The organism is Ruegeria sp. BE9 (assembly GCF_056538765.1).
The window spans coordinates 53,796-111,466 of record NZ_JBQFTS010000002.1; the positions used below are offsets into that span (position 1 = coordinate 53,796).

Below are 57,671 nucleotides of genomic sequence, written 5' to 3' on the forward strand. Positions count from 1 at the left end.
CAATGTTCACGTGCATGACAAAGAGCTTCTGGTGGGCGTTCGGCCCGAGCAATTGGAAATCAGTGCGGAAAAACCGGATGGTTACGATGCTCTTGTTCAGGGCGAGGTGTCGGACGTCGCCTTCTATGGTGAGAGTGTCCACTACTATGTGCGCGTCGATGGCCTGAAGGACAGCATCGCCGTCGCAGTGCCAAACTACTTTCATACAGTCGATCACAGCCGCGGCGATACCGTCTGGCTTGGCGTTCAAAGCGCTTCGGTGATCGACCTGGGCAAACGCGAGTCTTTGGGAGGAGACAAATGAGTAAAACAGCATCACTTGCAGCAGCAGTAGTTGCCACTTTTGCGGCCGGCCAAGCTCTGGCGAATGCCGCTGATCTGACCGTTTTTGACTGGTCTGGATATGAGGATCAGGGCTTTTACGGTGACTATGTCGAAAAGTACGGTGGCGCGCCCAGCTACACCTATTTCGGCAGCGTTGAAGAAGCTTTCACCAAACTTCAATCCGGGTTTGAGGCTGATCTGGCACATCCCTGTACCGACGCCCTGAGAAAGTGGGTTGCGGCGGACATGATTAAGCCGATTGACACCAGCAAGCTGGAGAACTGGGACAAGCTGATGCCCAAGATCAAAGAGGTCGATGGCATCACGATCGACGGGCAGACCTATATGGTGCCATTCGAATGGGGAAATACCGGCCTGATCTACCGAACCGATATGGTTTCGGCGGACGATGTTTCGCTGCAGTTACTGGTGGATCCTGCGTATCAGGGCAAGGTTGCCATTCCGGACGCCGCCTCCAGCGCGTTCGCCATGGCGGCTCTGGCAACTGGCGCCTCCAGCTATACCGACATGAGCGACGAAGAATTCCAGAAAGCGGCGGATTACCTGCGAGCGATTCATCCGAATGTGCGCTTTTATTGGTCTGACGCCGGCCAGTTGGATCAGGCAATCGCTAGCGGCGAGGTCACACTGGGTTGGGGATGGAACCAATCGGAACTGAACCTAATCTGGAACGAAACTCCGGCGGTCATGATGCGTGACGTGGACAAGGGCATCGCCACCTGGGTCTGCGGTTATGTGCATCTGAAATCTGCAAAGCAATCGGATGAACAGGTCTATGACATGCTGAACGCGTTGAGTTCGGCAGCCAGTGGTAAGTACATCATCGAAAGCTGGGGTTACGCCCATGCCAACGAAGAGGCATTTGCACAGGCGGACCCGGAACTGATCGATACCTACGGGTTCTCGGACGTGGACAGTTTCTTTGAAGGCAGCCTGTTCTTTGATGCGGTCAACCCTGAGCTGGAAGCCAAGATGTTGAAGGAGTTCGAGCGCATCAAGGCGGGCTTCTAAGGGCACCTTAACAACACAACCGGGAATGGTGGGGACGTATGAACTCTTCCATTCCCACGAAACTATTTCCGATATTTTTGGAGGAAGCGCGGCAATGTCAGGCGCTGACGGATACTCTGTTCTCTTCGAACCGGTTCAGATCGGGCCAGTGACGGCTCGAAACCGGTTCTATCAAGTGCCCCACTGCAATGGCTTGGGTCATTTGCGACCTCAGGCCGAAGCTGCCATGCGAGCGATGAAAGCCGAGGGCGGTTGGGCGGTTGTATCCACTCAGGAGGCCGAGATTCATCCGACTTCGGATTTGTCTCCTTATTCTGAAAACCGAATTTGGGACGAACAGGATATTCCCGCACTGCGTCTAATAACCAACTCAATTCATGAGAAGGGCTCGCTTGCGGCAATCCAATTGGCGCATAACGGGCACCATGCCCAAAACCACCTGACCCGTGCGCCACTGCTGGCCCCATCAGAACTCGTCTTGCAGACTCCATACCCGAAACAGGCCAGAGCCATGGACAAGTCGGATATTCGTGAGTTCCGCAAGTGGCACCGCGCAGCGGCGCGTCGCTCGCGCGAGGCGGGTTTTGACATCGTGTATATTTACGCCGGGCATCACATGACCCTGCCGCATCATTTTCTGCTGCCACAGTTCAATGACCGAACGGATGAATACGGAGGTTCGTTAGAGAATCGAGTGCGCCTGACCCGTGAGCTTCTGGAAGAAACACGGGAAGAGGTAGGAGACGATTGCGCCATTGCCCTGCGGTTCGCGGTCGACGAAATGCTGGGAACAGATGGAATGCAAGCGCAGGAGGAAGGTCGCGCTGTCGTCGAAATGCTGGCCGAGCTTCCAGACCTTTGGGATGTTAATGTCGCGGATTGGAGCAACGACTCTGCAACGACCCGCTTTGAGCCGCAGGACGGCTTTCAAACCTCATATATCGAATTCGTCAAACAGGTGACTTCCAAGCCAGTGGTGGGAGTGGGACGCCTGACCTCTCCGGATTTGATGGTGTCACTGGTCAAGAAAGGCATTCTTGATTTTATCGGCGCAGCAAGACCTTCCATTGCTGATCCGTTTCTGCCCAACAAAATCAAGGAAGATCGCATCGAAGAAGTCCGCGAATGCATCGGCTGTAATATCTGTGTTTCGTCCGACTCTCTCGGCGTCCCCATACGGTGCACCCAAAACCCGACGATGGGTGAAGAGTGGCGGAGGAAATGGCATCCTGAGATCATTGAGTGTCGTGGAAAGGAAGAAGCTGCGCTTGTTGTCGGCAGCGGACCAGCCGGGCTTGAATGTGCCATGCAACTGGCGCGTCGGGGCTATGAGGTAACGCTGGCCGAAGCAAAGCAAGAGCTTGGCGGCCGTGTGCTGCAAGAATCCAGCCTGAACGGGTTATCTGCCTGGAAGCGCGTGACGGATCACAGAATCTACGACCTGCAACAACGCGGCAATGTGCAACTGTTCACCGACAGCCGTTTGTCAGCCAGTGAGGTTGTTGAGTTGGGCATTCCGAACGTCTTTGTTGCGTCCGGCGCTAAATGGCGACGAGACGGGCGCGGGAAGTCTGCATTTCACGGTGTACCGATCGCTTCAGGCTCTAAGGTTTTTACTCCGGATGACATCATGGCCGGAGTTGTGCCAGAGGACGGCCCGATTGTGGTCTACGATGATGATCAAGCATATCTCGGTGGAGTTTTGGCGGATCATTTGGCGCAGGCCGGACGAGAGGTCGTCTTTGTAACGCCGGCCTCAATAGTTTCGCCGTTTACCGAATTGACGTTGGAGCAGACCAAAGTTCAACGCAGTCTGCTGGAAAAAGGCGTCCAACTAATCTTGTCTCAGACCTTGGCCAACATCGTGCCCTGTCAGGCGACAATGCAATGCGTCTACACAGGACAAGAGCATTCCATTGAATGCAGTTCCGTTGTGCTGGTGACGCAGCGAATGCGAGAAACTGCCCTTTACGATGAGCTATGCGGTTTGACTGCCAGTCCGCTGAATACGTTGGAATTGATTGGAGACGCCGCAAACCCTGGCTTGATCGCGGATGCTGTATACTCGGGCCACATGGCAGCCCGAAATTTCGAACGTGACGCGGTCGACATCGAACGTGAATTTTTCCGCCGGGAAATCGTTTCCCTCGAATCTGTATGAGGTGCGCTATGCCAACAGATGACTTGCAAGTAATGCGCGACTTAATAGAGGCGCAGCGGGAAGGGTTCGCCTTGCCGCGTCACTTCTATACGTCTCAGGCAGTATACGAAAACGATATCAGCACGTTCTGGAACCGTAATTGGATCTGGGTCGGCCATGTCAGCCAGATTGCTGAACCGGGTGACTATTTCTTGTTCGACTATGGGTCTGAATCCATCATTGTCGTTCGGGATCGTGAGGGCGAAGTGCGCGCGCACCTGAATGTTTGTCGCCACCGGGGGTCGAGGGTTTGCCTTGAACAGAAGGGCAAGGCGCGCAACTTCGTCTGCCCCTATCACGCCTGGACTTTTGACCTGAATGGTAAGCTCCGAAACGGGCGGTCAATGGGGCCGGATTTTGATCCGAGCCAATACGGGTTGTTTCCGGTTCAGGTGAAGATTTTTCAGGGCCTGATTTTTGTCTGCGCAGCTGAAAACGCACCGCCGCTGGACGCTGCCTTGGAAAGGCTGGCCACGCTTTCGAAACCATTCGACTTTGAAAACCTGAAGGTCGCCCATGAAGCCTCATATCCGGTTCCGGCGAACTGGAAACTGGCCTTGGAGAACTATCTGGAATGCTATCACTGCGCCCCGTCTCATCAGGACTATTCGCGCAGCCATTCGTTGAAAGACCCTGCCCAGGTTCTGGAGTTTAGCGGAGCACTTCATGAGCGGATGGAAGAAGCCGGAATTCCCAAAGATGAGCTGGACCTGACCGGAGAAAACGCGGTCGCGCCGGGTGCAGATGTCTATTGGAGGCGCTACCCGCTATTCCCGGGCTATTTAACAGGTAGCAAGGATGGAACACCGTTGGCTCCGACATTAGGTGAACTGAAGGGGCACGATGGCGGCGCCACTGATCTGGGGATCGGGACACTGAACTACTTTCTGGTCTACGCAGATCACGTGGTTGGTTACCGGTTCGTCCCGCGCGCCCTGCAGGAAACGGATATTCAGATCGTCTGGTACGTGCGCGGCGACGCTGAAGAGGGACGTGACTTCGATAAAGACGCGTTGACATGGCTCTGGCACGTCACGTCGCTCGATGATGAGCGGATCATCCGTCATAATCAGGAAGGCGTGAACTCCCACCACTTCGTGCCGGGGCCGTTGTCCGAGATGGAGTGGAGCCTTCCAGGCTTCTATCGCAATTACTTCAGCATGATCTGACACGCTCAGAATTCGGAGAAATACTATGACAGAGTTAACGCAGCGCAGATCAAGACGGCGCGGAGGCGGGCGTGAAGCACGCGCTGCCGTGCGCACCAGCAATGCTGCCTCGCAGGCGATTTGGCCCGGCATCTCGGGCGGTCGCTACAAACCGCTGTCAGACGCAGATATGGCGCGCATTCACGAAGCCGCGCTCAGCATTCTGGAACGGACTGGGGTAGGGGACCCCACTCAGGAAGTTCTCGATCTCGTGCTGCCAAAGGGGGCGTCGGTGAACGAGCATGGCAGGCTTTGTTTTCCTCGCGCGTTGATGGAAGATTTATTGGCCAAGGCTGCCAGCGAATTCTATGTCCATGCACGCGGTTCGCGTGCTGGTAAGGACGACATGCACTGCACCAAAGACAAAGTGTATTACGCAAACTCCGGCACGGCAGTAACTACGTTGGATGCGGAAACGCGCAGTTACCGCCCCTCAACGCTTAAGGACATTTACGATTTCACTCGTTTGGTCGACCGGCTCGACAATATCCATATGACCGGCGACACGGTTCTGGCGACGGATGTGCCGCAGGATTACGAGCATGACATGAGCATGCTCTACGCCATTTTGGCGGGCAGCGAAAAGCCATCGTGCCTTACATTCCGCACGCGCGAGCATATTAAAGACGCGATCCACTTGTTCGATCTGGCATCTGGGGGTGAGGGCAAGTTCCTTGAAAAGCCCTCGGTCATTTTTGGTGGCTGCCCTATCGTATCCCCGCTCCGGTTTGGGCAGGAAAACCTGGAAATACTGATTGATACAGCGAAGATGGGGCTGGTCTGCGACCTGGCCGTCCCACCGCAAGCTGGGGCAACGTCTCCTGCGCCATTGGCTGGTACTCTGGCGCAGGCTGTGGCCGAAACCCTATCATGTGTCGCCATTGCCAATTTGATCAATCCGGGAACCCCGGTGGTCTTTGCAGCGTGGCCCTTTATCACAGACCTGCGTACCGGCTCCTTCACGGGCGGCAGCGGCGAGCAGGCGTTGATTTCGGCCGCAGCTATCCAGATGGGCAATTTCTACAACCTGCCGACCAGTGTTGGATGCGGCATGACCGATTCCAAAATCCCCGATGCGCAATATGGGCTGGAAAAGGCGCTTACTTTCGCCTTGGCGGCCCACGCCGGAGCCAACCGGCTATGCGAATTTGGCGGAATGGTTGGCAGCCTGATGGGCTGTAGCTTTGAGTCAATGGTCATCGACAATGAAGCTGCGGGTATGATCTCGCGAACGCTTCGCGGGATCGAGGTGAGCGACGACACGCTTTCGGTCGATGTCATCCATGAATGCGCAATCGACCCCGGACATTTCCTCGGCAACCCGCAAACCTTGCAATACATGGAAAGCGAGTATGTCTATCCGACCCTTATGGATCGAGAACTGACAGATACCTGGGAGAAAGCCGGTCGTCAGGACATGTTCGACCGGAGCCGATCCGTAGTCGATGACATTCTGTCCAATCACTATCCAAACTACTTTGGCAGCAAAATTGACGAAGAGGTTCGATCCAAGTTCCCGATCAAATTACCTCCCGAGGCCATGCGCGCTGGGTAAGCGATGCTGAGCGCTGGGCAGGCTTCGCAACGGGTATCATTGCGAAGCCGTTTCGTGGATGCACCTAAGTCTTGAACGCGCCTTGGCGCGTTAGGTCGTCAGTTGCCAGCCGGATTCCTTTTTCAAGGATGTCAAACATCTCGTTCAACTCGCCCTCAGTGATGATCAGCGGAGGGGAGAACACACACATGTTGATGATTGGCCTTAGGATCAGCCCATTCTCCTGACAATATTGGTCAATCAATGCACCTACTGACTTATCCAGATCCAACAGGTTTTCAGCATTGGCGTCGGCAACACACTCGACGCAACCAACCAGCCCCATACCACGGGCATCGCCGACCAGCGGCAAGTCGGCCAGAGCGTGAAGCCGCTCTTCGAACAGTGGCGTGATTGCGCGGACATGTCCCAGAACGCCGTCGCGCTCCATGATTTCGATGGTCTTCAAACCTGCCGCTGCGCTCACTGGATGGCCCGAATAGGTGAAGCCGTTTGAAAAAGTGGCCTCCTGCACGTTGTCTCCGGACACATCTGCAATCAGTCGATCTGAGATAATGCAGGCCCCCATTGGGACATACCCAGACGTCATTCCCTTAGCGCAAGTGATGATATCGGGTTGAATTCCAAAGACATCTTCGGATGCAAACCAGTGGCCCAGCCGACCGAACCCGGTCACGACCTCGTCTGAAATATACAGGACATCGTATTTTCGGCAGATTTCTAAGCAGCGCTGATGATACCCACGCGGAGGCACAATGACGCCTCCAGAGCACAAGATCGGTTCTGCGATGAAGGCAGCGACCTTGTCTGCTCCGGTCTGTAGGATCATGTTTTCCAGATCCGCTATTTTTTCGTTCAGGAAATCATCCACCGTCTGGTCGGAGCGACGCATATACGGGTTCACATTCGGCAGGAAACGCGTCAGCTGGCTTGCTTGATCCAACCACCCCTTGTCACGTTCTTTTCCAGATACAGAGGCGGCTAGGTATGTCGATCCGTGATAGGCCTTCTGCCGAGAGATCACGATCTTCTTTTCAGGTTTCCCCAGCAGGTTGTTTCGGAATTGGACGAAGCGCAGTGCGCTATCCACCGCTGTCGACCCACCGGTCGTGAAAAACACATGGTTCAGGTCGCCCGGGGTTCTCTGGGCAATCTCATGCGCCAACCGGGCCGGAGCCGAGTTGGCATTATTGAATGGCGAAAAATACGCCATTTCCTTTGCCTGTTGGGCCATTGCATCGGCGATCTCGGTGTTTCCATATCCCAATTGTACGCACCACATTCCGGCAGGCCCGTCTATCAGGCGCTTTCCGTCCTCTGTCACTACGTGAACGCCAAATCCACTTTCGGCAAAGGTCCGTTCATTTTTGCCCAGATATTCCATGCCTTCCCACGGGTGCAGGAAGTACTCGTTGTCCCAATTGCGTATGGATTGAAAGTCAGAGTTCGAGAGGGTCATAGGGCACCTGAGTGAAACATTTATCACAAAATGAACAAACATTCATTCAATGTCAATCCTTGAACTTCCGCTCTGTTAAATGCGAGAAGATCAAGAAAGAGCGCCCCAGCGAAGGACAAGCAAAATTACTCTCGAGTCCGATACTCCAGCCAATGCCCGGGAGCTCAGCAGGTTGCAGAACCGAAATCAGCTGATCCAGGCGGCTGCAGAAGCTATCCATAAATTCGGAATTCGCGGAACGACCACGGCGAGAATCCAAGAGTTGTCGGGCTTGTCGCGAGGGATGGTGAACCTGCACTTTGGCTCTAAGGAAATGCTGCTGCTTGCAGTGGCTGAAGAGCTTTCAGCCCGCTATGCAGGGCAGTGGAGGGCAATCTCAGACGATCCAGAGTTAAGCCCTGCTGAAAAGCTGATTTCTATTGTTAAAGCGGATTTTGATCCTTTGGTTCTGAATGCGAGGGACGTTGCGATATGGTTTTCGTTTAGGGCCGAAGCGCTCTCGAACCCAGACATATTTCCCTTCATCGACTCTCGAGACAAAAGTTTCCGAGCGGTTATTCTGAAGTTGCTTGAGAAAATAAAGAGCGACGGTAAATACGAGGGCGTGGACGCCAAACTCGCAGCAGATGCGTTGATTGCCTTGCTGGAAGGGCTCTGGACAGACTTCCATTTGCATTCGGATACCTTCAAACCCGAAGAGGCTTTGAAGATCTGCCAGTTTGTTCTGCAGTCGGTGTTTCCGGAACATTTTAGGATCCAATCGTTCCGCGGGTGACAGAACCTGGAATCATCAGGGACCAAGCGCGGGCAATACGAGCCCGGTCAGGCCTCGTGGTTCAATCGGCGCAAGTCGTTTGTCATTGCCTTGGCTAGTGAGACGCACATCAGCAGCAAAACGACGCTGAACGGCAGTGCCCCGATGATCATCGAATTTGTCAAAGCCTCTAATCCGCCACCGCCCGCGATAAGCAGAGTTCCGATGACTAGGGTCAGCAGAACGCCCCAAATGACGCGATGAAGCAAGCCAGTATCTTCAGACCCACCGGACATGATCGTGTTCATCACGAGGATGCCAGAGTCGGCGGAAGTAACCAAGAATGTCATGGTTAACAGCACACACATGACACTCACTACCGCGAGAAAGTTGCCCGATATCATTTCCCCCAAGGTGACGAACAGTGTTGCCGTCGTTGACGCGGCGAGGATCGATCCATTGGCATCCCCATTCAGTTCCAAATCAATGGCGGCCCCGCCCAGAATGGCCATCCAGGCGAAACAAACGAGGGATGGGGCAATGACCGCTCCAAGTATGAATTCGCGTACGGTTCGTCCTCTGGAGATACGCGCTAGGAAAAGGCCGACAAAGGGCGAAAACGCGATCCACCATGCCCAATAAAACGTAGTCCACCCGGCTTGCCATCCGAATAATCTACCTCGTGTGCCCGCGTCATAAGCTGCTGTCTTGGTCGCATCAGAAAGACCGGCTGTGTCGTCGCTCAAACCCTCAAGAAAGGTTGCTTTTGTTCCCCAAGGATCAGTTGCACCCGCGAAGAGCTCGCCAATAAAGGGAGCCGCCTCTGCAGGCAATACGGATGCAAACTCGACTTCGGAAATCGGTCGGAATGCTTGGAAACTCAGGGGTATAAAGTTTTTGATATAGTCAACCATCGCCGTAGCATAGGTTGTCGCCGCAAACGCGAATGAGCCATAAACAATGAAAACTGCCAGCAAAGCCAGTGAAAAAAGAAGATTGATATTTGACAGGTATTTGACCCCACGCCCCACACCAGAGACAGCAGAAAGTGTCGACATCATCATGACAACGATCAACGCCGTAATAAGGCCTGCGGTCGATGGGATCATTGTGGTTGCTTCTTTCTCCACAAGCCAATTCGCGCCGGTAATTAGAAACGCACCGTCCACCAGTTGAGAAACGCCGTAACCGATTGTTACCGCAACGCCGAGTATTGTCGCTACGACGCCGAGTATATCGATTACATGGCCCGCTACACCGTTTGAGTATTCACCGAGCAATGGGGTCAGTGCGGTGCGGATTGTCAGCGGCATGCCTCTGGTAAAAGCGTAATAGGCAAGGCTCAGGCCGGTGACGACGTATATTGCCCAGGCGTGAAATCCGGTGTGCAAAAAAGTATAGCGGTAGGCTCCTTCAATCGCGTCTTCGCTCTTGGGTGCGACTTCCCCGGAAACGGTCAATGGGTTGGTTTCCCAAAGGCCAAGCGGTTCAGCGGTTGCATAGACCATTAGGCCCACACCCAGACCCGCCCCAAACATCATCGAAAACCAAGAGAAGTTCGAAAATTCGGGCATCTCACCTTCCGTACCGAGCCGCATACGCCCGGTTGCAGGAATGAGCGCGACTAGAATGAGGAAGAAGACAAACAAGCCAACCGAAAGGTTGTAGAAGGTATTGAATTCGGCCAACAAGCCGGACTTCCAAGACCGTAATGTATCGTTTGCTGACAATGGCCACACCAGCGCCCAAAGAACCAGCAACGAAACCGCAATCTTGCTCACAAGAGCAATGGGCAGGCTATACCCTTTATAAAACCCAGCTCGTTGCGTTTCTATTTTGAGGTCTGTGAAGGGGTCCTCAAGCGCCATGTTTTCCGGATCTCTCGTTGTTTGACAGCTTTGCACTTGGCGCTGCCGGGCCATATCCTTCACGAGCACGCGCAACGTTTTAACATCCAAAGAATAGACATGATCTGCGGCGTTTTCCACCGCCATGACTTTGGCTTGCCAGAGGCAATAGTTGGTTTCTGGAAAACTGTTGTTCGGGTGTTGCCCGAAACAATTTTGAGTTAGGCCGCCGCAACCTCAAATAGCGCAGCTTAAGATATCTACATGAAGGGCATTCCTTGGGAGATCCTCGCAAACGAAAGGATGCAAAAGGGGCAGTTTTCAGGAAGTGCCAGCGCTGGTTTGAGGGGGCGACAGGACACGGCGATAACCTTGATACGTCCTTAGAAAAAACGGCCGCAATCAAGCATTTTGAAGTTATTGCGCGTCTATCCCACAGGTGAGCTGACCAATCGACCAGATTTCGCTTCGCAAAAACGCTGTTCGGCGACGGGCGCAATCTTTGTGTTCTGGATCGTTTGTCGGTGTATTGTACTCGGCCCGGGCATTGGCAGATATGCGCACCGCCATCCAAGAAGTGAGCTCAAAGCAAGGTCTTATTCTAACTTGACCCAAGCCGTGTTCCTTGAAGAACTTTGCACGCATGCAGCCACAAACTTAACGCCGTTTAGCCCATCAAAAACCGTTGGATAGACAACCGAAGCGTCAGGTGAAGTCCCATTTCGAAACGCTTGGATGGCTTCAGCTGCTTCTCCATAGATATTCGCGAACCCTTCCAGATACCCCTCTGGATGACCCGGAGGAACGCGACTTAGCCGATTGGCAGCATCACCAGCCCCAGCACCATTTCGGGTGATCAGACGTTTTGGCTCGTTATAGGGCGTAAACCACAGGTAGTTCGGATCTTCCTGAGACCATTCCAGCCCACCTTTTTCGCCATAGACGCGTAAACGGAGCGCGTTTTCATTGCCGGGAGCAACCTGAGAGGACCACAGCATACCTCGCGCCCCGCCTTCGAAGCGAAGCAACACGTGCGCGTTGTCATCGACTTTGCGCCCCGGCACAAAGGCCTGCAGGTCCGCCGCCAAGCTTTCCGCCTTCAGCCCGGTTACAAAGCAAGCGAGGTTGTAAGCATGAGTCCCGATGTCGCCGGTTGATCCACCTGCGCCAGAACGTTCAGGGTCGGTTCGCCATTCAGCCTGTTTAAAATCCTGCTGCTCGGTCAGCCAATCCTGTGGGTATTCAACCTGAACCACGCGGATCTTGCCAATATCGCCATTGGCAACCATTTCACGCGCCTGCCGAACCATTGGATAGCCCGTGTAGTTGTGGGTCAGAATGAATAGTGCATTCGCGCTTTCCGCTGCTTTGACCAGCTTTTTTGCGTCGGCAAGGGTCGAGGTGAGTGGCTTATCACAAATTACGTGAATACCGCGTTTCAGGAACTCGCGCGCGGCTGCATAATGGACGTGATTTGGCGTGACGATTGAGACCGCCTCGATCCCAGACTTCAGCCGGGCTTCTCTTATCGCCATTTGCTTGAAGTCTTCATAAACCCGTTCGAGCTCCAAAGCCTGCCCGCTTTCAATGGATTTTTCGGGCGTCGAAGACAGAGCTCCGGCGACCAACTCAAACTTATCGTCCAATCGCGCTGCAATGCGATGAACGCCGCCTATGAACGCATCGTTCCCGCCGCCAACCATGCCGAGGCGAATGCGCCCCGAGGTTTCTTCACTGCGTCCTGTAACCATCAATCAATCCCCAGCATTTTACGATTTGCCTCTTCGTCCGCACCACCGTCAGCGAAATCATCAAAGGCCTTCTCGGTTACGCGGATAATGTGATCGGACACAAACTGAGCGCCCTCGCGCGCTCCATCCTCAGGGTGTTTCAGGCAGCACTCCCATTCGACAACCGCCCAACCATCAAAGTCATTCGCGGCCATTTTTGAGAAGACCGCCCCGAAATCCACTTGGCCATCACCAAGAGACCGGAACCGCCCAGCACGATCAACCCAGCTTTGATATCCTGAATAAACACCCTGTCGGCCGGTCGGATTAAACTCGGCGTCTTTAACGTGGAACATCCGTATGCGATCTTTGTAGATGTCGATGTTGTCCAAGTAGTCGAGGCATTGCAGGACGTAGTGCGAAGGGTCGTAAAGCATGCAAGCCCGGGGGTGATTGCCTGTCCGTTCGAGAAACATCTCGTACGTCACCCCGTCGTGGAGATCCTCTCCGGGGTGAATTTCGTAGCAGACATCGACGCCGCATTCGTCAGCATGGTTCAGGATTGGGACCCAACGGCGAGCGAGTTCATCAAATGCCGTTTCAATCAAGCCAGCAGGGCGCTGTGGCCAAGGGTAGACATAGGGCCAAGCCAAGGCGCCCGAGAATGTCGCATGTGCTGAAATACCCAGATTTTTCGAAGCGGATAGTGCCTTTTTGACCTGATCCACTGCCCATTCTTGCCGGGCTTCTGGGTTTCCTCTAACGCTTTCGGCTGCAAAACCATCAAACGCACTGTCATAGGCCGGGTGAACGGCTACAAGCTGGCCCTGAAGGTGCGTTGAAAGTTCAGTGACTTCGACACCATTTTCCCTTGCTTGGCCTTTGAAATCATCGCAATAGCCGGTGCTAGATGCAGCCTGTTCCAGGTCGAACAACCGGCCATCCCAACTGGGAACCTGAACACCTTTGTAGCCACAGTCAGCCGCCCATTTGGTGATCGCGTCCCACGAATTGAACGGCGCCTCGTCCCCTGCAAATTGTGCAAGAAATAAAGCCGGACCTTTGATCGTCTTCATTAATTTTCCTCCCCAAAACCTATGCCTCTATGGCGGCAAATTTTCCTTCAGATAGATGTCGATACGGATACGTTCCTGCGCCTTGTTGAACGGCACTTTGTCCGAAGTCGCACGCAGCAGGCGGACGGCTGAACGGACGATGTGCCCGGTATCTTGCGAGATGAGAGCGTCAAATGTACCTAGCCTAAGCGCTTCGCGACTGATCGGAGTTAGCTCATGAGCGATGATCACCAGATCTTTGCTGAGCTTGTTCTCAGAAAGAAATTGAATCAGACCTGCATTGCCCGCTGCTGACGAGTATATTCCGACCAGATCCGGGTAAGTTTCAAAGATTTCGGGCATCATCTTGTAAATCAGATCCGGGTCATCCCGGCCCTCGACAGACGCAACGACTTCGAGATGAGGAAATTCCTCAGCCACAACAAGATCAAACCCTTGGCGCCGCTCCAGGTGATCTCGTGCCAATCGAGAGCCTGTTAGAACTAATACCTTGCCCTCGTTATGCACGAAACGACCCATCAACTGAGCAGCTGTCCGTCCTGCTGAAACATTGTCGATTCCTACAAAGTGATCTCTGTCAGAACTCGGCAAGTCAGACACCAAGGCAACTACCGGAATGCCCTTGTCCCTGACCCTTTTAACAGCGTCGCGGACAGAGGGCGTTTCCGGCCCGAAAACGGCCACGCCGTCGAAGTCCAAGCTTTCAACAGTATCCAAAATGTTGACGATGTCTTGAGGCTCAAAAGGAGCTACTTTTTTGATTGCAATGCGGGTCCGCTCGATAAACTGATCACGCGACTGTTCTGCAATCTGATTGCTGATTGCCTCCACAAACTCGTTGTCCGTGTCCGGTAGAACAAAGAGAAAATTGTAGACACGGTTTCGCGCGAGGTTGGCAGCGGCGGTGTCACGCACATACCCAAGCTCATCGATCGCCTTTTGTACTTTCTGCACGGTCACGGCCCGCACGCCGGGGCGCCTGTTCAAAACTCGGTCAACAGTCGCCAGGCTGACACCCGCTACGCGCGCGATGTCATTGACGGTTGGCTTTTTCACCAATTCTAATTTTTGCTTTTGGTCTTCCACGTGTTTTTCAGCCCTCAATCTCCCGCGCTAAGCCTTCAAACAACAAGGCAACAGCTTCAGCGCCGGGATCGTTATGTCCAACTAGGTTTTCTTCGGGAACATAAGCTGCGCGGCCGGCCTTCGCACGGCGAATTTTGGCTGTGTTGTTAGCACCTTCGCGGGCAGCATTCGCGGCATGCGACAGCCCTGATGGCAGTGCAGCAAGCGCAGGCGCAAGGGCGTCAATCATTGTCCTGTCACCGACCTTGGCTCCTCCAACTTGGCTAACGCGGTTCAGACCTTCTACCAACGACTTCGGAACAGATGCTCCGCTCGCGCAGGCATCACCAGCTGCGTTGAAGAAGATTGCGAGTATTACACCGGACGAACCACCCATTGTCTGGCTCAATTCATTGCCCAACGCCGGAAACAATTGCGTCAAGTCAGCCAACGGCATTCGATCAAGGCTGCCTTGCAACGCTTTTGCAGCAGTCGCCAATGTGCTGCCTGTGTCCCCGTCGCCAGATTTGGCGTCCAACTCGTTCAGATTCTTCTCAGCGTTGATGAGCAGTTCAGACAAACGAGAAATCGTTTCCCTTGTCGCGGGATTGTTCGAGGGAATTGGATCGATCGGAGTCAGGCCATCAGGTAACGGCGCGACCTTTATCGCATCGATGGAATTGACGCCGGGCCAAGCTGCGAGATCAACAGGAGCCTCAAGAGCCGACAAATCATTCTGATCTACGGGCAAAATGGAAACAGAAAACCCGTGCATGTCGAGCGATGTCATCATCGGTGCCGGGCCAATGATATGGCGGGCGATACCGGTTTCGAACAAGGCGTGCGTGAGGACTGCCATTTCTAGCGGAGTTGTGGAGCCAAGGTTATTGACCAATGCCACACACTCCCCAGACTCTATCCGTTGCCGCAGCTTTTCCACTACTGTGGCCATTGCCGATACAGCACTCGAGAATTCCACCTGCTGCACACCAGGCTCGCCGTGGATGCCCAAGCCGAGTTCCGCTTTGCCCGGAGCAATTCTTTCTTCTTTCGGAGAACCCGGTACGGTGCAGGTGTCCAGGCTCATACCGATGCTGACTACCTTCGCGATGGTTCGTCTTGCTGCGTTGGTAACGGTGTCCAGGTCAGCACCACTTTCAGCAAGCGCCCCGGCGATTTTGTGTACAAACAGAGTTCCTGCCACGCCGCGTGGTTGTGGAAGGTCGGGCAGAGCGATGTCATCATCGACGACAACCATCTCTACCTTGCGGCCAAGTGCACGGGCGCGTTCAGCCGCCAGCCCAAAGTTCAACCGATCGCCGGTGTAATTCTTAACGATGAGCAAGCATCCAGCTTCGCCCGTAACCGCAAGGATGCCGGCCAGAACCGCCTCAACAGACGGGGACGCAAACACTTCGCCGCACACCGCTGCTGTCAGCATACCGGCACCGACAAAACCTGCATGTGCGGGTTCGTGACCAGACCCTCCGCCGGACACCAAGGCGACCTTTGACTTGTCCCAATCCGACCTGAAAACAACCTTGATGTGCGGGTATCCGTCCAACCGGGTGAGCTGTCCTCCGGATGACGCCAGAAGGCCGTCTATGGCTTCTGTAACCAAGGTTTCTTTTGTGTTGAGGAACTGGGCCATGCTTTTGCTCCTTAATTCACTCGCGCGCCGGACGCGTCAAAATACAATGGGTTTTGAGGGCGGATTTTTATCACTTTTCCAGAGGGATAGTCCTGATGAACATCAATCAAGGTCACAACCGGGTGGCCGTTTAGGTCCAGGTGCAGCCGTGTTTGATCTCCTAGGTGTTCGGCACGTATCACACGTGCTTCACTGCCTTCGCCTTCAACGATGTTTTCCGGGCGAAGACCAATCTGCGGACCTTTGTGATCCCCTCCGAACAACTCGGATGGCAGGATGTTTATCCGCGGTAATCCCAATCGGCTGGCGACATAAACACTGCCGGGGTTTTCGTAGATGTCGCGCGGCGTGCCGTACTGAACCAATTTGCCGTTTTCCAAAACGCCGATATGCGTCGCCATTGTCATAGCTTCGACCTGATCATGGGTCACGTACAGTAGGGTTGATCCCAGGTCTGCCTGAATTCGCTTAAGCTCCACCCGCAAATCCGCCCGAAGCTTGGCGTCCAAAGAGCTGAGCGGTTCGTCCATGAGAAAAATCTGTGGGTCGCGCACCAGCGCTCGCCCGATCGACACCCGCTGCATCTCCCCACCGGACAATTCGGTGGCTTTATTGTCCAATTTGTGCGGGATCTGGAGGATTTCGGCGACTTCATCCACCTTCCTTATGATCTCATCTTCCGGTGTCCTGAGGATCGGAGATCGCAGCGGAAAAGAGAGATTCTCACGCACAGTCATATGCGGATAGAGCGAGTACTGCTGGAAAACCATCGCCACATCACGCTGAGCAGGCGTTTCAAGTCCAACGTCCCGGCCCGCAATGCGCACCGACCCCGTGTCCAATTTCTCTAACCCTGAAATCAGTCTCAGCGTCGTTGTTTTTCCCGCGCCAGTCGGTCCCAACAACACGACAAAGGCACCGTTTGGAATCGTCATCGAGATACTGTCGACTGCCTTAAGGTTGCCGAATGACTTCGAGATGTTTTCTAAAACGACTTCAGCCATTGCCCAGCACCTTATCGTTTAGAACGGACCTCAACGCCCGGCCTGTGGACTGCTCGAAAAGTGTGATTGTCGGGGACCGAAACTCCAGCCCCACCGTTTCACCGGGACTGACCGTCTCACGCGCGTCGATCCGGGCCTTCAATTCGCCATTCGGGCTTTGAAGGGTCACGATCTGGGTCGTCCCTAGGTATTCCGCTGCCAGAACCTTGGCTCGATAATTACTTTCGTCAGAAAGAAACACATGCTCGGGCCGGACACCAAAGACCAGATCACCATCGGCCCCTTCCATCAGTTTGGGAACGGCCTCATCGTGGCCGTTCAGCCGTACCAGTTCCGAGCCCGGCTCAACTTTGCCCTGAAACGGCAGGAAGTTCATCGACGGGGAACCGATGAAATCTGCCACAAACATTGTTGCCGGTTTGTCGTAGATTTCCTGAGGCGTGCCGAATTGCTCGATCACAGCGTTGTTCATGACAACGATCTTGTCGCCCATCTGCATGGCTTCGAGCTGATCGTGCGTGACATATACGGTGGTTGCGCCCATGCGATCGTGAAGCGCGCGCAGTTCTTCGGCCATATGCTCACGAAACTCGGCGTCCAAAGCGCCAAGTGGTTCGTCCATCATGAATGCCTTGGGTTCACGAACAATCGCACGGCCAAGCGCAACGCGCTGCCTGTCTCCGCCTGAAAGTCCACCAACGGGGCTGTCCAGAATGTCCGTAATTCCCAGAATTCCGGCGACTTCGTCTACCTTGGCTTTGACGGCCGCGCGCGGCATACCCTGTGATATCAACGGGTAGCTGATGTTCTTGCGAACGTTCATGTGGGGATACAGCGCGAACATCTGGAATACGAAGGCAATGTCCCGCTCGGATGGGGGCCTTTGGCTGATTTCTTCTCCGTCCAGGTAGATCTCACCTGATGTGGGAAGCTCGAGGCCCGCGATCATCCTTAGCGTGGTCGTCTTGCCGCAACCCGATGGCCCTAGCAGCATGAAAAACTCGCCGTCCTCAATCGTGAACGAGCTTTCGCGGACAGCCGTGAAATCGCCGAACATCTTCTTGACGTTATTGACTACGATCTGGGCCATTTCTACTCCGGAAAATGGCTGACAATGATGAACATGACGGTTCCGATCAGCGTTACGATGAAGGAATAGGTGAAGGCCCAAAGGACAAAGGGCTGCATCAGCATGAAGACACCCAGTGCGATTAGGATGGTTGCTACCATCTCCCATGGGCCGCGGCGGAACCGCATCAGTCCGGTAAGAAAGTCGCTCATTTGCGCACGGCTCCGAATGTGATCCCGCGCAGCAAATGCTTGCGCATAAGGATGGTGAAAATCATGACCGGGATCAGGAAGATCGTGGCGCCAGCCGCGACTGCGGGCCAATCCAGGCCGCCGATCCCGATGATGGTTGGAATGAAGGGTGGCGCGGTCTGCGCATTCGCAGATGTCAGCAGCACGGCAAACGCGTATTCGTTCCAAGCAAAGATCAGACAGAAGATCGCAGTTGACGCGATACCTGTGGCGGCTTGGGGCAGCACCACTTTATAGAATGCCTGGAACCGAGTGTAACCATCGATGAGAGCGGCTTCTTCGTACTCTCTTGGGATTTCGTCGATGAACCCTTTCAGCAACCAAACCGCCAAAGAAATATTCACGCCCGTATACAGCAGGATCATGCCAAGATGCGTGTCGCTTAACCCAAGATTTCTGAACATCAAGAAGATAGGGATGGCGACAGCGACCGGAGGCATCATCCTTGTACTTAGAATGAAGAACAGAAGGTCGTCCTTAAGTGGGACCTTAAACCTGCTGAACGCATAGGCAGCCAACGTGCCAAGGAAAATACTCAAGAACGTCGAGCCAAATCCGATGATAACCGAGTTCATAAAGCGCTCACCGAACTTCGACGGTCCGACGATCACCATGTCGTATTGGCGTACGATCTCATCGGCCCAGTTCTGCGGCGGGTTGGCTTCCAGAAACTCCTGCGTTTGCCGCGTGCGTGTGGTGAAGAGGTTGACGTAGCCTTCAAGCGTTGGGTCAAAAACCACTTTGGGCGGATAACTGATCGCATCGGCTGGGGATTTGAAGCCAGTCAGCAAAATCCATGCCAGCGGGATCATTGTGATCAGCGCATAAGTGATGACCAGGCAGCCAGCGATCCACTTGGACCGGTTCGAAGGTTCGGTGACGGAAAAACTGCTCATCTCTGTTTCACCTTGTTCAGGGCTTTGACGTAGATCGACGCTAGGCCGAACACGGTGACGAAAAGGATGATCGCATAGGCCGAGGCATAGCCCGTGCGCCACTTCTCAAACGCCTCCCGCTTGAGATTGATCGAAGTGAGTTCCGTAACAGATCCCGGCCCACCGCCGGTTAGCTGAACCACCAGGTCGAACATCTTGAAGTTCTCGATCCCTCTAAACAGCACGGCCAGCATCAGGAACGGTAGCACCATCGGGATGGTGATCGTGAAGAACTGCCGCAGCTTGCTGGCCCTGTCGATCTCAGCCGCCTCATAGATGTAATCGGGAATACTGCGCAGACCTGCCAGACAGATCAGCATCACGAATGGAGTCCACATCCAAGTGTCGACAATCACGATCGCCCATGGGGCCAACGTCACTGATCCCAGCATTTCAAAGCTCGATGGGTCCTTGCCGGTGAACCACGACACGATGTAGTTAAACAGGCCGATCTGGGGCTGATACAGGAACTTCCAGAAGTTCCCGACCACCGCTGGCGACAACATCATCGGCAGTACGATGATCGTCGTCCAAAGATCGTTGCCCTTGAATTTCTTGTTAATCAACCACGCCAGTGTGAACCCGATTAACACCTGAAAGAAAATCGTCCAGAACAGGAAGTGCGCTGTCGCCTGCATATTCAGCCAGGTGTCCGAGTCTGTCAGGATACGCTCGTAGTTCCGGAACCCGACATCTTTGACTTCACGTCCGATCCGGTTGGCCTTGTAGTTGGTAAAGCTCAGTTGGATGGTCCAGATCAACGGAAAGATGTTGATTGCCAGCAATAGAAATATCGTTGGGGAGATGAATATCCAAGCGATCGCGCGGTCGGATAAGCCCCGGATTTTTCGCGCAACTCGCTCGGGCGTTGCCTGCGCAACGCGATCTACGGTCCTGTCAGACATCTCTTTGCCAGTTCTTGTTGGTTTCGGACACTCGGGTAAAGGTGGAGCGGGTTCACGCCCGCTCCTGCCTAAGTCCGGGTTACAGCTTGCCTTCGTCTTCGAAGACTTCCGTCCAATCTTCGATTAGAAGATCAAGCGCTTCTTGAGCCGTGCCTTGGTCGGCAACAACGTAGTCGTGGATACGTTTTTGCATTGCCAGCAGCAGTTCCGCATAAGCAGGCTCCTGCCAGAAATCCTGTACCCCAGCCATTGCTTCAAGGAAGTCACCGGCAAAGGGTTGGCTATCCACAAAACCGGGGTCTTCCAGCACTGAGTTATGTGCTGAGTAGCCGCCTAGCTCCCACCATTTGGCCTGAACTTCTGGCTGTGCGAACCACTTAATGTACTCAAGTGCGGCGTCCTGTTTGTCAGAATAGCTGACAACAGAAATACCTTGTCCGCCCAGTGTTGAGCCTGCCTGATTTTGCGGTGGGTTCACAAAGAAGTCGATCTTGTCACCGCCAGTATTGGGATCGGCATAAAGACCCGGGAAGAACGCGAACCAGTTCATAGCCATGGCGACCTGACCGGACTTAAAGGCGTCCAAGCTCTCACCCATGTAAGAGTTGGTGTATCCCGGGGGCGTCGCCGTTTTGTAGAACTCTTTGTAGAATTCCAGAGCCTCAACCGCTTCTGGTGAGTTTACTGCACCTTCCATGTCATAGGAGCCCGGGGTGTTTTCGTACTTGAAGCCCCATGGATAGAGCGCTCCGGTCACACCCATGGTGATCCCTTCCGAGCCGCGCTCGGTAAAGATTGCTGCCCCGTAAACCGTCTTGCCGTCGATCTCACGACCTTGGAAGAACTGTGCGATCTGCAATAGCTCTTTCTGAGACTGAGGTTCGCGTAGATCCTCTCCAGTCGCTTCTTTGTATGCGGCTTGAATATCGGGGTCTTCGAACCAGTCCTTGCGATAGAACCAGCCATTCGCATCACCCATCGCAGGCAGCGCGTAGTAATTTGGTGTGCCCTTAGGCCAGGTCGAATAAGCGTAGACTGTGGCCGGCGCAAAATCGTCCATGCTGATGCCTTCAGCATCAAAGAATTCGTTCAGTTGAACATAGTGACCGTTTTCTGCGCCACCGCCGATCCATTGGCTGTCACCAATCAACAGATCGCAGAGCTTACCCCCAGAGTTCAGCTCATTCAGCATTCTGTCTGCAAAGTTTGGCCAAGGAACAAATTCAAAGTTCATCGTGTGGCCAGACTCAGCTTCGAATTCCTTCGATAGCTCGACAAGCGCATTGGCCGGGTCCCATGCAGCCCAACAAAGTGTCAGATCTTCAGCATTTGCCTTGGTAGAAAGAGTAGTAGCGGCAAGGACTATTGCGCTGGCCGAGGCCAGTTTTGAGTAAGTCATCCATTCCTCCCTTTTTTGCGCCGTCAACCGAGGATGTGCGAATCGCGGCATACCTCCAAGGCTATTTGAGGTACGCACCTCAAGTCCAGATTTTTTTGAGGTTCGTACCTCAAAAGCCTAGCGAAAGCCGGGAAATTTTTCCTTAGCCATTGATTTAAAACAAAATAGATCGGGCGTTCATAAGTGATATATCTTCACATTCGAGGTATCGAATAGAAGTATCGATTGAAAAAGGTGTTGTTCAAAACAGGACTCATCTCGCGACTAACCGGTTTCATGAACCCGTTTCTGTGGCCACCCTCAGAATATTTTGTCGATACTTTTACGAATTGGAGATAGCGTCAAAAAGCGCAAACCACACTGGATCGCGCGTTACTCGTTTGGTCAGGTGCAAACGTATGAACCAGCTCTCTATCGTCCGAATAAACCGCTACCCTATAAAAGGTTTGAGTTCCGAACCTATGCGAACCGTGACTTTGCGAGCGGGTGAAGGCATCCCCGGTGATCGTCTGTTCGGGTTCGCCCGCTACAACTCTGGTTTCGACATGCAGAACCCTAAGCCACTGCCAAAAGATCGATTTGTCGTTCTGTTGAACGAGGCGGCACTGGCAGGCATTCAGACCAGTTTTGATTCTGAGACCCAAAATCTTGAGATTAGTGCGAGCGGAAAGACACAACGCTTTGATATGAGAGTCCCCGCAGATCGAATGGCTGCGGCAAGTTTCCTTTCCTCAGAGGTCGGCTTAAAGGATCCCGAACCGCCAGAATTCGTCTCTTCTGCTCCTCACCGGTTTACAGATGTCTCCGTTGTATCCCCGAAAATGATGAACGCGATCTCTGTTTTGAATCTGGCCTCTGTCGAAAAGCTGGGTGAACGACTGAACGCAGAAATCGACCCAGCGCGGTTCCGAGCGAATATTCAGATCGACGGTTTGCCTTCATTTTCTGAGCTGGATGCAGTTGGTTCAATTTTAAGATTTGGCGATGTTGAGCTGAAGATACTCTCGCGTACCAAAAGATGCGCGGCAACTGAAGTGAACCCAAAGACAGCCGAGCGGGACCTAAAGATACCCTACCTTCTTCGGAAGTTGATGGGGCACATGGATATGGGAGTCTATGTCGAGGTTGTTCGTGGAGGGCCGCTGTCGGTCGGGCAAACTGGGGATATACGCCTCTGAGCGCAGACTTCAGCTAAAGTGGCCATCATAAGAAAGTCGTACTTCGTTTACTTATGTGCAAAGTGCCAACTCAATAGCCAGTCTTCAGATCAGTTGCTCCCTTCGCTCTGACCGTAAGGGGCAAGTAAACCTCGATCATCTGGGCAAAACAGTTTGCCCGGTTTGCGCCATGGCGATGCTCAGCTCGTCGCTAAGCGCATCCCACAGTTGCTCCAAACCCAACTCTCCCGCAGCTGCGATCGCAAACTGAAGAATTCGACCGACAAAGACAAAGTCCGCCCCAATTGAAAGGGCTTTGAGTACATCTTCTCCTGATCTGATCCCGCTGTCATAGAAAACAGGGAAGTCCGGCCCTAGTTCAGATCGGATTTTTGCAAGCATCTCTATTGGGGCAGGTGCCGCCTCTAATTGCCTTGCGCCGTGGCTGGAGACTTGGATCGCGTCAACGCCCGTTGCGGCCAACGTGTGGGCATCTTCAACGTCCAGAACTCCTTTTACCACCAGTTTGCCGGGCCAAAGATCGCGCAGCTTTGCCAGTGTTTCCCAAGTGGCACGCGCTCGGCTCTCGGTGCGATCGAACTCGTACCCTTCCATCTGAAAGTTTGCCGTGACCGGTCTGCCGTTGATTAGTGTTGTCAGTGACCAGCGCGGGTGCACGGCAAAATCGATGAATTGCCGTGGACCAATACGGAAAGGCATTTTGAATCCATGGCGCAGCTCTCGTGGTCGGCGGCCGACTTCGGGTACGTCCACAGTGAGAACCAGTGTCTCATAACCCGCAGCTTTAGCGCGTTCCGCCAGTTTGAAAGTTCCGCTGCCATCCCCGCTAAAGTAAAGTTGAAACCAAGCATATCCTTCTGCCTCTGTCAGAATGGTTTCCAATGGGGTTGAGGCGACGGTCGAGACACCATGGGGCACACGGTAGCGTGCTGCCAGCCTTGCCAGCATTAAGTCAGCACCAGGGGCTGCAAGATTGCACATGCCCATAGGGGCAATGCCAAAAGGTCGGTCTGCCTCCGCTCCGAATATCCGAGTTGTCAGCGATCGCTGGCTGACGTCCCGCAAGATACGAGGGCGCAGGGTGATGGCATCCAGGGCGGCGCGGTTGCGCGCAGCGCCGGTTTCTCGCCCCGCTGCACCGTCGATATAGTCAAACACCATCCAGGGCAGCCGACGCCGGGCCAGGCGGCGGGCGTCTTCTGCCGAATGGATGGCGCCTGCGCCCATCAGCTGGCCACAGCTTTCATGAACCTGTCGCGGATCACCACCGGATCCATAGTTATCACGGGCATTTTGGCGTTCCCGCTGTCGCATTTGACGACCAACACGGTGGCCTCTCCGCCGGACAGGGCTTCTTGCAATGCAGCGCCTGTATCCTTGTCCTGAACCTCAACCACCTTGGCGCAACCGGCGGCACGGGCCATGCCTGCTAGGTCAGTGCGCTGGCTGGTGTAGGTTGGCTGGTCACCGGTCGAGCCATAAGAGCCGTTGTCGATGATCATCAGGATGTAGTTCCCGGGCGCGTTGTTCCCGATGGTGGGTAGGGTGCCAAGGTTGGTCAGGATTGAGCCGTCCCCATCGATCACGATTACCGGTTTGGGCTGTGCCAACGCCAGCCCCAGCCCGATCGAGGAGGCGAGCCCCATTGTGCCCAGCATATAGAAATTGCTCGCCTGGTCGTCGATCGCATGCAGTTCCTGCGATGGAATACCAATGTTACAAACAACCAGTTGGTCACGCAGAATGGGCGCGATCTCTTTCAGGATTTCTGAACGTATCATTGGTCGCCATAGCCTCCCCAGAAATTGGCGTCGGTCAGGATGGCAACGGGCTTGTTGCACATGAAGGTGTATTTCAGGATGTTGTCCAACTCCTCGACGTCCTTCTGCCGATGAAAGTGGTAGGTCGGAATATTGAGCTGAGCCAGAAGCGCCTTGGTGTGGACCGCCATCTCTACTTGGCAGGCCACCGGTTCGCGAAGTTCTCCACGGTAAGAGATCAGCATTGGCAGTGGCATCCGGTAGTATTGGATCAATGTGGCCAGAGTATTGATCGTTACGCCGATGGCAGTGTTCTGCATAATGATCGCTGGTCGTTTGCCACCCATCCATGCACCGGCGCACAGCCCCATGCCCTCGTCTTCCTTGTTGGAAGGGATGTGGAAAATGTCGTCACGCTTATCGATCTCGTCGATCACTCCAGCTAGCTGTTTACAGGGCACAGTCGTGACGAAGGAGACGCCATTGGCCGCCAGATCGTCAGCGATCCTCTTGTCTATGTTCATGATTGGTTGCCTTTGTTGCGGGTATTTTTTGTTCTGGGTCAGGTTGGTCGACAGACATGGACCGCGCAAGGTGCGTGGCGGACCACGCGCGCGGCGGTAGAGCCCAGGAAGAAGTCGCTAAAACCCGGTTTGTGCGAGCCGACCACAATGCAGTCCACCCCGTTTTGCTCTGCGTATTCAACGATGGCGCGGTATGATCGACCTTTGACGATCACTGCGGTCACATCGCCGTAGTCAGCAGTTTTCTTGGCCAGTTGTTGACGGGCCATATTCAGCCCATCGCGCACAGTGTCCTCGTCAAGATAGGTGCTGACGGTTCCGTGCGGTGCTTCATAGACGTGCAGTGCGGTGATCTGTCCGCCCGGGTTGCACAGGGTCGCAGCGGCTTTAAGCGTCGTTCCTGAAACCCCGTGATCCAGGGCCATGGGAACCAGGATTTTGTCGTACATTGTTGTTCTCCGTTTACTTGGCGCGTGGGTTCAGGCCCAGGGATCCAGGATGATTTTGGGGGCCGCCACCGCACCTTGCCGCAAATCGCGGAAGGCTGCGGCACCGTCCGAAAGAGGTCGATGCTCAGGCCAGTCCAGCGGGCCAAGGCGGCCATCGAAAATGGCTTGCGCGGTATCGCGAAAATCCTGTGCGGTGTAAGTATAGGTGCCGATGAAGGTGATTTCCTGGAGCGTCATGCGCCGCACGTCCAGACCACCTGTGTCTTCACCCAAGCCCACATGAGCGACCACGCCACCGGGTGCTGCAGCAGCAGAGGCAGCGGCGCGCGTGGCGGAATAACCTACAGCATCGACAACCAGTGGCACCAAGCCCTGAAACTCCGCGACTGCTTTCTGACCGCAGCGGTCAGCCAGAAAAGCCTGGCGGCCAACATTTGGCTCTTGGATCGTCACATCTTCTACGCCCATCGCTCTCAGAGCAAGTGCGGCGGCTAATCCGATTGCGCCGCCTCCGATTACCAGCGCACGGCGCTCCATCGCTGGATGCAGCGCCTCTAGCGCCAGCCGAGCTGCGTGCCAACTGACAGCAAGTGGTTCTGCCAGCGCGGCTTTCTCTAACGGTACGTCCTCGGGAACTGTAACCAGATTGCGCTCTGGCATCGCGACGAACTGGGCAAAAGCCCCTTCGCGCGGTGGCATCGAGATGATCTGACGGTTGGCGCAAAGGTTTTCGCGCCCCGAAGTGCAGGCGGTGCATGTGCCACAGGTCACCAGCGGGTTGATCGTAACCCGTCGGCCCGCCAGAGGCCCTTCTTCGATCACACCAGCGGCCTCGTGGCCCAGGATCAAAGGGGCGGGTCGGCGGTTGTCATGACCCAGGTAGGCGTGCATGTCAGAGCCGCAGATACCCGAAGCGGCGATACGGATCAGATGCTCTCCGGTTTGGGATGCAGCGATTGGCACATCGCGCAAACACAGTGTCTCGACCCCTTCGTAAACCAATGCCTTCATTTCGCGGTGAACCCCCCGTCGACCATCAGGACTTGACCGGTCACATAGGCTGACGCTTCGGAACAAAGGAACAGAAGCGGCCCGTCGATATCCTCCAGTCGACCGTTGCGACCGATACAGGTTTGCGCGGCATTACGGGCGGCGCGCTCCTCATCATTGAAAACGGCTTCGGTCAGTTCAGTAGGAAAGAACCCTGGCCCGATCGCGTTGGCGGTGATGCCAAAGGGGGACCAAGCCTCCGCCATTGCGCGGGTCAGTTGGCCAATTCCACCCTTGCTGGCGCCATAGGCAATGCCTCCGGGAAAGGCGCGGGTGGTTTGCAAAGAGGCGAAATTGACAATCCGCCCCCAGCCGCGCTGCCGCATCGCAGGCGTCAATGCTTGGCTAAGAAAAAACGGAGCTGAAAGGTTCAGCTCAAGCGTTCTGTTCCAATCAGAAATCGAAACATCATCAGCGGCTTGGCGCGTGTTGACGCCGGCTGCGTGAATCAAAACATCAGGCGGACCAAAGCGATCCGCAATTTCATCTCTTAACGCTTCGATCCTGTTATTGTCCGCGACATCAGCCGCCACATATGCGGCGGCAGAGCCAATCTCTGTAATGAGGTCCGCCAAAGCATCTTCCCGACGGGCAACCGCCACCACTTTGGCTCCGGCCGCTGCAAGAACCTCGGCCGCCCGTCGTCCCAAACCAGAACTGGCGCCGGTGATACAGGCAGTTCGGCCTGTCAGATCGAACAGGTCGCGCGGGTTAGCCATTTGCGGTCAGGTCAAAGGATTCATCCGGGAAGTACTTGGCCAGCCGCACATCGGCAGCCCGTGCGTGACCTTCCATCCCTTCCAGCCGGGCAATCCGCGCGGTAGCCTCTGCCACTGGTTTCGAGCCTTCGCGTGTGGCGCGCTGCCAAGTGACGATCTTCATGTATTTGTGGACCGAAAGCCCACCGGTGTAGCTAGCCGCGCGCGAGGTCGGAAGCACGTGATTTGTGCCCGCAGCCTTGTCGCCATAAGACACAGTCGTCTCTTCGCCCAGAAACAGAGAGCCATAGCAGGTCAGCCGCTCTAGCCACCAATCCAGGTCTTCGGCCTGTACGGTCAAATGTTCGGGCGCGTATTCGTCAGAACAAGCTGCCATATCCTCGCGGTCCGCACACAGGATAACCTCTGCATAGTCGCGCCACGCGGCGGCGGCGTTTTCGCGGTTTACTTCGGGCAAGTCATCGATGTAGCCCGGAACAAGTCGCATAACCTCTTCCGCCAGCGCGCGGTCGTCGGTCACTAACCAGACCGGAGAGTTGTAGCCATGTTCTGCCTGGCTCACCAAATCGGTGGCGACGATGTGGGCATCTGCCGAGCCGTCGGCAAGGATTAGGCTATCGGTGGGGCCTGCGATCATATCGATGCCGACACGGCCGAACAGGATCCGCTTGGCCTCGGCGACGAACTGGTTGCCCGGTCCGACCAAGATGTTTGCCTTTGGCAGGCCAAACAGGCCGAAAGTCATCGCCGCGACCCCCTGCACACCGCCCATTGCCATGATCTTGTCCGCGCCGCAGATATGGGCTGCATAGATGATAGCCGGGGCCACACCCACGCCGGGGCGTGGTGGAGAACAGGCAGTGATATGCTTACACCCTGCTACCTTGGCGGTGGTCACGGTCATAATGGCGCTGGCGATGTGGCTATAGCGCCCGCCCGGCACATAGCATCCGGCTGCATCCACCGGGATTGCCTTTTGGCCGGTGATGAAACCGGGCGAGATTTCCATTTCTACGTCATGCACCGTGCCTTTCTGCAACTCGGCAAAGCGACGGACATTATCGTGGGAAAACCGGATATCAGCCTTCAGCTTTTCCGGTACCAAGGCGCAGGCCGCCTCAATCTCCTCTGGGGTTAGCAGAACGTTGCCGTCGTATTGGTCAAATTTAGCGGCATATTCCAGAGCTTTGGCATCACCCCCGGACTCAATGTCGTCGAGTATGCCCTGCACGATCTTATGTGTTTCAGACGCGTCCGACTTTGGTGTCAGGGTGGCCTTTTTCAGATATTCACGGGTCATTTCCAGAAGGTCCTACTTGTAGATATCAGGAAGCAGTGTGGTTGAGATCGGCGGGAAATAGGCGATCAGAAGCACCACGATCAGCATTGTCAGAACAAAGGGTACGGCGCGGGCGGCGATCTTGAGGATGGACTCGCCAGTGATGCCCGAGACGACAAAGAGATTGAGGCCCAGCGGTGGGGTAATGAAGCCCACCCCTAGTGCGGTGATCATCATGATGCAGAACTGGATCTCATTCATGCCGATGTTGTCCGCCAACGGCTTCAGAATAGGTGCCAGTATCACAATGTTGGGCGTGGTTTCCATCACACAGCCCGCAGCGATCAAGATGCAAATCATCAATAGGATCAGCAGCGCAGGATCGTCAGTAAGACCTGTGACTGCAGTTACAAAGCCCTGCGGTACACCCATGATCGCCAGTGCCTCGGCTAATGGGGCGGAAAAGGCGATGATCGGCAGGATAACTCCGTTCACCTTGGCGGAACTAACCAGCATGGCCGGGAAATCCGCCAGTTTCAGAGTGCCAAGGATAAAGCCCATCACGATAGTAACAACAACCGCAGTGGCGCCAGCCTCAGTCGGCGTCAGACGCCCGGAAAAGATCCCATAAAAGATGATCCCTGGCACGATGAAAGCATACCACCCGGACTTCAACGCTTGGCCAAGATTACCTAGCCATTCGCCAAACCCCATGTTTCCGCCGGTTTCATAAGTATAGAGCCGGTTCATGATGATATTGGTGATCAGGATCGACACCAAAATTGCCAGACCCGGGATTAGCGCGGCCAGAAACAAGGTCGAGGCAGAAATACCCAGAACCAAACCAATGATGATGTAGGCAATGGAAGGAGGGATCAGGATGCCGGTGCAAGCACCAGCGGCGACCAAGGCGCAGGCGTAGGGGCGCGGATAGCCGCTTTCGACCAGCCGATTGATGGTCATCCGTCCAACCGCCGCGGCACCTGCTGCATCAGAACCTGAGATCGCGGCAAACATACCGCAGACCAGCACTGTGGCAGATCCGAACCCGCCGCGCGTCCAACAGGTCAGCGCCTCAGCTACGTCCAGAAATTTCTTACTAAGCCCCGTCCTGACCAAAACGTCGCCGGTCAGGATGAAAAGCGGCACCGCGGTCAGCGCAAAGGCATCGATGCCGGTGAACAGGCTCTCTCCTATAGCGCTCAGCGGGAGGTCGCCTGACATCACCAGCATGGTGATGGCAGCAGCGCCGATGGCAGCCCAGACCGGAACTGCCAGCGCGATCAGTGCGACGAACATGATCACCGGAATGTAGAAATCCCAGCCCAGCTCGACCGTTTGATTAAGTGAATTCCACAGCATTGCTCAGGCCTCTCAATCAAACAGCTTGTCGCCTTCAAAGACGGGCGTGCCGTCACGAAGGCTGCGCAAATCGCGCCGGAAAGACTGGAACAACCGCCAGATCATCAAAGTGAAGCCCAAAGGCACCGCCGCCAGGAACCACACCATCGAAATGCGCAAGCCGTGACTGACGGATCCGAATTTGGCCGAGACGTGTACCGTTTCGTACGACCAATAGAGCGCAACCAGAGCAACCACGAACATCACAAGGTCGCCAAAGATGTAAATCAGAGCCTTGGACCGCGGGCCGAGGTAATGCAGGAGAACGTCGATCCGGATGTGCGCGCGTTCTTTGACCGCCGCTGCAGCGCCGATCCAGGCCAGGTAAATGAATGAATAGCGTACAATTTCCTCGCCCCAGATCGAGGAGTAGGCAAACAGCTCACGCCGGATCACCTCGATTGCCATTGTGATGACAAGCATCGTGTAGAACACCAGAAGCAGCCAGCGCTCTGCGTTTTGGTCTATTGTTCGCAGGATGTTCATTCGTATTCCCGGTGTTCAGGCACACCCGCGCATCCAGCCCAACGGACTGCTGCAAAGGCGGCTGTTGAAAAATGGGCGGGCGCCTATTTGACGCCCCAGCCCGATACTGGTCAGGCGTCGTGGACGTAGTATTTTCCTTGCGTGCCTGCGGCTTCCTCCAGCTTGGCGAAGTTGTCCATGGAGCCTGCAAGCTCGGTCTTGAAGGAGTCCCATTCGCTTCGCTGGTACCCACCGGCCTCTTTCCACTCGCCCAGTTGATCATCGTTGAGGGCATGGAATTCGACACCAGCCTTGGCCAGCTCCGCCATTGCGTAGGCACGGGCTGATGGCACTTTGGCCAAGTTCTGATGCGCCGTTAGTTCAGATCCCCACATCACGCCTTCCTGAACATCGGCAGGCAACGAGTTAAACCACTCAAGGTTACAGGAATAGACTTGGCTGTCCGGTACTGCCTGGGTGAATGTCACGTGGCTGAGGATATCCTTGAAGCCAAAGACGTAGAGTGCCCCAACAGATGGATCGAGCGCATCCGCGACGCCCTGTTTGATCGCCGAGGGTGTCTCGCCCCAGGCCACAGGTGTCGGGTTGGCGCCGACCATGCGGTAGTACTGCTGCAGCATTTTCGATCCCGGCACCCGGAATTTCACACCTGCCATGTCACCGGGTGACATCACGGCGTTGCCGCCCTTGCGTACCGCGACAACGCGGGGGTCAATGTTCACGTAGAACAAAGCTTTGAACCCGTTGGCTTCTACGCTGGGATGCACCTCGGACTTCCAGAAGTCTGAATTCACCAGGTTCGTGAACCGCTGGTTAGAGCCACAGAGATAGGGCATGTTGATCAGGTCAACCGTGGAAGCAAAGGGCGCAAAGTTCGACAGTGAATGCTGCGCTGCCTGGATCGTGCCACCTTGGACCTTTTGCACCAGCGCGCCGCCGGCACCTAGCTGTCCGCCCGGAGCCAGTTTGACGTAGATTTTGCCGTTGGTTGCGTTCTGAATGTTTTCCTTCAGATCCAACTGCATGATCGGATAACTACGCGACGCGCCTAGCACATATGCGGTGGCAACCGTCATGACATGCTCTGCGGCACTCTCGCGCTCTTTCTCTTCTTTGGCCGTCTGCGCAGCGGCCTCAGACGACCACAGCACCCCACCGGCACCTGCCACCACAGCCGCAGTGAACGAGCCGGTAGAAGCCAGTTTCAGGAAATTCCGGCGCTCAGCAGATTTGAGGCCATCCTTTGCATTTGTCATTGTCTTCCTCCCTATTGAACCGTCAGCTGCCGTTGTTGTTTTTTTGGTCAGCCTCGCGTTTGAGAATTGCCGCGACGAACAGGATCGAGGCGGCAAACAGAACCAGCATTTCTCCGACGTCCCCCAGGAACCCGCCGTCGCCAAAAGCGCCCAACGCGACATTGGCAAAAAACACCGCAAAGACGGCGGCAGAAGCCCAAAGGAACATCTCAGATCTCCGAATTCCTATCCCAAATCTATTTGTAAGCGCTTACATTGATAATGCAAGCGCTTACATTGATGGCTGGCAGACTTGCGTTTTTGTGTTATGACAGGGGCCATATTCACCGTAGGCACCGCATGGAAAAAAACCGCTCAGTTCCGACACTTAACGATGTCGCCAAGGCAGCGGGCGTTTCGACTGCCACGGTTTCGCGCTGCCTGAACTCACCGGATCGTGTAATCGAGGCGACCCGGCAACGGGTCATGCAGGCCGTCGAATCGCTGGGCTATACGCCGAACTTCGCAGCACGGGTAATGGCGGCTAAGCGCAGCTATACCATCGGTGCCATCATCCCGACTATGGACAACGCTATCTTTGCGCGTGGGTTACAGGAGTTTCAGGATCAGCTTCGCGAAAGCGGCTACACCCTTCTGGTGTCCAGTTCTGCGTATGATCCCGAGGTCGAGTGGGAACAAATACGCACGCTGGTTGCACGCGGTGCAGACGGGCTGCTGCTGATCGGATACGCGCGCGACGCGGAAATCTACGCCTATCTAGAGCGTCATCAGGTTCCTTGTTTGGTTGCCTGGTCTTACGATCTAGACGCGCACCGGCCGTCTGTTGGCTTTGATAACTCGGAGGCAATGGGGGAGCTGGCGCGAAGCGTAATTGCCGCTGGCCACCGGCGGATCGCGATGATTTCCGGCAAAACGCTGGGCAATGACCGGGCACAAAGTCGTGTCGAAGGTGTCAAACAGGCTATGTCTGAAAGCAGCCTGAATGCGAAATCCCTGAAAGTGATTGAAACAACATATGAAATCGAGCAAGGCGCCGAAGCCTTTGGTCAATTGATGGCTCTCACGCCCCGGCCGACCGCGGTGATGTGTGGTAACGATGTGCTGGCCGCTGGTGCTTTGCAAGAAGCCAGAAGGCTTGGGATAAAGGTGCCCGAGCAGGTGTCAGTCACGGGGTTCGACGACATAGAACTGGCTCAGATTGTCAGCCCGTCTTTAACCACCGTTCATGTTCCTCACCGCGAGATGGGTCGCAAGGCTGCGCGCGAACTGACCGCTATGGTTGAAGGCAAATCCGAGGGCCAGTCAGTCTGCATTGATACAAGGCTTGTTACCCGTAACTCTTTGGCAGAACCGCCCGAGCCTTCTGAGTGAATAGCTGCCTTTGCCCATTTTAATTCATCGACTGGGACAATCGGGTTGTTAACCACCGCCTTGTGGCTGTGTTGAGTGGGTCGTTTCCACCGATCACTCAGGCTTGCGAAATGTATATTCCAGCCGTGCGCTGGCAGCTATCGGGTGAATAGTACTTTTTATCATAAGAAAGGGGCCTCCGTTATCCGGAGGCCAAAAAGCTCTTATGCTGGCGGACAGGATCGCGCACGCCTTCGACTGTTATTGCTATTAACTTTTGTCCCTCAAACCTGGCCAGGAAGCCAAAGCACAATCGCGGGGAAGGCAACGAGCATGGCGATTGTTGCGGCATCTGCCAGAAAGAACGGTGTAACGCCCTTAAACACATCCTGAACACTTAGGTCATCGCGAACTCCGGCAACGACAAAGCAGTTAAGTCCGATAGGCGGTGTTATCAGGCAGAACTCGGCCATTTTGACGACGAGAATACCAAACCAGATCGCGCACATTGGACCTGACATTCCGAAGGTGCTGTCTGCAGCGCTGACTGCTTCTCCACCATTCAGTGCCATTACGGCGGGGTAAACAACTGGCAGCGTCAACAACAACATTCCAATCGCATCCATGAACATGCCCAGAACAGCGTAGGCCAGAAGGATGCAGATCAGGATAAGCATCGGCGACATCTCAAGCGAGGTGATCCAGTCGGAAAACGCATTGGGTAGTTCGGCAAATCCCAGAAAGCGAACATAGACCAGTACGCCCCAGATGATGGTGAAGATCATGACGCTTAGCTTGGCGGTTTCTAGCAACGCGTCTTTAAGCTCGGACCAGCGCATGCCTTGATACAGCGCCATGAGGAAAACCACGAAGGCTCCAATGGCTCCACCTTCGGTCGGTGTGCCCCAGGCGTCCCCTCCGAACGGGTTGTAAACAAAAAAGATGATGGTCACGACGACGATCACGATGGGCAATGCGGGTGGCAAAGACAGGAAACGTTCTTTCCAGGTGAAGCCTTTGATCGCTGGGCCAAAGTCTTTAATCACGACGGCCATGCCAATGATCAGCAAGCCATAGATCACGGCCGAGAACATGCCCGGAATGAAACCGGCCAACAGCAGTTTGCCCACGTCTTGCTCTACGATGATCGCGTAGATGACCAAGATGGCAGAGGGTGGGATGAGTGATGCCAGCGTGCCACCAGCGGCGACTACCCCGGCCGCAAAGCGCTTATCGTAGCCGATCTTCAGCATCTCAGGGATGGCGATACGGGCGAACACCGCCGATGTAGCGACTGATGCTCCAGACACTGCCGCAAACCCGGCTGTTGCGAACACGGTTGAAACGGCTAATCCGCCGGGCACCCATGCCAACCATCGCTTGGCGGCCTCGAACAGCGCTTTGGTCAGCCCTGCGTAGTAGGCGAGGTAGCCGATCAAGATGAACGTTGGGATAAGGCTTAGCGCCTGACTTGAGATTTTGGAATGCGGCACCTGTCCCGCGGTTTTGACAGCCACAGTTACGGCCTTTCCGAACCGGGCCGGGTCGTAACCAAACTTGGCCCAGAAGATCCAGATCAGGCCAACCATGCCAGCGGTCGCTGCGGCAAATGCCACGCGCATACCCAGCACAACAAGAACGAGCATGCCGCCCGAGACGATCAATCCAATTTCAATAGGTTCCATCAGATTTTACCTCAGTTGTCGTGGCCCGAGACGTGCTCGGCTTCCATCGCGGCCTGCGTGGCGGCGTCAGCGATCAGGGGGACGGCGATTGGCGACTGGTCGGGATGGCGGATTGCGCGACCATATGCCCAAAGCTGCAGGACAAGCCGCAGGCAAAGCACGCTGAAGGCCACTGGTGCCAACAGCTTCGCGGGCCATAAAGGGATGCCAATGTCGATTGAGCTATCGCGGCTCCAAAGCGGAGCGCCAAAGTCGAAGCTGCGGGAGAAATGCGCCCAGCTTCCCCAGATCAGCAAGACAATCAGTGCCAGAATGACGGCGGTCGTCACGAATTCGACAATGTACAGTGCTCGGCCCTTAAGGGCCCCAACGACCATGTCCATACGAATGTGACCGCCGTCGCGCTGCGCATATGAAATCCCCATGAACGCGATCAGTGGCATCGCTTGCTCAATCCAGTCCACGTAACCGGGAAGCGGCGCGTTGGCTATGTTCCGACCGCCAACTGAAACCACGGCCATGACCATCAGCGAGAAAACCGCTAGACCGCTGATCAGGGCCAGAAAGCTTTCCAGTTTGTAAAGGCGTTGATCGAGAATGCTGAGACGGCTGTCTTCGGACAGCACCAGGGATGACCCGGCCATCGTTTTGCTCCGCTATGAGGGGAAAAGGCACCCGACGCCAGACTGGCTGACGCCGGGTGGTGAGTGGATTAGCTGCCGTTTGCGATCTTGCCTGTCACAAGGTCATAGAGCTCTTGTGCTGGCAGGCCGCGTTCGGTGTTTTCTGCTATCCAAGCCTCGGCCGCAGGTGCGGCAGCTGCCTCTTTGAATGCTGCGATTTCTTCATCGCTGAAAGTGACCCGCTCGATACCGCGTTGGTCCAGTTCGGGACCCCAGGCTTCCATTGTTTTGGTCTGGTAGTGGCTTACGTAGTGATCCAGCGCCTCTTCGACCGAACCGAGCAGAGCTTCACGGTGCTCGTCAGACAGGTCTTCCAGAGCCAGAGTGTTCACAACGACGGGGCAGTTGACGGTGCCTGGGTTCAGGTTCGTCGTCCACCACGTGCCGTTTTCAATGGTGCCAAATGACATATGTGCGTGTGGTGCAAAGCTGACGGCCTTGACGATACCGCTGTCCATTGCTTGGCGTACTTCGGATGCGGACATCGATGTTGGAACAGCGCCAACTGTCTCCATCGCTTTGCCGATGCCGCCGGTGGCGCGCACGCTCAGGCCTTCAAAATCCGCCAGGGATTTCGGCGCTTCGCCTAAACCGACAAGGTTGTACTGTGGCAGCGGCGACGGCATCAGCAGGGTCGCGTCCCAGCGTGCCAGATCTTCCACAACGGCTGGGTGCTGGTAGACGGCCATCGAAAGATCGACTTCCTGCTCCAGAGATGTCACGCCCAGAAACGGCAGTTCAAGAACGGTGATCGAGGGGTTCTTATCGCGGTGATACCCAGCACAGAACTGAGCCATTTCGAATGCACCAATCGAAATACCGTCGAGGTTTTCTTTGTTTTTGGACAGGCCGCCATAACTGATGTTCAGGGTAAACTCACCGTTGGTCTTTTCGCTCACCAGTTCGGCCAGCTTTTCGACATGCTCGGTAAAGGCGCGACGCTTGCCCCACAGGGAAACGTTCCATTCAACGGCCAGTGCTTCGGATGCAACGGTCAGTGACAGGGCGGCAATGGCCGCCCGGTTAAGATGTTTGCGCATAGTGGCTCCTCCCAGTTCACGCAATTCGTTTGGGCGGAGTATTCAGAATACGACACGGGCTGACTATGAAGGAAAACGCGGGCAGAATTCCGATTGCCCTGCGGATTTCCGCAGAGCTGTTTTTGCCTACAGCAATGCCTCTTTATCCAGACCAAGTTTGACGATCTTTTCGTTAAGAGTACGACGACCGATACCAAGCGCTTCGGCTGCGGCATCCATGCGGCCCTTATGCGCCTTAATGGCTTTACCGATAAGCTCTCGTTCGAAAGCAGCAACCGCTTCGCGCAACGTATCCGGAACATCTTCGAAGTGGTGATCGCTTTGGATCGCCTTTGTCAGAGAACCGCTTCCGCGGCGGGCGGCAAGAATGCGTCGCTCGCAAACATGGCGTAGCTCGCGCACGTTGCCAGGCCAGTCATGCGCAAGCAGGGCGGCCAGGTCGTCCTGACTGAGCTCTGGCGCATCAATTTCGTAAACCTGTGCATATTCGTTCAGGAAATGCGTTGCCAAAAGAACCAGATCATCCCTCCGTTGGCGCAGTGGTGGTAAGGTCAGCACAAAAGTGTTCAGCCTGAACAAAAGGTCCTGTCGCAACCGTCCCTCTTTGGCGGCCAGTTCCACATCTTCGTTGGTTGCCGACAGAACGCGGAAGCTGACTGGCGTGGGTGAAACAGCGCCCACAGGCAGCACGTGTTGATCTTCGATGACCCTTAACAATTTGGCCTGCACCGCAAGCGGGCACGAGCAGATTTCATCCAGAAACAAGGTCCCGCCTGATGCCGCCACCAACCTTCCATCCGAGGCACCAGCGACCCCAAACATTTCAGCCTCGAACGTTTCAGGGGACAAAGCTGCGCAATTTAGGGCAAGGAAGGGCGCGTCTGAGGAGCTGCCCAAATCATGCAAAGCGTGGGCAACCAGCTCCTTTCCGGTTCCCGTATCCCCCTGCAACAGCACCGCAACAGATGTATCCGCAAGATCGAAAACCTCTTGCCGCAAAGCTACAATCGCATCTGTTTCACCCAGCAGGATGCGGTCCAGCCCAGACAGCTTTAGCAGTCGGTCTTTCAGCCGTGCGTTGCTTTTGCGCATTCGGTTTTGCTCGGCGGCATGCGTCAGGACCGTAAGTAACCGCCGCGGCTCATAAGGCTTTTCGATGAAGCCATACGCACCATCCTGAATAGCCTGCACAGCCATAGGTATGTCGCCATGTGCAGAGATGAGCACGACCGGCGGCGCGACCTGTTTGTCCAAGCTTGCCAGTAGTTCAAGGCCTGACATGCCAGGCATGCGCACATCCGAGAGGATGGCATCCGGCGTGGCGTTGGTCAGATAATCGGCCACTTGTGTTGCCCGCGGCACTGCGTTGACGGTCCAGCCGGCGGCTTCGAGCAGTTCGACCAAGGACTGCCGCATCGACTTGTCATCGTCGACGACCAGGACTTTGAAAGGTTGCTGCGGGGTCATTCTTTTGTTTCTTCAGGTTTCAGAGGTACCGGAAAAGTGACGCGGAAAACAGTTCCGCCGCCATCACGGTTCCGGGCCGTCATTGTGCCGTTGTGATCTTTGACAATGCTGGCGGAAATGGCCAGCCCCAAGCCCATGCCGCGGCCGCTTTCCTTTGTGGTGACAAACGGCTCCTGCAACTCAGCCAGTGTCGCGCCCCCCAATCCGTGGCCATTGTCTTGAACCTCCAAGGTGGCCTCATCATCAGAAACCGTTACGGTGACATGGATTTCAGGGTCATCTGTTGCGTCCGTCGCGTCGATGGCATTGCGCAAGAGGTTGGTGATGACCTGTTCCACTCGCAGAGCAATACCTCTGATCAGAACTGGGCCTTTCGGTGTCTCAAGCGACACTCTCACTTTTGCCTGTTCAATATTTGGGGCGACCAGAGCCAACGCCGCATCAACAGAGCAGCAAAGCTCCACGTTGTCGAACGCCTCGCTTTCTGATCGCGCGAAGAACCGCAACTGGCGCGTAATGCCTTCCATACGATCAACAAGGTTGCCGATTTTTCGTGTGAGCGGCGTTTGTCCAGAGTCCCCTATCTCAGCTGCAACCAGATGATTGCGCATAGCGGCGATGGGTTGCCCCAGTTCATGCGTGACGGACGCTGAGAGCTGCCCAAGAGCAGCCAGCCGGCTTGCGCGTTCCAGCTCACCTTGTGTGCGTTTGAGCCGCCGCTCGGCCGTCCTGCGGTCTTCGATTTCGATCGCGAGCCGTTCATTCGCCTCACGCAGCATTGCTTCTTCCTTTTCGGACCGCGCCAGAGCCACGCTCACGCGGCGAGCACGCTGAATTTGGAAAAAGATGAATGCGAGGCCAGCAAGAAGGACAAAAAGCGCAGTTACAAGCCAACTTCGGGCGACGGCCCGGTCATCGCTTGCAAAATAATGAAGAGACCAGCCATGCGGCAAGTCTGTGGCGGCAAGGTGGAGGCGCTTTGTCCCCGAAATCCTCGCTTGATCCCCAGGCAGCTCTACCCAATCCAAAGGGGCCAATTCTTGGCCTGGAAACTGTCGTGCATCCCGTATCCGGTCTTGCTGTTGGCCTGACAGTGGCGTCAGCACACGGTATTGCCAATCCGAGTTCGAAGACAAAAGAATAACGCCGTCCTCATTGGCCAAAAGGACCTGCTCGCCCGAGTTTTTCCAACTGTCTTGAAGGTCTGAGAAATCGATCTTGATTGCTACGACGCCGGTTGGATCGCTTTGGTCGTCCAGCACCGCGTTGGCGATGAAATAGCCCGGCAAACCAGTTGTTGCACCAATGGCATAAAAGCGCCCCTGTTCACCTGAAATAGCGCTTTGGAAGTAAGGGCGGAAAGCGTAGTTTTGGCCAACGAAGCTGCCGACATCGCGGAAGTTTGAGGCAGCTATGGTGATGCCGTCCTCGTCCATCAGATAGATTGCATCTAGTCCTGCCTGCGCTGCGAAATCCTCGAGCCGCCGGTTCAACGTTCCGGTGCCTTCTCCTTCGGCCGTGCCGATAACAAAGGAGTCCTGTGACAGCACATAAGTTAGATGGGAAAACCGTTCGAGTTCGCCATTCACCGAGCTTTGGTAAAGGGACAATCGACCTTGGGCTTTCGAAAGCTCTTCCGAAAGGAAGTATTGGTAAGACACGAGATAAAGGCCAATGCTAGCGGCAGTGGCGATTAGTAAAACAACAATAAACGAAGTTGACCGCATTCATTGCCTATAAACTGCGACTGCATTGGATCACAGTAGCTTTTGTCCTTCTTTTCCAAAGGTCTCCCTTCAACGCATTGCGTATTATGTCCGGGTAACGCAGACGGCCATCGGCCTCGACACTGCAGCAGTAGAGGATTGAAGTCTTGGCCTGATGGCCACAGCTGTGTCTTTTCGAAGAAGCTGTTGCGGTTTGCAGCTACCATCTGAAAACGAGAAAATTCTTCGATTCAGGCAACCTTCAATCTGCCTAGAAACGGGGAAGAGAAACGTTCCGGGCCAGTGTTGGGAGCCTGAGATGCGCACAGCAAGAAGGAAGATTTGCAAGCCTGACTGGGGTTGCTTTGAGCTCCTTGGACGGTGCCTTGACAAGAACGCCGTTTCCAATAATTTTATTTGCTAAAATAATTAACGGAGTAACTCCGAATGTATCTTGGGTTGGATTTGGGAACGTCGGGTCTCAGGGGAATTCTGGTAGATGAAACCGGTCGTGTGGCCTGTGATGCCGAAGTCAGCATTTCGACCTCGACTCCCAAGCCTGGTTGGTCCGAGCAGAACCCCTTGGACTGGATCAGAGCTTGTGAAGAAGTTGTCGCAAAGCTCCGTGCAAGTAATGCAGAAGCGTTCTCAGAATTGCGCGGTATTGGCCTAAGTGGTCACATGCACGGCGCGACACTTGTGGATCAAAAAGGCGAAGTGTTGAGGCCCTGTATTCTGTGGAACGATACACGGTCAGCAGATGAAGCGAGGATACTCGATCAAACGCCCGAGATGCGCAGGATATCCGGGAACATCGTATTTCCGGGTTTTGCAGCGCCGAAACTGGAGTGGTTGCGAACGCACGAGCCTGACGTGTTCTCCAAGATAGGCAAGGTGCTGCTGCCGAAAGACTATTTACGGTTCTGGTTGACCGGAGAATATGTCTCTGACGTATCAGACAGCGCGGGAACATCCTGGCTGGACGTGGATACGCGGCAGTGGTCAGAGAAGGCGCTTGCCATAGGTCACATGAGTCTAGATCAGATGCCGCGCTTGGTCGAAGGCAGTGATCCAGGCGGAGAGTTGAAGGCGGGTTTGAAGCAGCAGTGGGGGCTTTCGAAATCCGTTGTTGTGGCGGGCGGCGCTGGTGACAATGCCGCCGCAGCTTGCGGGATCGGAAGCATCAATGATGGCGCTGGGTTTGTCTCACTGGGAACGTCGGGTGTGCTGCTTGTAGCCAGAGAGGCTTACGCCCCGGCGCCGGAAACTGCCGTTCATTGTTTTTGCCACGCCGTCCCCGATAGATGGATACAAATGGGCGTCATGCTTTCAGCAACCAACAGCATGAACTGGCTATCGCGAAACCTGAGCAAGCCCGTGGAGCAACTGGCTGCAGCGATGCCCGAAAAGTTGAATGGGCCATCCTCGATCACGTTCCTACCATACTTGTCAGGAGAGCGGACTCCGCACAACGACAGCAATATCCGAGGTGCTTTTTTGGGCGTGGACGTTTCATCTGAACCGGTTGATCTGACCCAATCCGTTATGGAGGGTGTTTCATTTGGCATGAGAGATTGTCTGGAGGCATTGAAAAGCACCGGAACCAAGCCGGCCAGTCTGATGGCGGTCGGAGGGGGTGCGCGATCTCGGTTTTGGCTGGAAACCTTGGCGACCGTTTTGGGAGTTCCACTTGACTTGCCAAAAAGTAGTGAGTTCGGTGCCGCTATGGGGGCTGCGCGCCTTGCGATATGTGCTGTCACCAACGCCAAGCCAGCCCAAGTCATGTCGCCGCCGGAAATCCAGGAAAGTATCGAACCTCGTGGCGATCTGATTGACGCCTATGAAAACGAATACATGCGATACAGACAATTCTACACAGCGCTAGCGCCGCTGGCAGCAAGATGAATGCAGAAATGGCAAAGTCCTCTCGGATCGAAACAGCTATTCTTACCGATGGGGACATGCGCCTTTCGATCCTGAATTACGGGGCTGTAACACAGGGCTGGTGGTACAAGGATAAGCCGCTCATACTTGGGTTTGACGACCCGAATATGTATCTCTCGGATACCCACTATCTGGGCGCAATTGTTGGGCGCGTTGCGAACCGTATCGGTGGCGCGCGGTTCCAATTGGGGGGCGCAAATTTTGAGTTGAACGCCAATGAGGGCAAAAACACCCTGCACGGCGGAACCGATGGGCTATCCAAACAATTCTGGGATCTTGAACAGATTGCTTCCAATGAGGTTTTGCTGAGCTACGTCTCAAAAGACGGGGAAAATGGCTTTCCCGGGAAGGTCAGGTTTGAGGTCAGGGTCCGTATGCAGTTTCCGCGTTTGGTTTATTCGATCACCGCGCAACCGGGACGGTCAACGCCGATAAGCATCGCCCAGCATAACTACTATACTTTGGGAGGGGCTGACGGTGTTGATGGACATACCTTTAAACTGGCATCAGATCGCTATCTTGAGGTTGACGATCAAGGAATCCCGTCTGGCCGGGTAAAAACGACCAAGGAAAGCGTGCTGGATTTTTCGAAACCCAAAGCAATTGGCAGTGTTTCCGAGGGGATCGACCACTATTTTTGTTTTGATCATTATCGTGATCAAATAGCTCCAATAGCGGAGTTCACAGCGCCCTCTGGCCTTGGTTTGACTGTCTACACTGACCAGCCCGGCGCGCAGGTTTATTCGGGCTATAAGATGACAGATCCGCCTCATGCCGCTCGCGGTTTGTGCATAGAGCCATCTGGCTATCCGAACGCACCTAACATCCCGTCGTTTCCCTCAATCATGTATTCTCCCGAAAACCCTTATCGGCAGGAACTTGTTCTAGAGGTGTCTGAGGATCTGCATGCGAGCTAGCGCACTCTTCTTGTTTCTTGCTTTAACGTTCGGGGGAGCGGTTGGTTCGCGTGCCCAGACGCTTGGCCCTCTGCCGGAATTCCTTGAGCCTGACTTTGCGAGTGCCCAGCTGGGGCAGTTGCTGTATTACGACCCGATTTTATCTGGCAACAAGAACATCAGCTGCGCGACGTGTCACCATCCCGAACTTGGCACCTCAGACGGGGTTTCCCTGGGTATAGGAGAGGGTGGAATTGGTCTGGGGGCAGAGCGAGTGCTGGACCCAGAGAATGCGCCGGAACAACGCATTCCCCGAAACTCACCAGGTCTTTGGAACCTCGGCGCAACCGAGTTCACGACGTTCTTTCATGATGGGCGACTAGAGACAGACCCAGAGCAACCTAATGGCATCAGAACGCCGCTGGGCACTCATATGCGGCCTGGCTTCCAATCCGCGTTGGCGGCACAGGCCATGTTCCCGGTTCTGTCGCCAGACGAAATGGCAGGTCATTACTCTGAGAACGACGTCAGCAAAGCAGTTCGCCTTGGTTTTCTGACCCAAGAGGGCGGCGCATGGGATCTGATAGCAGAACGTGTTGCCGCCATTCCTGAGTACGAGCAAAGGTTCGACGAAATTGCACCGGGTGAGGAAATCTCGTTCACGGCAATTGCCAATGTAATCGCCGATTTTATTGCCTTTGAATGGCGCGCGGATAACAGCCCGTTTGATCGCGCCATGCGGGGTGAGGCCGCATTGGCGGAAGAGGCCGAAATTGGCATGGATTTGTTTTACGGAAAAGCCGGGTGCAGTGACTGCCACTCGGGCTGGTTTCAGACGGATCACAAGTTCCACTCGATAGCACTGCCGCAGATTGGCCCGGGAAAGTCAGCGCGATTTGAAAACCATGTCAGGGATGACGGTCGTCTGCGCGTAACGGGCGACGCCAAGGACGCGTTTGCTTTCCGTACACCATCGCTCCGCAACGTGACGCTGACCGCTCCTTACGGACATAACGGAGCTTATGCCGAACTTCAGGACATTGTCCGTCACCATTTGGACCCGGTAGCGTCATTGCGAAGCTATTCGATCGAGAAAGCCGCGTTACCGGACTTCCCAAACTCCGAAGATCAAAAGGCCCTGTTGGATGCTCAGCACTTGGACGCAATTGCCCAAAGCAACAGCTTGTCAAAGGTTAGTCTGACGGATCAGGAGGTCGACGCTCTTCTCAGTTTTCTGAATAGCCTAGAAGACCCGGCAGTGCGTCTGGGCGTGCCCGATCAAGTTCCAAGTGGACTTCCGGTCGATCAATAGTCAGCGCTGAATTCGGATTATTTGGTTGGGGAGGTATTCCAACCACTCGCTAGTCGAGCCATCTGGCCAGATCACGCGAACCTGCACATGGTCCTCTTCTCCGACACCAAAATGATGGAACCCAGCGATACCGCCTGCATGGCCGCCGCCAATTGTTAGCTCACGGGTCTGAATACCTTGTGAGGTTTTGACTTCAACAAATCCACCGATAGCGGCGCGGTTCGACTGATCTTGAGTCACATCCAACAATAGCCAATTGCCACCTTGTGAAGTGTTCTGGCTGACTTCGAGTTCTGAGCTGCGATTGACGACCACCAGATCCAGCCACCCGTCGTTGTTCAAATCTGCAAGCGCCGCGCCGCGAGACTTGGCCATCGATGCAACGCCGGCATCTGCCGATGCTTCAAAGAACTGACCGTGGGGGCTTTGCAGTAATAGGTTGTTGGGATCGTTCAAAGCGGCGTCGGGCATTTGCTCAACATTGCCTTTGGCGACGAAAATGTCGTCCCGGCCGTCATTGTTGACGTCTCCGAATTGAGCGTGCCACCCGGTCGATGGTCGGCCGTCGCCACCGATATGCGGTCTATGCGCCGTCGTTCCCTTTTCGTAGGTCGCGTCGCGCCAGGTTGGGCCGTTTGTCATTGGATCGAAAACCTGGAGTTTCTGGTCGCCCATTGAAGTCAGGTAGACTTCGGGGAAGCCATCTCCTGTGAGGTCACGTGAGGCGATCCCCATGCCCCAAATCGAATAAGGTAGCCATCCTTCGTCCTCCAAGTACTGCCGCGGTTCAGGTTCCATCGCCCACAACTGCTCTAGGCCGCCGCGAACATAATAGTGTCGGTCGTTACTGACACGAAGATCCGCGCGGCCCGTTCGGGCCCAATCCGAAAACAGGATAGAGAGAGAGCAATAGCCGGGTTCAAGCCGGAGGGGCTCCTGATATGAGGCACCATTGGGCCGATACAAAAGCGTTGGCCCGCAAGCCTCGAAAGGGCCATCGGGGTCAAACCGATCAACATAGGTGCCAAATGCCAAAGTTGGTAAGTTTTGTCCGTTCTCCCATGTCGCTGAAAAACCCGTTGTCCAGTGATCCTCTGATTCAAATCCGATTTCGTCAAAGGGGCTAAACTGGCAGTCTGGCTTTCCCCGCAGCAGCAAGTCAGTGCCAACACGCAAAACCGCAAGATCCATTATGCCGTCGCTATCAAGGTCAAGAGGGTAGGCGCCCGTCACTCCCGTCAGCGATAGGTCTTCTGGCGTTTCAGCGTGAAAAGCAATCTCATTCGCCGAGGTGTTTATGAACAGTTGAGATGGCTCGGACCCTCCAGCTAAAAACAGTTCTGGCAGAGTATCCCCGTTGCAATCAAACACAGCCACGCCGCCGCCAACAAAATGCTCCCAACCGCCGTCATAGACGTGTTTCGGGACATCCAGTTTTGTGAACTCGGGCATAGTAATGTCCGCATTCGCAGCGGTTGCAAAAGCCATAAATGCAGCAAGCTCAGGACGCATTCGCCGTAAGCTCCTTTACCTTGAGAATCGAGATTTGTTCGATCCCATAAGCCGCGGCGCCCTTGGCCCACATCATATCGCCCCAATGGTGAACTTTGATCTCTGGCAGCGGTGCATCGACATTCACGACCCCATTTCGGATGCGGGTCATTACTTCGCTTGAACACAAATGTTCAAAGCTCATCTGCGCCCCTGAGACGATGATGCATTCAGGGTCATAGAGGTTGATCAGGTTTGAAATTCCGAGGCCGAACATCTGACCTGCGCGGGCCAGCACCGACGCCGCTCTTTCATCACCTGAATAGGCGCGGTCATGTATGTCGGAAACGGATTCCATCTCGTTGATTTGTCCTGTGACCGTCATTTCCCGGATCAACGCATAGTCGCCAACATAGGCTTCAAGACACCCGCGTTGGCCGCATTGGCACAGGGCACCGTCCAGTTGAACTTTAGTGTGTCCAAACTCAGCGCCGCAGCCTCTTTCGCCACGATACAGTTTGCCATCCAGAACAATCCCCAGTCCGACACCATGTTCGATCGTGACGACGAGGAAATTCTTTAGGCCCTTGCCAAGACCAAAGAGCTGTTCGGCTTTCGCAACAAGATTGGCATCGTTGTCAACGAATGCAGGGCAGGGCAGCCCACTGGACAGTAGGTTACTGAAATCAATATTTCTTTCAGTAATTGAGGACGACCAGTGGACAAAATTTCTGTTTGCGTTGACCAGTCCGGCAATTCCAATCGAAACGCCCGCCAAATGGGCCACGGAAAGGTCGATCTGACCGCAGGTTTCTTCAAGTGCTTTGCGGATCGCCGATACGAACTCTTGCGGAGACATTCTGGCGTGTTCCAGCGTGTATTTGTGCGAAGCGACTTCGTTACCTTCAAAGTCGACCAAAATGACCGAGATCACTTGTCGGGCGACCTTTATGCCGGCCACAAGATGCTTTTGGCCGTCCAATTGCAGCAAAACTCTGGGTCTGCCTCTCTTACCAGACTTCGATTGCGCTTCGCTTTCAATCTCTTTGATCAGCCCCGCCGAGATCAGATCGGACGTTGCCGCAGTGACGGTCGCCGGGCTGGTTTGTAGGGCCGATGCAATATCGATCCGCGAGACGGATCCCTTGGCTCTGATGTGCTCCAAGACCCGTAGGCGGGTCGTATTTCTTTGTTCTAAAGAAATGGGAGAGGCTTTGCTTTTCAGCATGTTGTCCTCGCGAATCTTGATTTCGGACCAATCTATTTGAATTTCGGCGCGTCTTGTAGAGTAAATATTTTACCGGCTGAAATAAATATGATATCCAAAATTGTGAGAGCCGCGAATCGAAATACGATGGCTCGGCAAATGGGAGGAAATCATGAAAAGAATTCTCAGCTTCTCGGCTGCGGCCACTTTGTTGGCCTCGGTTGCGTTCGCAGAGCCGGTGGTTGGCGTAAGCTGGTCGAACTTTCAGGAAGAGCGCTGGAAGACAGACGAGGCGGCCATTAAATCGGCGCTGGAGGCCGGCGGTGCTGAATACATTTCGGCAGATGCGCAGTCATCGTCTGCAAAGCAGCTGTCGGACATTGAAAGCTTGATCGCTCAGGGCGTGGATGCACTGATTATTCTGGCGCAGGACGCGCAGGCAATTGGTCCAGCAGTTCAGGCCGCGGCTGACGAAGGCATTCCGGTTATCGCTTATGACCGTCTGATTGAAGATGACCGCGCGTTCTACCTGACCTTCGACAACGTTGAAGTTGGCAGAATGCAGGCTCGCGCTGTCTTTGAGGCTATGCCCAAGGGCAATTATGTGATGATCAAAGGCTCTCCGACCGACCCGAACGCGGACTTCCTGCGGGGTGGTCAGCAAGAGATCATCGGCGCAGCGGTAGATAGCGGTGATATCGTAATCGTTGGCGAAGCCTATACGGATGGCTGGCTGCCTGCGAACGCGCAGCGCAACATGGAGCAGATCCTGACAGCGAATGAAAACAACGTGGACGCCGTTGTTGCTTCAAATGACGGCACTGCAGGTGGCGTTGTGGCGGCTCTGACCGCGCAGGGCATGGAAGGTATTCCAGTGTCTGGTCAGGATGGGGATCACGCCGCGCTAAACCGCGTTGCGCTGGGCACTCAGACTGTTTCAGTTTGGAAAGATGCTCGTGAGCTTGGTAAGGCTGCCGGTGAAATCGCTGTTGCACTGAGCGGTGGCACAAGCCCCGCAGATGTTGAAGGCGCCATCAGTTGGACGTCGCCGGGTGGAACCGAAATGAATTCGGTCTTCCTTGCGCCCGTTCCGATCACCAAAGACAACCTGACCGTTGTCGTGGATGCTGGATGGATCCCGCTTGAGGATCTGTGCCAGGGCGTTGAAAACGGACCTGCCCCTTGTAACTAAACCACTCAGCCCTGGGCCTCTTAGTCTGGGCCTGGGGCAAATGCTGAATATGAAAGATCGGAAATGACCGAAACTTCGTCTCAGCCGATACCTGAAAAAGCGAAACCCAGCCTGTTCCAGCAGTTGGAACTGGATATGCGGCTTTTGGGAATGATCGGCGCGTTTGTCATCCTGTGTATCGGGTTCAACATCTTTACAGATGGGCGATTCCTGACCCCTCGCAACCTCTTCAATCTGTCTATCCAGACGGTTTCGGTCGCCATTATGGCGTGCGGGATGGTGTTTATTATCGTCACGCGACACATCGATTTGTCGGTGGGCGCGCTGCTGGCGACTACATCGGCTGTGATGGCAATGACGCAAACCGAACTTTTGCCACAGATACTTGGGATGGGTTTGAACCACCCGGCGACCTGGGCAATCACAATCGTTGTCGGTCTGTTTGTGGGGACTCTGATAGGGGCATTCCACGGCTGGATGGTCGGATACCTGACTATTCCGGCCTTCATCGTAACGCTTGGTGGGTTTCTGGTTTGGAGAAACGTGGCTTGGTATTTAACCAGCGGTCAAACGATCGGTCCGCTGGACAGTACGTTCCTTATGTTTGGGGGGACCAACGGCACGTTGGGGACCACAACAAGCTGGTTGTTCGGTTTGTTTGCGACTGCAATCGCGATCTGGGCGTTGTGGAGCGGACGGCGTGCAAAAGCCGCGCACGGTTTCCCTGTGAAACCTGTATGGGCTGAGACGACCCTGGCCGGGATTATTGCAATTGCCATTCTGGGTTATGTTTACATCGTCAACAGCTACGCCATTCCGACGCGCCGTCTGCAACGTATGTTTGAAGCGCGCGGAGAGACGATGCCCGAGGGGCTGGTTGTCGGATACGGCATACCGATCTCAGTTCTTATCCTGATCATCGTCGCCGTTACCCTGACCATCGTGGCGCGGAAAACCAGGTTTGGCCGCTATATCTTTGCCACTGGGGGCAACCCGGACGCGGCAGAACTCTCCGGCATCAACACACGTCTTCTGACTGTGAAGATCTTTGCTTTGATGGGCTTTTTGTGCGCCGTTTCCGCCGTCGTGGCCTCGGCTCGTCTGGCCAACCACTCGAACGACATCGGCACGCTGGACGAACTTCGGGTCATCGCTGCTGCGGTTATCGGAGGCACCGCATTGTCCGGTGGTATCGGCACCATTTATGGAGCGATCCTTGGCGCGTTGATCATGCAGGCTCTTCAATCGGGGATGGCTATGGTTGGCGTCGATGCACCGTTTCAGAACATCGTGGTCGGTAGCGTCCTAGTGCTGGCCGTCTATATCGACATCGTCTACCGCAAGCGGCTGGGGGCAAAGTGATGCAAGCACAGGATACGCAGAAAACTCCCTCCAATTCCGGCCGCGGCTCCGGTGCGCCGCCACTGGTCGAGATGCGCGACATTTCGATTTCTTTCGGAGGCATCAAGGCCGTCGACCATGTGTCGGTCGATCTCTATCCCGGAGAAGTGGTTGGCCTGCTGGGGCACAACGGGGCAGGGAAATCGACGTTGATCAAGGTGCTGTCCGGCGCCTATCAAATGGATCACGGTGAGATTTTGATCGATGGCAAGCCAGTCGAAATCGGAAACCCGCGCGACGCGCGGGCAAACAATATCGAGACCATCTACCAGACACTCGCCTTGGCCGACAACCTGGACGCGACCTCGAACCTGTTTCTGGGGCGTGAGATGACGACGCCTTTCGGGTTGGTCAATGACGCCGCGATGGAGGCCGAGTGCCGCAAGATCATGGCGCAGCTCAACCCGAACTTTCAAAAGTTCAGTGATCCGGTTTCCGCCTTGTCGGGCGGTCAAAGACAGTCTGTGGCGATTGCTCGGGCAGTCTACTTCAACGCGCGCATTCTGATTATGGATGAGCCGACAGCGGCGCTGGGCCCGCATGAAACGCAGATGGTGGCGGATTTAATTCATCAGCTCAAAGCACAAGGCATCGGGATATTCCTGATCGATCACGACGTGCATGCCGTCATGGAACTGTGTGACCGCGCCTCGGTCATGAAGAACGGAAAACTGGTTGGGACGGTCGATATCGCAGACGTCACGGATGACGATCTTTTGTCGATGATCATTCTGGGCAAGCAGCCAGCGCAAAAATCAGAATAGGGGGCAGATATGCCAAGCGGTTTTTTTGAAGGGATCGAGAAGATCCAGTTTGAAGGTGTGGATAGTAAGAACCCGCTGGCCTTCCGGCACTACAACCCGGATGAAGTTGTCATGGGTAAGCGTATGGAAGACCACCTGCGGTTCGCAGTGGCCTGGTGGCACTCCTTCGCTTGGGAAGGCGGAGATCCCTTTGGCGGGCCTACATTTGAACGCCCGTGGCATCCGCAGGATGATATGGGCCGCGCCCGCCTGAAAGCGGATATCGCGTTCGAAATGTTTGAGCTTTTGGGCCAGCCGTTCTTTTGCTGGCACGACGCTGACGTTCGGCCTGACCAAGGTAATTTTGCCGACAACCTGAGAACTCTGGAGGAAATCACCGATTACATCGGTGAAAAAATGCAAGTGTCTGGCACCAAGCTACTTTGGGGTACGGCCAACATGTTCAGCCACCGTCGCTGGATGTCGGGCGCTAGTACAAACCCAGATCCTGACGTCTTTGCGTTTGCGGCGGCAACGGTGAAATCGTGCATGGATGCAACCCATAAGCTTGGCGGTGAAAACTACGTTCTATGGGGCGGGCGAGAAGGTTATGAAACCCTGTTGAACACGGACCTGAAAACCGAACTGGACCACATGGGCCGTTTTCTGAATATGGTCGTGGAGTACAAGCACAAGATTGGGTTCAAAGGCACTATCCTCGTAGAGCCCAAACCTCAGGAACCGTCCAAACACCAATACGACTACGACGCCGCGACTTGTATTGGGTTTCTTAGGAAGTACGGGTTGGAGAACGAGGTAAAGCTAAACCTCGAGCAGGGGCATGCGATCCTGGCCGGACACAGCTTCGAGCATGAAATTGCCGTTGCCGCAGCCGAAGGAATGCTGGGTTCGATTGATATGAACCGCAATGACTATCAGTCTGGATGGGACACAGACCAGTTCCCCAATAACACACCAGAGGTTGCTCTCGCTTACTATTACATCCTGAAAGCTGGCGGCTTCACGACCGGGGGCACAAATTTTGACGCAAAAATTCGTCGGCAATCGATTGACGCAACTGATCTGGTGGCGGCCCATGTCGGAGGGATGGACATATGTGCACGCGGTTTGAAAGCTGCAGCGGCTATGATTGAAGATGGGGGATTGGAAGACGCACTTTCGCATCGATACTCCGGTTGGAACACTCCCGAAGCGGCGTCCATGTTAGGCAGCAGTCTGGAAGAAATCTCTGCTCGAGTTCTAAATGAGGGCATAAACCCGGAGCCACAATCTGGGCGCCAGGAAATACTAGAGAACTACGTGAATAGATTTGTGTGACGGCCAGACCTCGCTGGGTATTCCCTGCGGTCTCAAATAGGGAAAAGCGGTGGTTGCTGCCAAAGGCACTAACGGCCGCAGCTCTATTAAGCGCCAAAGAGGGCCAAGGGGTCGCGAAGCAAAGACACCCCTTGGAAGGCCAGACATAGTTTTTCTGTCCGTCACTGAGCCTTCTACCCTAGCCATACTTCGGATATACGGCGCTTAACGTCGCTGTTCGTTCTGATCTGTCACGTGTTGAGCGCGATTAGCCGTGCCCATCCCGTAAGCCTCTTTTTCCAATATACTGCAGTATGGGAAGTGATCTTTTTTGCGCGGGAATATGCGTTCGAGCGCCCGCATCGAACAGCGGTTTGTTGATGCCTCAGATTCATCAATAGGTGTTTGAGGCGACTTTGCGGGTGTTGCACGAAACACCAGGATCGGATCTGGATTGGAAGGTTCAAGCGCCGCTGATCGTTGAGGCTCCAACGGGAGCCGTCGTCTCTTTCGTACTCTGGCAAGGGTTCGTGCATTGGATGTCGGTTGGTGCAATTTCCCTGCGGTCGCAATCACGGCACATGCTGCCCCCAAAGATCACGAAGCCATCCGCGCGGCGCTGTTTCTGAATAACCCCCAATTTGTGTGAAACCCTAACATAATTTCTGCATAGTTGTGCTGTAATTCGATGGTTGGTTGAGGCTCGATCGATAGATGAAATAGAGCCGTTAAGGGCAAACCGGTCAGGATGCGCGGGGTTTTATGGGAAGTCAGGTGCGGGTTTGAATAAAGTCAGTGTCGGCGCAGTTTGCCTGTTAGGTTTGACCCTATTCCTGGCCTCTGGTTTTTCTGTGGGTCACAGCGCGTCGTACAACTACCCGTGGTTAGACCAGTACATAAGCACTTACTTGTCGGGGGCGTTGTTTCCGCGGCATCTTCCGGGGTTGTGGTCCGGCCTGGGCGGATACGACTTTTTCTTTTATGGTCCTTTGCCATTTTGGGTTATGGCAACGTTCATTTCTCCGCTATGCGGTGGTTGTGAAATCTCTACTACCATAATGCTCGGCACCGCTCTGTTTTGGTCAATGAGCGGCTTTACGGCCTATCTGTTCCTAAGGCGGTATTTTGCGTCCGGTGCGGCCGTTTATGGCGCAATCGCGTACACGATCCTGCCCTACCATATCCTTATAGATTGGTATGTGCGGCAAGCGCTGGGTGAGTTTGCAGCGTATGCGTTCATCCCTTTGATTGCCTATGGCATAGACGCAATCCGCTTAGGTGGGCGAGGCAAATGGGTTCTCACCCTTGGGGCTGCGGGCACCGTGTTATGCCACCTGCCCACAGCCTTGCTTGCCGCCCATGTTGCCGCACTTGTGGTCTTGGTTTTTGCAATAATAAAGCTTCTTAAACACGAAGCGTTTGGGGTTTTTCTGTTTGAGGTGACCCTGTGGGGAGGCCTAGGGCTGCTGCTCACGTGTTTCTACTGGTTGCCAGCGGTTGTGCTTGTCGAACACGTCGCCAATGATCTGCTCTATACAAAGCACTTTATCGCCACCCGTTGGTTGTTTGAACTGAGCGGAGGGCAAGTGGTCCCGGAATTCGGCCAAACCATTCTATGGAGTTTCTTGACGGTCATCCCGTTTACATTGCTCGCTCTGGCCTATTCCAAGTCCTACGTCAGACTTTGGATTTTGTTACCAACGGCTTTGGTTGTCTTTCTCAATACGAACTTGTCGGCGATGATTTGGGAAAACTGGATCATTCAGAAAGTCCAGTTTCCTTGGCGCCTTATGGTGTTCGTAGATTTTTCGGCTGCAATAGCCGTTGCTGTGTTGGCCGCTCGGTTTGAAACGGTCCAACGCTCTGTTTTGGTGCTGTGTATTGTGTTGGCAAGTTTGCCGACCTTCAAAGTCATTCAGGCCTCGGAGTATTGGATCTCAACCCCTTACGACACAAGTTCCCCTCAGCCCGGGGCTTCTGAGTATCTGAGCCCGGAAATGGTACGCAGCCTCAAGGCCGAACTTGGCTATGATAACGAAGAGATGCGTAAGCGCATGCCCGTAAATGCCCAGATGCAAGCTTTTGCTGATGAGATCTCACAAGCAAATGAGGGAAGGGTCGTCATTGAAGTCGGGCATCGCCGCGCGGAAATTAAACTTTTGGAATACGCGGAAACTGTCGTGGTTCCCATTCAATTCTGGGAGTTTTGGGAGGCCAGAACTGCTGACGGGCAAGAGCTGACTGTTGCCGCGCATGACACCTTTGGGGTCCTCACAGTCGATTCCTCACTGTTTGGTCTTAAGGGGCAACAGATCATCCTGAGCTTGCCTCACCATTGGTCAGAGCAAATCGGTTTGGCGATATCGACGGGCTCTCTGATCCTGTGGTTGCTGGTCGTTTTCCTTAGTAGGCGAAGGCCAAGGCTGATCCACAACTGAATGTTCAGTGCGGCGAAAACCCTTCTGATCACGCGACGACGGAAGTGATGCTGGGGGACGCAAAACGTTTGGCTTTTTACGCGATCACACCGGCGAACCGCTCAACGGCCCATATCGCGGCAATGATCGAAATCGACGCTGCAATCGCGCCTCGTGCGCCTATCCAAACCGGTGGTGGCATCCGTCTTAGGTAAACCACGATGGGCCAGGCCAGCATGACGATCATCAACTGCCCGACTTCGACGCCGACATTGAATGCGAGCAGGCTTTGCCAAACGTTGTCTGCATCGACCTGAAGGATTTCACGCAGCATAAATGAGAAGCCGAACCCGTGCAGAAGGCCGATGGTGGCGGTTACAAAGATTGCCGTAAGGTTCGAATGATGGCGGTCGGGTCTTTGGAAAACGGCATCCGCCGCGGCAAGGATGATGGTCAGGGCAATAGCAGTTTCAACAGCAGGTATGAACCAAGGGGCCGACGGCACAAACCCAAAGAACCCTGCGATAAGGGTAACACTATGGCCAACTGTAAAACCGGTCACGCGTGCAAGCAGCGACCCAAGATTCAACGCTCCGATCACCATGCACAGTACAAAGAGGACATGGTCGATCCCTTCGATAATGTGCCGGACCCCTTCGATAAGGAATGTCCATGCAGCGGACGTTGCAGACCCTGTGATCTCGATCGGCGTTGCGAGAATACCGGTGGCCCGATACGTGCGTGTGGTATCGTCGCGGTAATCCAAGATTAGATTGGCCGTCTGTTCTTGCCCCTGCAGGCCCGGATCAGACAGCATCCCTAACGTATAGGCATCTGGTGCGTCGACGTGGAATTTCAGCTTTACGTCCACAACGGCGTCGCCAACATAAATCCTGTCAGCTTCGGCAAGGGTAGGCGTTGTTGTTGCCAGCGCATTGAGAGCTTCGTCTTTAGTGGCAAATCCCGGTTCTTCGCCGATTGGATAGACATTGATGGCGATCGCTTCGCCCGAAGCCCTGGCATCACCTGAACGCAGAGCCATTTCATCCAATACAATGGCAGCCAGTCCCAAGGGGTCACGATTGATTGCGCCGGGGTCGACCAGGTGCATCAGCGTGCCGTCCTGAAACTCGTTGACTGTAAAAGGCGCAGGAGCAGGCCGTCCGTCATCACCGAGCGGACCAACCTTGTCAGCAACGATATACGCCATCGGAGTGCGCATCAGAACGAGTAGACCATCTTCTTCATGGACCACATGAATGACCCGCACGTTTTGGTTCAGGTTGAAATGTGCCGATGCGCTGTGCGCCACAAAGACAGTCAAGACGCAGAGCAGTGCAGCCATGAAGTATCTTAGTCGCTGTACCATCTTAACTCTCCTGTTGCGCACTCAGTACGGTGAGACCATCGAGATGCCACTGGTCTCCCTGTCGCGAGACATCCAATAACCCACGATAGGAGACTGTTTGCCGGTGCAAATGACCCCAGTGACCGCCGCTGACTTGCGCGGTCCAATTGGCCAAAATTTGATGGCCGTCCTTTTCTGCACTTTGCGAGATGCTCTCTACCTGCAGGTCCACGATGTTTTCAGTGCGGGCCAGAGCTCCGGACGGCAGGGTCACTGACAATCCCCGCCGAAGCTCGGCCTGAACGTCAGCGCGGTTGTTTTGCGTCACAAAGGGGGTGAGCGCCTCTTGGAATGCGCTGTCCACGGGTTCCAGCATCGCGGTGCTGACGTTGGTGAGTAAGCCTTGAACGACCTGATGGGTTTCGGTCTCATTTGGCGGACCATTCGAGGCAAAGGGCAGGGGGTGTTTTTGAGGGAAAGTAACGATAGCAGCAGCCGTGAAAGCCCCAAACAACCCGACAAATCCCATACGGATGACCGAAGTGCTTTTCCACGCGAGGAAGGCGCTGATCAGCGCTGCAAGCCCAAAACCCAGAGCTATTTGGGGAATGTCCGTCAGGCCAGCAGTCTGGACCACGACGGGATGAGTTTGTGGATCCTCCCAAGCCGTCAGGTGATTGTTCCAGACCGCGCTTGGATCTGATTTATAAATCAGTGAGGGCACAGCTCCGGCAGGGTCGCTCAGGGTCAGGGGAATGGTATCCAGAGCATCCTGAAACAGGGTCCACTCCATGTCGACCTGCTGTGCCAATGAGCTGTGCGGGTATGACAGGACTACCCCGAACAACATCGTTGATCGCAGCGCTTCTGCCTGATCCGGCAAGACGCGCAGCCCGTCGGCGCCCACGGCAATGCGCGATACCAAAACTGAGTTCGGCATCGCGGGTTTCCCATCAATCGTTAGAGGGTTTTGGGTTTTGAAAAAGGTCTCAGCCTCAGCCTTGATTTTGGTCACCTGATCAGGCGACAGCCGCTGTGCGTCCTGTAGGTTCAGATCAGCCCAATCCTCGAAATCTTTTAGGCGAAAGATGATCTCGTGGCGCACCTCGCGGGGTTCAACCGATAGAAAGGACATCAGGGGCGATTTGTGGTGGCGGGTCAGGTTCGGGTTTTCAAAAGTGGTGAACCAGGGGTCTTCCCAACTGGGAAGCATCGTTTCAGCTTGTGACAAATATCGGTAGTCAGTGACCGGAACCCCAATATGCTCGGCGACCATCCCGATCGAAGCTAGCGGCAGGCCGTTTGTGTTCAACGGTGGCAAGAATGTAATGCGCTCTGGTTGGTTTTCGAAAGGAAAGCTCAAGTCTACAAAAACGACGTCTTCGCTGCGGGGGCGCGGAGGCGCAAGGGCGCGGGCTGCAATCTGCCGCGGGACGCGTGGACGAACGTCAATAGTGTTCAGGACTCGGTCCAGCGGAACACCGTCTGCAGTGACTTGGAAATTCTGGCCCGTGCGGCTGGACAGTGATGCTTCTGAGCCGTCATCCGGCGCAACAAACAGCGGATAAGCGTTCAGGTCGATTTCAAGTTTTACCCGTACGTGATCGTTTTCAACCGATAACTCTGCAAAGCTGGGGGCTGTTTCACCTCCGTAGGGTGAAACCAAGTCGGCTGTTGCGCTGCCTGCTACAAGCGTCAGGCCCAATACCCCTGCTGCCGTACGCAATCCGGCGTTAGAAATGAAACGCGACAGCAGCATAAAGACCATTTTGATCAACGTCATAAGCAAACTCCCCGCTTGAGCGGTCGGTCGAGTAATCTATCCCATAGAACTGATACCCAAACCGCAGAGACGTGTTTTCCCAAGCCTTCCAGTCAAACCCGGCCAGAACCAGGTATTGCAGGTCGTCGCCGTTCACGCCGAAACCACTTAGCTCGGCTCGGCCGGCAAAGCTCCAAGTCTCATTGATTTCTGTTACATAACGCAAGGCGATCATGGGTTCGAACCATTCCTCGGTACCACCAAGCGTCATACCTGGCCCCGGTCCGGCGAAATCGATTTCTTGCTTTAGACGGTTCCACTGGACGCCGATTGCCGCATCGGCGGCATAGCGTTTACCCGCGGCATTTACACCGTGCGCAAACCTGTAGGCACCTTGCACATTGAAAAAGGTCTGGCGAACGTCCACGTCAACGGACACGTTACCACCAGGCAAGGTGCCGTCCTCGCCAAGGCGAACATAATAAACCTCGGAGATTATACCGAAATCGCCATTCCATCCCTCGTATCGGACGGATGCAGCGCCTTGCAGAATGTCGAGAACTTCGCTCAGGTTCAAATCCAGGTCGACACTGCTTCCGTCGATGGTTGATGTCCCTGTAGTTCGGAGGGGCAGGAAAAGATACGGTGTTATCGAATGCCGCCAGGTTCCTTCGTCACTTTCCGAACGGGCCAATGATTGGGCCGCGCCCGATTGGGCGAGGGTTAAAGCGAGACCAGTGCTCATTAAGAGCGTCGAAATCTGTTTAGTTTTACGTTTCATCTCTGTTCCCGAAATCAAACAAAATTGGCGCAGGTGCGGGAGTTACCCCGCACCTGTATAACTCATTTTGAGTTATTGGTCTCCGGGGTAGGTGAATTCCTGTCCCAGTGCTTCTGACGCTTCTTCGTAGATCGGGCGCAGAACATCATCGACGTCATCGAACCCGCCGGTGGTAAAGTCAGAGAACTGCATCGCTTCAAGTGGTACACCTGAACGTTCCGAAAACTCGGCTTTGTCGTCCTGCGACGGAACTTGGGCCGGGGCTGCAAGCGGTGGTGACCATGTGCGTTCTTCAGTGGCGGCCATGCGGACGATGATATCGTCCTTGGTTACGTTCCAGACCATAAAGTCGTTCGCCAAACT

50 protein-coding genes (2 of these 50 cut by a window edge) are annotated in these 57,671 nt (G+C 54.8%); 16 read left to right on the top strand and 34 right to left on the bottom strand.

The annotated features are described in order from the left end of the window. From ACR0EO_RS06990 to ACR0EO_RS07010, 5 genes are all read left to right on the top strand, one after another. Window positions 1–304, top strand: the final stretch of a protein-coding gene (locus tag ACR0EO_RS06990) for an ABC transporter ATP-binding protein (RefSeq protein ID WP_480688342.1). The gene continues 812 nt to the left of window position 1, outside the view; 304 of the gene's 1,116 nt are visible here — the last part of the coding sequence; the start codon falls outside the window, past its left edge; it ends in the stop codon at window positions 302–304. After that, the gene (locus ACR0EO_RS06995; RefSeq protein ID WP_480688344.1) at window positions 301–1,356 is read left to right on the top strand and encodes an extracellular solute-binding protein; all 1,056 of its coding nucleotides are present in this window, start codon (window positions 301–303) and stop codon (window positions 1,354–1,356) included. The genes ACR0EO_RS06990 and ACR0EO_RS06995 overlap by 4 nt, the downstream gene beginning before the upstream one ends. A 94-nt stretch (window positions 1,357–1,450) precedes the next feature. Then, window positions 1,451–3,517, top strand: coding sequence for an oxidoreductase (locus ACR0EO_RS07000; protein WP_480688346.1), 2,067 nt, complete (start codon window positions 1,451–1,453; stop codon window positions 3,515–3,517). 8 nt (window positions 3,518–3,525) lie between these two features. Then, entirely contained in the window at window positions 3,526–4,725 is a 1,200-nt protein-coding gene (locus ACR0EO_RS07005) for an aromatic ring-hydroxylating oxygenase subunit alpha (protein WP_480688348.1), read from the top strand. A 25-nt stretch (window positions 4,726–4,750) separates the two neighbouring features. Then, the gene (locus ACR0EO_RS07010) at window positions 4,751–6,319 is read left to right on the top strand and encodes a trimethylamine methyltransferase family protein (protein ID WP_480688350.1); all 1,569 of its coding nucleotides are present in this window, start codon (window positions 4,751–4,753) and stop codon (window positions 6,317–6,319) included. Window positions 6,320–6,383: 64 nt separating this feature from the next. On the opposite strand, the gene ACR0EO_RS07015 is transcribed toward ACR0EO_RS07010, so the two are convergent. Continuing rightward, the gene (locus ACR0EO_RS07015; protein ID WP_480688352.1) at window positions 6,384–7,778 is read right to left on the bottom strand and encodes an aminotransferase; all 1,395 of its coding nucleotides are present in this window, start codon (window positions 7,776–7,778) and stop codon (window positions 6,384–6,386) included. A gap of 172 nt (window positions 7,779–7,950) precedes the next feature. On the opposite strand from ACR0EO_RS07015, the gene ACR0EO_RS07020 reads away from it, so the two are divergent. Next, on the top strand, window positions 7,951–8,553 hold the full coding sequence (locus ACR0EO_RS07020) for a TetR/AcrR family transcriptional regulator (RefSeq protein WP_480688354.1): 603 nt from the start codon (window positions 7,951–7,953) through the stop codon (window positions 8,551–8,553). Window positions 8,554–8,600: 47 nt separating this feature from the next. Here ACR0EO_RS07020 and ACR0EO_RS07025 read toward each other — a convergent pair whose 3' ends face one another. The 11 genes from ACR0EO_RS07025 to ACR0EO_RS07075 form a co-directional block, all read right to left on the bottom strand. Next, entirely contained in the window at window positions 8,601–10,400 is a 1,800-nt protein-coding gene (locus ACR0EO_RS07025; protein ID WP_480689730.1) for a BCCT family transporter, read from the bottom strand. Window positions 10,401–10,975: 575 nt separating this feature from the next. Further along, window positions 10,976–12,130 (bottom strand): Gfo/Idh/MocA family protein, encoded by a 1,155-nt coding sequence (locus tag ACR0EO_RS07030; RefSeq protein ID WP_480688356.1) that lies wholly within the window; start codon window positions 12,128–12,130, stop codon window positions 10,976–10,978. Continuing rightward, the gene (locus ACR0EO_RS07035; RefSeq protein ID WP_480688359.1) at window positions 12,130–13,185 is read right to left on the bottom strand and encodes a sugar phosphate isomerase/epimerase family protein; all 1,056 of its coding nucleotides are present in this window, start codon (window positions 13,183–13,185) and stop codon (window positions 12,130–12,132) included. Before ACR0EO_RS07035 ends, ACR0EO_RS07030 begins: the two co-directional genes overlap by 1 nt. Window positions 13,186–13,212: 27 nt before the next feature. Then, window positions 13,213–14,241: a LacI family DNA-binding transcriptional regulator gene (locus tag ACR0EO_RS07040; RefSeq protein WP_480688361.1), complete on the bottom strand. Its 1,029-nt coding sequence runs from the start codon at window positions 14,239–14,241 to the stop codon at window positions 13,213–13,215. A 37-nt stretch (window positions 14,242–14,278) separates the two neighbouring features. Further along, entirely contained in the window at window positions 14,279–15,901 is a 1,623-nt protein-coding gene (locus ACR0EO_RS07045) for a dihydroxyacetone kinase subunit DhaK (RefSeq protein ID WP_480688363.1), read from the bottom strand. Between the two features lie 11 nt (window positions 15,902–15,912). After that, the gene (locus ACR0EO_RS07050) at window positions 15,913–16,905 is read right to left on the bottom strand and encodes an ABC transporter ATP-binding protein (protein WP_480688365.1); all 993 of its coding nucleotides are present in this window, start codon (window positions 16,903–16,905) and stop codon (window positions 15,913–15,915) included. Continuing rightward, the gene (locus ACR0EO_RS07055; protein ID WP_480688367.1) at window positions 16,898–17,995 is read right to left on the bottom strand and encodes an ABC transporter ATP-binding protein; all 1,098 of its coding nucleotides are present in this window, start codon (window positions 17,993–17,995) and stop codon (window positions 16,898–16,900) included. The genes ACR0EO_RS07050 and ACR0EO_RS07055 overlap by 8 nt, the downstream gene beginning before the upstream one ends. A 2-nt stretch (window positions 17,996–17,997) precedes the next feature. Beyond that, the gene (locus ACR0EO_RS07060; protein ID WP_480688369.1) at window positions 17,998–18,186 is read right to left on the bottom strand and encodes a hypothetical protein; all 189 of its coding nucleotides are present in this window, start codon (window positions 18,184–18,186) and stop codon (window positions 17,998–18,000) included. Continuing rightward, window positions 18,183–19,121 (bottom strand): carbohydrate ABC transporter permease, encoded by a 939-nt coding sequence (locus tag ACR0EO_RS07065; RefSeq protein ID WP_480688371.1) that lies wholly within the window; start codon window positions 19,119–19,121, stop codon window positions 18,183–18,185. The genes ACR0EO_RS07060 and ACR0EO_RS07065 overlap by 4 nt, the downstream gene beginning before the upstream one ends. After that, window positions 19,118–20,065 (bottom strand): carbohydrate ABC transporter permease, encoded by a 948-nt coding sequence (locus tag ACR0EO_RS07070; protein ID WP_170690866.1) that lies wholly within the window; start codon window positions 20,063–20,065, stop codon window positions 19,118–19,120. The genes ACR0EO_RS07065 and ACR0EO_RS07070 overlap by 4 nt, the downstream gene beginning before the upstream one ends. A gap of 79 nt (window positions 20,066–20,144) precedes the next feature. Then, complete coding sequence (locus ACR0EO_RS07075) at window positions 20,145–21,464, bottom strand: ABC transporter substrate-binding protein (RefSeq protein ID WP_480688373.1); 1,320 nt, start codon at window positions 21,462–21,464, stop codon at window positions 20,145–20,147. Window positions 21,465–21,862: 398 nt separating this feature from the next. Here ACR0EO_RS07075 and ACR0EO_RS07080 point away from each other — a divergent pair, with 398 nt between their 5' ends. Continuing rightward, window positions 21,863–22,642, top strand: a complete 780-nt coding sequence (locus tag ACR0EO_RS07080) for an MOSC domain-containing protein (protein ID WP_480688375.1) — start codon at window positions 21,863–21,865, stop codon at window positions 22,640–22,642. Between the two features lie 135 nt (window positions 22,643–22,777). Here ACR0EO_RS07080 and ACR0EO_RS07085 read toward each other — a convergent pair whose 3' ends face one another. The 11 genes from ACR0EO_RS07085 to ACR0EO_RS07135 all read right to left on the bottom strand — a co-directional run bounded on the left by ACR0EO_RS07085 (window position 22,778) and on the right by ACR0EO_RS07135 (window position 31,774). Beyond that, on the bottom strand, window positions 22,778–23,869 hold the full coding sequence (locus tag ACR0EO_RS07085) for an alpha-hydroxy acid oxidase (protein WP_480689732.1): 1,092 nt from the start codon (window positions 23,867–23,869) through the stop codon (window positions 22,778–22,780). Next, window positions 23,869–24,423 carry a sulfopyruvate decarboxylase subunit beta gene (comE, locus tag ACR0EO_RS07090; protein ID WP_480688377.1) on the bottom strand — a complete coding sequence of 185 codons (555 nt, stop codon included), beginning with the start codon at window positions 24,421–24,423 and terminating at the stop codon, window positions 23,869–23,871. The genes ACR0EO_RS07085 and comE overlap by 1 nt, the downstream gene beginning before the upstream one ends. Then, window positions 24,420–24,926 (bottom strand): sulfopyruvate decarboxylase subunit alpha, encoded by a 507-nt coding sequence (gene comD, locus ACR0EO_RS07095; protein WP_480688379.1) that lies wholly within the window; start codon window positions 24,924–24,926, stop codon window positions 24,420–24,422. Before comD ends, comE begins: the two co-directional genes overlap by 4 nt. 38 nt (window positions 24,927–24,964) lie before the next feature. Next, entirely contained in the window at window positions 24,965–25,375 is a 411-nt protein-coding gene (locus ACR0EO_RS07100) for a universal stress protein (protein WP_480688380.1), read from the bottom strand. Window positions 25,376–25,405: 30 nt separating this feature from the next. Next, window positions 25,406–26,386: an alcohol dehydrogenase catalytic domain-containing protein gene (locus ACR0EO_RS07105; protein ID WP_480688382.1), complete on the bottom strand. Its 981-nt coding sequence runs from the start codon at window positions 26,384–26,386 to the stop codon at window positions 25,406–25,408. Continuing rightward, window positions 26,383–27,144, bottom strand: coding sequence for an SDR family NAD(P)-dependent oxidoreductase (locus tag ACR0EO_RS07110; protein ID WP_480688384.1), 762 nt, complete (start codon window positions 27,142–27,144; stop codon window positions 26,383–26,385). Before ACR0EO_RS07110 ends, ACR0EO_RS07105 begins: the two co-directional genes overlap by 4 nt. After that, window positions 27,137–28,444, bottom strand: coding sequence for a histidinol dehydrogenase (gene hisD / locus ACR0EO_RS07115; RefSeq protein WP_480688386.1), 1,308 nt, complete (start codon window positions 28,442–28,444; stop codon window positions 27,137–27,139). The genes ACR0EO_RS07110 and hisD overlap by 8 nt, the downstream gene beginning before the upstream one ends. 12 nt (window positions 28,445–28,456) lie before the next feature. Then, window positions 28,457–29,785, bottom strand: a complete 1,329-nt coding sequence (locus tag ACR0EO_RS07120; protein ID WP_480688388.1) for a TRAP transporter large permease — start codon at window positions 29,783–29,785, stop codon at window positions 28,457–28,459. Window positions 29,786–29,797: 12 nt separating this feature from the next. After that, window positions 29,798–30,310: a TRAP transporter small permease gene (locus tag ACR0EO_RS07125; RefSeq protein ID WP_480688390.1), complete on the bottom strand. Its 513-nt coding sequence runs from the start codon at window positions 30,308–30,310 to the stop codon at window positions 29,798–29,800. A 110-nt stretch (window positions 30,311–30,420) separates the two neighbouring features. After that, complete coding sequence (locus ACR0EO_RS07130; protein WP_480688392.1) at window positions 30,421–31,566, bottom strand: TRAP transporter substrate-binding protein; 1,146 nt, start codon at window positions 31,564–31,566, stop codon at window positions 30,421–30,423. 22 nt (window positions 31,567–31,588) lie between these two features. Continuing rightward, entirely contained in the window at window positions 31,589–31,774 is a 186-nt protein-coding gene (locus ACR0EO_RS07135) for a hypothetical protein (RefSeq protein WP_480688394.1), read from the bottom strand. A 131-nt stretch (window positions 31,775–31,905) separates the two neighbouring features. On the opposite strand from ACR0EO_RS07135, the gene ACR0EO_RS07140 reads away from it, so the two are divergent. Continuing rightward, entirely contained in the window at window positions 31,906–32,937 is a 1,032-nt protein-coding gene (locus tag ACR0EO_RS07140) for a LacI family DNA-binding transcriptional regulator (protein ID WP_480688396.1), read from the top strand. A 263-nt stretch (window positions 32,938–33,200) separates the two neighbouring features. Here ACR0EO_RS07140 and ACR0EO_RS07145 read toward each other — a convergent pair whose 3' ends face one another. The 5 genes from ACR0EO_RS07145 to ACR0EO_RS07165 all read right to left on the bottom strand — a co-directional run bounded on the left by ACR0EO_RS07145 (window position 33,201) and on the right by ACR0EO_RS07165 (window position 39,518). Next, window positions 33,201–34,601, bottom strand: a complete 1,401-nt coding sequence (locus ACR0EO_RS07145) for a TRAP transporter large permease (RefSeq protein WP_480688398.1) — start codon at window positions 34,599–34,601, stop codon at window positions 33,201–33,203. 11 nt (window positions 34,602–34,612) lie between these two features. Further along, window positions 34,613–35,245, bottom strand: a complete 633-nt coding sequence (locus ACR0EO_RS07150; protein ID WP_480688400.1) for a TRAP transporter small permease subunit — start codon at window positions 35,243–35,245, stop codon at window positions 34,613–34,615. 68 nt (window positions 35,246–35,313) lie between these two features. Then, window positions 35,314–36,324, bottom strand: a complete 1,011-nt coding sequence (gene dctP, locus ACR0EO_RS07155; RefSeq protein WP_480688402.1) for a TRAP transporter substrate-binding protein DctP — start codon at window positions 36,322–36,324, stop codon at window positions 35,314–35,316. A 126-nt stretch (window positions 36,325–36,450) separates the two neighbouring features. Then, window positions 36,451–37,791, bottom strand: coding sequence for a sigma-54-dependent transcriptional regulator (locus tag ACR0EO_RS07160; protein ID WP_480688404.1), 1,341 nt, complete (start codon window positions 37,789–37,791; stop codon window positions 36,451–36,453). Continuing rightward, complete coding sequence (locus ACR0EO_RS07165) at window positions 37,788–39,518, bottom strand: sensor histidine kinase (protein WP_480688407.1); 1,731 nt, start codon at window positions 39,516–39,518, stop codon at window positions 37,788–37,790. Before ACR0EO_RS07165 ends, ACR0EO_RS07160 begins: the two co-directional genes overlap by 4 nt. Before the next feature lie 426 nt (window positions 39,519–39,944). On the opposite strand from ACR0EO_RS07165, the gene xylB reads away from it, so the two are divergent. The 3 genes from xylB to ACR0EO_RS07180 are packed head-to-tail and all read left to right on the top strand — an operon-like array spanning window position 39,945 to window position 43,649. After that, the gene (gene xylB / locus ACR0EO_RS07170; RefSeq protein ID WP_480688409.1) at window positions 39,945–41,402 is read left to right on the top strand and encodes a xylulokinase; all 1,458 of its coding nucleotides are present in this window, start codon (window positions 39,945–39,947) and stop codon (window positions 41,400–41,402) included. Between the two features lie 8 nt (window positions 41,403–41,410). Continuing rightward, complete coding sequence (locus ACR0EO_RS07175) at window positions 41,411–42,358, top strand: aldose epimerase family protein (protein ID WP_480688411.1); 948 nt, start codon at window positions 41,411–41,413, stop codon at window positions 42,356–42,358. Continuing rightward, window positions 42,348–43,649, top strand: coding sequence for a cytochrome-c peroxidase (locus tag ACR0EO_RS07180; protein ID WP_480688413.1), 1,302 nt, complete (start codon window positions 42,348–42,350; stop codon window positions 43,647–43,649). Before ACR0EO_RS07175 ends, ACR0EO_RS07180 begins: the two co-directional genes overlap by 11 nt. Here the strand turns inward: ACR0EO_RS07180 and ACR0EO_RS07185 are convergent, their stop codons facing one another. Together ACR0EO_RS07185 and ACR0EO_RS07190 are read right to left on the bottom strand one after the other, a co-directional pair. Next, window positions 43,650–45,161, bottom strand: a complete 1,512-nt coding sequence (locus tag ACR0EO_RS07185; protein WP_480688415.1) for a CRTAC1 family protein — start codon at window positions 45,159–45,161, stop codon at window positions 43,650–43,652. Next, entirely contained in the window at window positions 45,151–46,368 is a 1,218-nt protein-coding gene (locus ACR0EO_RS07190) for an ROK family protein (RefSeq protein ID WP_480688417.1), read from the bottom strand. The genes ACR0EO_RS07185 and ACR0EO_RS07190 overlap by 11 nt, the downstream gene beginning before the upstream one ends. Window positions 46,369–46,519: 151 nt before the next feature. Here ACR0EO_RS07190 and xylF point away from each other — a divergent pair, with 151 nt between their 5' ends. The 5 genes from xylF to ACR0EO_RS07215 all read left to right on the top strand — a co-directional run bounded on the left by xylF (window position 46,520) and on the right by ACR0EO_RS07215 (window position 53,438). Beyond that, window positions 46,520–47,539 carry a D-xylose ABC transporter substrate-binding protein gene (xylF, locus tag ACR0EO_RS07195; RefSeq protein WP_480688419.1) on the top strand — a complete coding sequence of 340 codons (1,020 nt, stop codon included), beginning with the start codon at window positions 46,520–46,522 and terminating at the stop codon, window positions 47,537–47,539. A gap of 63 nt (window positions 47,540–47,602) precedes the next feature. After that, window positions 47,603–48,901: a sugar ABC transporter permease gene (locus ACR0EO_RS07200; RefSeq protein ID WP_480688421.1), complete on the top strand. Its 1,299-nt coding sequence runs from the start codon at window positions 47,603–47,605 to the stop codon at window positions 48,899–48,901. Further along, on the top strand, window positions 48,901–49,704 hold the full coding sequence (locus tag ACR0EO_RS07205; RefSeq protein WP_480688423.1) for an ATP-binding cassette domain-containing protein: 804 nt from the start codon (window positions 48,901–48,903) through the stop codon (window positions 49,702–49,704). The genes ACR0EO_RS07200 and ACR0EO_RS07205 overlap by 1 nt, the downstream gene beginning before the upstream one ends. A 9-nt stretch (window positions 49,705–49,713) precedes the next feature. Beyond that, window positions 49,714–51,021, top strand: coding sequence for a xylose isomerase (xylA, locus tag ACR0EO_RS07210; protein WP_480688425.1), 1,308 nt, complete (start codon window positions 49,714–49,716; stop codon window positions 51,019–51,021). Window positions 51,022–51,782: 761 nt separating this feature from the next. Continuing rightward, window positions 51,783–53,438, top strand: a complete 1,656-nt coding sequence (locus ACR0EO_RS07215; RefSeq protein ID WP_480688427.1) for a hypothetical protein — start codon at window positions 51,783–51,785, stop codon at window positions 53,436–53,438. A 76-nt stretch (window positions 53,439–53,514) separates the two neighbouring features. Here ACR0EO_RS07215 and ACR0EO_RS07220 read toward each other — a convergent pair whose 3' ends face one another. From ACR0EO_RS07220 to gntH, 4 genes are all read right to left on the bottom strand, one after another. Further along, the gene (locus ACR0EO_RS07220) at window positions 53,515–54,786 is read right to left on the bottom strand and encodes a HupE/UreJ family protein (RefSeq protein ID WP_480688429.1); all 1,272 of its coding nucleotides are present in this window, start codon (window positions 54,784–54,786) and stop codon (window positions 53,515–53,517) included. Window position 54,787: 1 nt separating this feature from the next. After that, on the bottom strand, window positions 54,788–56,548 hold the full coding sequence (locus ACR0EO_RS07225) for a hypothetical protein (protein WP_480688431.1): 1,761 nt from the start codon (window positions 56,546–56,548) through the stop codon (window positions 54,788–54,790). Then, window positions 56,499–57,308: a hypothetical protein gene (locus ACR0EO_RS07230; protein WP_480688433.1), complete on the bottom strand. Its 810-nt coding sequence runs from the start codon at window positions 57,306–57,308 to the stop codon at window positions 56,499–56,501. The genes ACR0EO_RS07225 and ACR0EO_RS07230 overlap by 50 nt, the downstream gene beginning before the upstream one ends. 72 nt (window positions 57,309–57,380) lie before the next feature. Then, window positions 57,381–57,671 carry the end of a guanitoxin biosynthesis MBL fold metallo-hydrolase GntH gene (gene gntH / locus ACR0EO_RS07235; RefSeq protein WP_480688435.1) on the bottom strand. 1,041 nt of this gene lie beyond the right edge of the window, so 291 of the gene's 1,332 nt are visible here — the last part of the coding sequence; the start codon falls outside the window, past its right edge; the stop codon is at window positions 57,381–57,383.

Bases quoted from the DNA above. Each gene is read 5' to 3' on its own strand.
- ACR0EO_RS06995 (WP_480688344.1), top strand. From the start codon at position 301: ATGAGTAAAACAGCATCACTTGCAGCAGCAGTAGTTGCCACTTTTGCG.
- ACR0EO_RS07000 (WP_480688346.1), top strand. From the start codon at position 1,451: ATGTCAGGCGCTGACGGATACTCTGTTCTCTTCGAACCGGTTCAGATC.
- ACR0EO_RS07005 (WP_480688348.1), top strand. From the start codon at position 3,526: ATGCCAACAGATGACTTGCAAGTAATGCGCGACTTAATAGAGGCGCAG.
- ACR0EO_RS07010 (WP_480688350.1), top strand. From the start codon at position 4,751: ATGACAGAGTTAACGCAGCGCAGATCAAGACGGCGCGGAGGCGGGCGT.
- ACR0EO_RS07015 (WP_480688352.1), bottom strand. From the start codon at position 7,778: ATGACCCTCTCGAACTCTGACTTTCAATCCATACGCAATTGGGACAAC.
- ACR0EO_RS07025 (WP_480689730.1), bottom strand. From the start codon at position 10,400: ATGGCGCTTGAGGACCCCTTCACAGACCTCAAAATAGAAACGCAACGA.
- ACR0EO_RS07030 (WP_480688356.1), bottom strand. From the start codon at position 12,130: ATGGTTACAGGACGCAGTGAAGAAACCTCGGGGCGCATTCGCCTCGGC.
- ACR0EO_RS07035 (WP_480688359.1), bottom strand. From the start codon at position 13,185: ATGAAGACGATCAAAGGTCCGGCTTTATTTCTTGCACAATTTGCAGGG.
- ACR0EO_RS07045 (WP_480688363.1), bottom strand. From the start codon at position 15,901: ATGGCCCAGTTCCTCAACACAAAAGAAACCTTGGTTACAGAAGCCATA.
- ACR0EO_RS07050 (WP_480688365.1), bottom strand. From the start codon at position 16,905: ATGGCTGAAGTCGTTTTAGAAAACATCTCGAAGTCATTCGGCAACCTT.
- ACR0EO_RS07055 (WP_480688367.1), bottom strand. From the start codon at position 17,995: ATGGCCCAGATCGTAGTCAATAACGTCAAGAAGATGTTCGGCGATTTC.
- ACR0EO_RS07060 (WP_480688369.1), bottom strand. From the start codon at position 18,186: ATGAGCGACTTTCTTACCGGACTGATGCGGTTCCGCCGCGGCCCATGG.
- ACR0EO_RS07065 (WP_480688371.1), bottom strand. From the start codon at position 19,121: ATGAGCAGTTTTTCCGTCACCGAACCTTCGAACCGGTCCAAGTGGATC.
- ACR0EO_RS07070 (WP_170690866.1), bottom strand. From the start codon at position 20,065: ATGTCTGACAGGACCGTAGATCGCGTTGCGCAGGCAACGCCCGAGCGA.
- ACR0EO_RS07075 (WP_480688373.1), bottom strand. From the start codon at position 21,464: ATGACTTACTCAAAACTGGCCTCGGCCAGCGCAATAGTCCTTGCCGCT.
- ACR0EO_RS07080 (WP_480688375.1), top strand. From the start codon at position 21,863: ATGAACCAGCTCTCTATCGTCCGAATAAACCGCTACCCTATAAAAGGT.
- ACR0EO_RS07085 (WP_480689732.1), bottom strand. From the start codon at position 23,869: ATGGGCGCAGGCGCCATCCATTCGGCAGAAGACGCCCGCCGCCTGGCC.
- comE (WP_480688377.1), bottom strand. From the start codon at position 24,423: ATGATACGTTCAGAAATCCTGAAAGAGATCGCGCCCATTCTGCGTGAC.
- comD (WP_480688379.1), bottom strand. From the start codon at position 24,926: ATGAACATAGACAAGAGGATCGCTGACGATCTGGCGGCCAATGGCGTC.
- ACR0EO_RS07100 (WP_480688380.1), bottom strand. From the start codon at position 25,375: ATGTACGACAAAATCCTGGTTCCCATGGCCCTGGATCACGGGGTTTCA.
- ACR0EO_RS07105 (WP_480688382.1), bottom strand. From the start codon at position 26,386: ATGAAGGCATTGGTTTACGAAGGGGTCGAGACACTGTGTTTGCGCGAT.
- ACR0EO_RS07110 (WP_480688384.1), bottom strand. From the start codon at position 27,144: ATGGCTAACCCGCGCGACCTGTTCGATCTGACAGGCCGAACTGCCTGT.
- hisD (WP_480688386.1), bottom strand. From the start codon at position 28,444: ATGACCCGTGAATATCTGAAAAAGGCCACCCTGACACCAAAGTCGGAC.
- ACR0EO_RS07120 (WP_480688388.1), bottom strand. From the start codon at position 29,785: ATGCTGTGGAATTCACTTAATCAAACGGTCGAGCTGGGCTGGGATTTC.
- ACR0EO_RS07125 (WP_480688390.1), bottom strand. From the start codon at position 30,310: ATGAACATCCTGCGAACAATAGACCAAAACGCAGAGCGCTGGCTGCTT.
- ACR0EO_RS07130 (WP_480688392.1), bottom strand. From the start codon at position 31,566: ATGACAAATGCAAAGGATGGCCTCAAATCTGCTGAGCGCCGGAATTTC.
- ACR0EO_RS07135 (WP_480688394.1), bottom strand. From the start codon at position 31,774: ATGTTCCTTTGGGCTTCTGCCGCCGTCTTTGCGGTGTTTTTTGCCAAT.
- ACR0EO_RS07140 (WP_480688396.1), top strand. From the start codon at position 31,906: ATGGAAAAAAACCGCTCAGTTCCGACACTTAACGATGTCGCCAAGGCA.
- ACR0EO_RS07145 (WP_480688398.1), bottom strand. From the start codon at position 34,601: ATGGAACCTATTGAAATTGGATTGATCGTCTCGGGCGGCATGCTCGTT.
- ACR0EO_RS07150 (WP_480688400.1), bottom strand. From the start codon at position 35,245: ATGGCCGGGTCATCCCTGGTGCTGTCCGAAGACAGCCGTCTCAGCATT.
- dctP (WP_480688402.1), bottom strand. From the start codon at position 36,324: ATGCGCAAACATCTTAACCGGGCGGCCATTGCCGCCCTGTCACTGACC.
- ACR0EO_RS07160 (WP_480688404.1), bottom strand. From the start codon at position 37,791: ATGACCCCGCAGCAACCTTTCAAAGTCCTGGTCGTCGACGATGACAAG.
- ACR0EO_RS07165 (WP_480688407.1), bottom strand. From the start codon at position 39,518: ATGCGGTCAACTTCGTTTATTGTTGTTTTACTAATCGCCACTGCCGCT.
- xylB (WP_480688409.1), top strand. From the start codon at position 39,945: ATGTATCTTGGGTTGGATTTGGGAACGTCGGGTCTCAGGGGAATTCTG.
- ACR0EO_RS07175 (WP_480688411.1), top strand. From the start codon at position 41,411: ATGGCAAAGTCCTCTCGGATCGAAACAGCTATTCTTACCGATGGGGAC.
- ACR0EO_RS07180 (WP_480688413.1), top strand. From the start codon at position 42,348: ATGCGAGCTAGCGCACTCTTCTTGTTTCTTGCTTTAACGTTCGGGGGA.
- ACR0EO_RS07185 (WP_480688415.1), bottom strand. From the start codon at position 45,161: ATGCGTCCTGAGCTTGCTGCATTTATGGCTTTTGCAACCGCTGCGAAT.
- ACR0EO_RS07190 (WP_480688417.1), bottom strand. From the start codon at position 46,368: ATGCTGAAAAGCAAAGCCTCTCCCATTTCTTTAGAACAAAGAAATACG.
- xylF (WP_480688419.1), top strand. From the start codon at position 46,520: ATGAAAAGAATTCTCAGCTTCTCGGCTGCGGCCACTTTGTTGGCCTCG.
- ACR0EO_RS07200 (WP_480688421.1), top strand. From the start codon at position 47,603: ATGACCGAAACTTCGTCTCAGCCGATACCTGAAAAAGCGAAACCCAGC.
- ACR0EO_RS07205 (WP_480688423.1), top strand. From the start codon at position 48,901: ATGCAAGCACAGGATACGCAGAAAACTCCCTCCAATTCCGGCCGCGGC.
- xylA (WP_480688425.1), top strand. From the start codon at position 49,714: ATGCCAAGCGGTTTTTTTGAAGGGATCGAGAAGATCCAGTTTGAAGGT.
- ACR0EO_RS07220 (WP_480688429.1), bottom strand. From the start codon at position 54,786: ATGGTACAGCGACTAAGATACTTCATGGCTGCACTGCTCTGCGTCTTG.
- ACR0EO_RS07225 (WP_480688431.1), bottom strand. From the start codon at position 56,548: ATGACGTTGATCAAAATGGTCTTTATGCTGCTGTCGCGTTTCATTTCT.
- ACR0EO_RS07230 (WP_480688433.1), bottom strand. From the start codon at position 57,308: ATGAAACGTAAAACTAAACAGATTTCGACGCTCTTAATGAGCACTGGT.